Annotated in this window: 54 protein-coding genes, 1 pseudogene and 1 riboswitch (1 of these 56 cut by a window edge); of the genes and pseudogenes, 32 read left to right on the top strand and 23 right to left on the bottom strand. The window is 70.1% G+C overall.

The genetic code is table 11. From position 1 onward, the window contains the following. Window positions 1-329, bottom strand: a 329-nt coding sequence (locus ACFQS9_RS03680) for a biotin/lipoyl-containing protein (RefSeq protein WP_378401701.1), incomplete at its 3' end; no start/stop codon positions are given. A gap of 255 nt (window positions 330-584) precedes the next feature. On the opposite strand from ACFQS9_RS03680, the gene ACFQS9_RS03685 reads away from it, so the two are divergent. Beyond that, the gene (locus tag ACFQS9_RS03685; RefSeq protein WP_378401703.1) at window positions 585-923 is read left to right on the top strand and encodes an oxidoreductase; all 339 of its coding nucleotides are present in this window, start codon (window positions 585-587) and stop codon (window positions 921-923) included. 61 nt (window positions 924-984) lie between these two features. Here ACFQS9_RS03685 and ACFQS9_RS03690 read toward each other — a convergent pair whose 3' ends face one another. Next, window positions 985-2,499, bottom strand: a complete 1,515-nt coding sequence (locus ACFQS9_RS03690; protein ID WP_378401705.1) for a leucyl aminopeptidase — start codon at window positions 2,497-2,499, stop codon at window positions 985-987. Between the two features lie 83 nt (window positions 2,500-2,582). On the opposite strand from ACFQS9_RS03690, the gene gcvT reads away from it, so the two are divergent. Continuing rightward, complete coding sequence (gcvT, locus tag ACFQS9_RS03695) at window positions 2,583-3,683, top strand: glycine cleavage system aminomethyltransferase GcvT (protein ID WP_378401707.1); 1,101 nt, start codon at window positions 2,583-2,585, stop codon at window positions 3,681-3,683. A 32-nt stretch (window positions 3,684-3,715) separates the two neighbouring features. Further along, window positions 3,716-4,819 carry a branched-chain amino acid aminotransferase gene (locus ACFQS9_RS03700; protein WP_378401709.1) on the top strand — a complete coding sequence of 368 codons (1,104 nt, stop codon included), beginning with the start codon at window positions 3,716-3,718 and terminating at the stop codon, window positions 4,817-4,819. A gap of 42 nt (window positions 4,820-4,861) precedes the next feature. Here the strand turns inward: ACFQS9_RS03700 and ACFQS9_RS03705 are convergent, their stop codons facing one another. Genes ACFQS9_RS03705 through ACFQS9_RS03720 form a run of 4 tightly spaced genes read right to left on the bottom strand, consistent with a single transcriptional unit; the run spans window position 4,862 to window position 8,386 of the window. After that, window positions 4,862-5,620 (bottom strand): adenosylcobinamide-GDP ribazoletransferase, encoded by a 759-nt coding sequence (locus ACFQS9_RS03705; RefSeq protein WP_378401881.1) that lies wholly within the window; start codon window positions 5,618-5,620, stop codon window positions 4,862-4,864. A gap of 14 nt (window positions 5,621-5,634) precedes the next feature. After that, entirely contained in the window at window positions 5,635-6,780 is a 1,146-nt protein-coding gene (gene cobT, locus ACFQS9_RS03710) for a nicotinate-nucleotide--dimethylbenzimidazole phosphoribosyltransferase (RefSeq protein ID WP_378401711.1), read from the bottom strand. Between the two features lie 55 nt (window positions 6,781-6,835). After that, entirely contained in the window at window positions 6,836-7,408 is a 573-nt protein-coding gene (locus ACFQS9_RS03715) for a bifunctional adenosylcobinamide kinase/adenosylcobinamide-phosphate guanylyltransferase (protein ID WP_378401713.1), read from the bottom strand. A 3-nt stretch (window positions 7,409-7,411) separates the two neighbouring features. Continuing rightward, window positions 7,412-8,386 carry a GlxA family transcriptional regulator gene (locus ACFQS9_RS03720; protein ID WP_378401715.1) on the bottom strand — a complete coding sequence of 325 codons (975 nt, stop codon included), beginning with the start codon at window positions 8,384-8,386 and terminating at the stop codon, window positions 7,412-7,414. An 84-nt stretch (window positions 8,387-8,470) separates the two neighbouring features. Here ACFQS9_RS03720 and ACFQS9_RS03725 point away from each other — a divergent pair, with 84 nt between their 5' ends. Continuing rightward, on the top strand, window positions 8,471-8,647 hold the full coding sequence (locus ACFQS9_RS03725) for a hypothetical protein (protein WP_378401717.1): 177 nt from the start codon (window positions 8,471-8,473) through the stop codon (window positions 8,645-8,647). 10 nt (window positions 8,648-8,657) lie between these two features. Here ACFQS9_RS03725 and ACFQS9_RS03730 read toward each other — a convergent pair whose 3' ends face one another. Continuing rightward, window positions 8,658-9,314 carry a DUF3043 domain-containing protein gene (locus tag ACFQS9_RS03730; protein WP_378401719.1) on the bottom strand — a complete coding sequence of 219 codons (657 nt, stop codon included), beginning with the start codon at window positions 9,312-9,314 and terminating at the stop codon, window positions 8,658-8,660. Between the two features lie 112 nt (window positions 9,315-9,426). On the opposite strand from ACFQS9_RS03730, the gene ACFQS9_RS03735 reads away from it, so the two are divergent. The 3 genes from ACFQS9_RS03735 (at window position 9,427) to ACFQS9_RS03745 (ending at window position 12,193) form a co-directional block, all read left to right on the top strand. After that, window positions 9,427-10,500, top strand: coding sequence for a glycerate kinase family protein (locus ACFQS9_RS03735; RefSeq protein ID WP_378401721.1), 1,074 nt, complete (start codon window positions 9,427-9,429; stop codon window positions 10,498-10,500). Window positions 10,501-10,661: 161 nt separating this feature from the next. Next, window positions 10,662-11,030 carry a HesB/IscA family protein gene (locus tag ACFQS9_RS03740; protein WP_378401723.1) on the top strand — a complete coding sequence of 123 codons (369 nt, stop codon included), beginning with the start codon at window positions 10,662-10,664 and terminating at the stop codon, window positions 11,028-11,030. Between the two features lie 197 nt (window positions 11,031-11,227). After that, window positions 11,228-12,193 (top strand): carbohydrate kinase family protein, encoded by a 966-nt coding sequence (locus tag ACFQS9_RS03745; RefSeq protein ID WP_378401725.1) that lies wholly within the window; start codon window positions 11,228-11,230, stop codon window positions 12,191-12,193. Window positions 12,194-12,266: 73 nt separating this feature from the next. On the opposite strand, the gene asnB is transcribed toward ACFQS9_RS03745, so the two are convergent. Continuing rightward, window positions 12,267-14,192: an asparagine synthase (glutamine-hydrolyzing) gene (asnB, locus tag ACFQS9_RS03750; RefSeq protein WP_378401883.1), complete on the bottom strand. Its 1,926-nt coding sequence runs from the start codon at window positions 14,190-14,192 to the stop codon at window positions 12,267-12,269. Window positions 14,193-14,396: 204 nt separating this feature from the next. Here asnB and ctaC point away from each other — a divergent pair, with 204 nt between their 5' ends. The 4 genes from ctaC to ACFQS9_RS03770 all read left to right on the top strand — a co-directional run bounded on the left by ctaC (window position 14,397) and on the right by ACFQS9_RS03770 (window position 19,618). Next, window positions 14,397-15,467, top strand: coding sequence for an aa3-type cytochrome oxidase subunit II (gene ctaC, locus ACFQS9_RS03755; RefSeq protein ID WP_378401727.1), 1,071 nt, complete (start codon window positions 14,397-14,399; stop codon window positions 15,465-15,467). A 48-nt stretch (window positions 15,468-15,515) separates the two neighbouring features. After that, complete coding sequence (locus ACFQS9_RS03760) at window positions 15,516-15,932, top strand: cytochrome c oxidase subunit 4 (protein ID WP_378401729.1); 417 nt, start codon at window positions 15,516-15,518, stop codon at window positions 15,930-15,932. Between the two features lie 202 nt (window positions 15,933-16,134). After that, window positions 16,135-18,501, top strand: a complete 2,367-nt coding sequence (locus ACFQS9_RS03765) for a sulfatase-like hydrolase/transferase (protein ID WP_378401731.1) — start codon at window positions 16,135-16,137, stop codon at window positions 18,499-18,501. Between the two features lie 205 nt (window positions 18,502-18,706). Continuing rightward, entirely contained in the window at window positions 18,707-19,618 is a 912-nt protein-coding gene (locus ACFQS9_RS03770) for a LysR family transcriptional regulator (RefSeq protein ID WP_378401733.1), read from the top strand. Between the two features lie 125 nt (window positions 19,619-19,743). Here ACFQS9_RS03770 and qcrB read toward each other — a convergent pair whose 3' ends face one another. The 4 genes from qcrB to ctaE form a co-directional block, all read right to left on the bottom strand. Then, window positions 19,744-21,429 carry a cytochrome bc1 complex cytochrome b subunit gene (gene qcrB / locus ACFQS9_RS03775; protein WP_378401735.1) on the bottom strand — a complete coding sequence of 562 codons (1,686 nt, stop codon included), beginning with the start codon at window positions 21,427-21,429 and terminating at the stop codon, window positions 19,744-19,746. Continuing rightward, complete coding sequence (gene qcrA / locus ACFQS9_RS03780; RefSeq protein WP_378401736.1) at window positions 21,426-22,562, bottom strand: cytochrome bc1 complex Rieske iron-sulfur subunit; 1,137 nt, start codon at window positions 22,560-22,562, stop codon at window positions 21,426-21,428. Before qcrA ends, qcrB begins: the two co-directional genes overlap by 4 nt. Next, window positions 22,559-23,410, bottom strand: coding sequence for a cytochrome bc1 complex diheme cytochrome c subunit (qcrC, locus tag ACFQS9_RS03785; protein ID WP_378401738.1), 852 nt, complete (start codon window positions 23,408-23,410; stop codon window positions 22,559-22,561). Before qcrC ends, qcrA begins: the two co-directional genes overlap by 4 nt. A gap of 64 nt (window positions 23,411-23,474) precedes the next feature. Then, a complete protein-coding gene (gene ctaE, locus ACFQS9_RS03790) occupies window positions 23,475-24,086 on the bottom strand; it encodes an aa3-type cytochrome oxidase subunit III (RefSeq protein ID WP_378401740.1) in 612 nt (203 codons plus the stop codon). Window positions 24,087-24,212: 126 nt separating this feature from the next. Between ctaE and ACFQS9_RS03795 the strand changes: the two genes are divergently transcribed. Together ACFQS9_RS03795 and trpD are read left to right on the top strand one after the other, a co-directional pair. Next, window positions 24,213-24,689, top strand: coding sequence for a hypothetical protein (locus ACFQS9_RS03795; protein WP_378401742.1), 477 nt, complete (start codon window positions 24,213-24,215; stop codon window positions 24,687-24,689). 46 nt (window positions 24,690-24,735) lie between these two features. Continuing rightward, window positions 24,736-25,770, top strand: a complete 1,035-nt coding sequence (gene trpD / locus ACFQS9_RS03800) for an anthranilate phosphoribosyltransferase (RefSeq protein WP_378401744.1) — start codon at window positions 24,736-24,738, stop codon at window positions 25,768-25,770. A 61-nt stretch (window positions 25,771-25,831) separates the two neighbouring features. Here trpD and ACFQS9_RS03805 read toward each other — a convergent pair whose 3' ends face one another. Together ACFQS9_RS03805 and ACFQS9_RS03810 are read right to left on the bottom strand one after the other, a co-directional pair. Continuing rightward, window positions 25,832-26,107, bottom strand: coding sequence for an Lrp/AsnC family transcriptional regulator (locus ACFQS9_RS03805; RefSeq protein WP_378401746.1), 276 nt, complete (start codon window positions 26,105-26,107; stop codon window positions 25,832-25,834). A 100-nt stretch (window positions 26,108-26,207) separates the two neighbouring features. Beyond that, a complete protein-coding gene (locus tag ACFQS9_RS03810; RefSeq protein ID WP_378401748.1) occupies window positions 26,208-27,920 on the bottom strand; it encodes a DEDD exonuclease domain-containing protein in 1,713 nt (570 codons plus the stop codon). A gap of 137 nt (window positions 27,921-28,057) precedes the next feature. On the opposite strand from ACFQS9_RS03810, the gene ACFQS9_RS03815 reads away from it, so the two are divergent. The 5 genes from ACFQS9_RS03815 to ACFQS9_RS03835 all read left to right on the top strand — a co-directional run bounded on the left by ACFQS9_RS03815 (window position 28,058) and on the right by ACFQS9_RS03835 (window position 33,185). Then, window positions 28,058-28,327: a hypothetical protein gene (locus ACFQS9_RS03815; RefSeq protein ID WP_378401750.1), complete on the top strand. Its 270-nt coding sequence runs from the start codon at window positions 28,058-28,060 to the stop codon at window positions 28,325-28,327. A gap of 126 nt (window positions 28,328-28,453) precedes the next feature. Further along, a riboswitch (cyclic di-AMP (ydaO/yuaA leader) is annotated at window positions 28,454-28,618 on the top strand. Then, window positions 28,604-29,200, top strand: coding sequence for an NlpC/P60 family protein (locus ACFQS9_RS03820; protein WP_378401752.1), 597 nt, complete (start codon window positions 28,604-28,606; stop codon window positions 29,198-29,200). Its footprint overlaps the riboswitch before it by 15 nt. Window positions 29,201-29,584: 384 nt before the next feature. Further along, entirely contained in the window at window positions 29,585-30,637 is a 1,053-nt protein-coding gene (locus ACFQS9_RS03825; RefSeq protein ID WP_378401754.1) for a C40 family peptidase, read from the top strand. A 77-nt stretch (window positions 30,638-30,714) separates the two neighbouring features. Then, a complete protein-coding gene (locus tag ACFQS9_RS03830) occupies window positions 30,715-31,998 on the top strand; it encodes a hypothetical protein (RefSeq protein WP_378401885.1) in 1,284 nt (427 codons plus the stop codon). Window positions 31,999-32,057: 59 nt separating this feature from the next. After that, window positions 32,058-33,185 carry a glycosyltransferase family 4 protein gene (locus ACFQS9_RS03835; protein WP_378401756.1) on the top strand — a complete coding sequence of 376 codons (1,128 nt, stop codon included), beginning with the start codon at window positions 32,058-32,060 and terminating at the stop codon, window positions 33,183-33,185. 68 nt (window positions 33,186-33,253) lie between these two features. On the opposite strand, the gene ACFQS9_RS03840 is transcribed toward ACFQS9_RS03835, so the two are convergent. Continuing rightward, a complete protein-coding gene (locus ACFQS9_RS03840; RefSeq protein ID WP_378401758.1) occupies window positions 33,254-35,053 on the bottom strand; it encodes an AMP-dependent synthetase/ligase in 1,800 nt (599 codons plus the stop codon). Between the two features lie 115 nt (window positions 35,054-35,168). Between ACFQS9_RS03840 and ACFQS9_RS03845 the strand changes: the two genes are divergently transcribed. The 6 genes from ACFQS9_RS03845 (at window position 35,169) to ACFQS9_RS03870 (ending at window position 39,599) form a co-directional block, all read left to right on the top strand. After that, window positions 35,169-35,573, top strand: a complete 405-nt coding sequence (locus ACFQS9_RS03845; protein WP_378401760.1) for a polyketide cyclase / dehydrase and lipid transport — start codon at window positions 35,169-35,171, stop codon at window positions 35,571-35,573. A gap of 106 nt (window positions 35,574-35,679) precedes the next feature. Continuing rightward, entirely contained in the window at window positions 35,680-36,117 is a 438-nt protein-coding gene (locus ACFQS9_RS03850) for an SRPBCC family protein (protein WP_378401762.1), read from the top strand. A 41-nt stretch (window positions 36,118-36,158) separates the two neighbouring features. After that, complete coding sequence (locus ACFQS9_RS03855) at window positions 36,159-37,370, top strand: ArsA family ATPase (RefSeq protein ID WP_378401887.1); 1,212 nt, start codon at window positions 36,159-36,161, stop codon at window positions 37,368-37,370. Next, entirely contained in the window at window positions 37,367-37,765 is a 399-nt protein-coding gene (locus tag ACFQS9_RS03860) for a hypothetical protein (protein WP_378401764.1), read from the top strand. Before ACFQS9_RS03855 ends, ACFQS9_RS03860 begins: the two co-directional genes overlap by 4 nt. 2 nt (window positions 37,766-37,767) lie before the next feature. Beyond that, on the top strand, window positions 37,768-38,742 hold the full coding sequence (locus ACFQS9_RS03865) for an ROK family protein (protein WP_378401766.1): 975 nt from the start codon (window positions 37,768-37,770) through the stop codon (window positions 38,740-38,742). Window positions 38,743-38,861: 119 nt separating this feature from the next. Next, window positions 38,862-39,599 (top strand): lysophospholipid acyltransferase family protein, encoded by a 738-nt coding sequence (locus ACFQS9_RS03870; RefSeq protein WP_378401889.1) that lies wholly within the window; start codon window positions 38,862-38,864, stop codon window positions 39,597-39,599. Between the two features lie 9 nt (window positions 39,600-39,608). On the opposite strand, the gene ACFQS9_RS03875 is transcribed toward ACFQS9_RS03870, so the two are convergent. Next, on the bottom strand, window positions 39,609-40,931 hold the full coding sequence (locus tag ACFQS9_RS03875) for a glycosyltransferase 87 family protein (RefSeq protein ID WP_378401768.1): 1,323 nt from the start codon (window positions 40,929-40,931) through the stop codon (window positions 39,609-39,611). Between the two features lie 99 nt (window positions 40,932-41,030). Here ACFQS9_RS03875 and ACFQS9_RS03880 point away from each other — a divergent pair, with 99 nt between their 5' ends. The 3 genes from ACFQS9_RS03880 (at window position 41,031) to ACFQS9_RS03890 (ending at window position 43,854) form a co-directional block, all read left to right on the top strand. Beyond that, window positions 41,031-41,522, top strand: a complete 492-nt coding sequence (locus ACFQS9_RS03880) for a polyadenylate-specific 3'-exoribonuclease AS (protein ID WP_378401770.1) — start codon at window positions 41,031-41,033, stop codon at window positions 41,520-41,522. A gap of 51 nt (window positions 41,523-41,573) precedes the next feature. Next, window positions 41,574-42,959 (top strand): class II 3-deoxy-7-phosphoheptulonate synthase, encoded by a 1,386-nt coding sequence (locus ACFQS9_RS03885; protein WP_378401772.1) that lies wholly within the window; start codon window positions 41,574-41,576, stop codon window positions 42,957-42,959. A 136-nt stretch (window positions 42,960-43,095) separates the two neighbouring features. Continuing rightward, on the top strand, window positions 43,096-43,854 hold the full coding sequence (locus ACFQS9_RS03890) for a VOC family protein (protein WP_378401774.1): 759 nt from the start codon (window positions 43,096-43,098) through the stop codon (window positions 43,852-43,854). A gap of 99 nt (window positions 43,855-43,953) precedes the next feature. On the opposite strand, the gene pknB is transcribed toward ACFQS9_RS03890, so the two are convergent. Then, window positions 43,954-45,993, bottom strand: coding sequence for a Stk1 family PASTA domain-containing Ser/Thr kinase (gene pknB / locus ACFQS9_RS03895; RefSeq protein WP_378401775.1), 2,040 nt, complete (start codon window positions 45,991-45,993; stop codon window positions 43,954-43,956). Window positions 45,994-46,161: 168 nt separating this feature from the next. Between pknB and ACFQS9_RS03900 the strand changes: the two genes are divergently transcribed. The 4 genes from ACFQS9_RS03900 (at window position 46,162) to ACFQS9_RS03915 (ending at window position 49,047) form a co-directional block, all read left to right on the top strand. After that, window positions 46,162-46,530, top strand: coding sequence for an Rv2175c family DNA-binding protein (locus ACFQS9_RS03900; protein ID WP_378401777.1), 369 nt, complete (start codon window positions 46,162-46,164; stop codon window positions 46,528-46,530). A 112-nt stretch (window positions 46,531-46,642) separates the two neighbouring features. Further along, window positions 46,643-47,287 (top strand): DUF1326 domain-containing protein, encoded by a 645-nt coding sequence (locus ACFQS9_RS03905; protein WP_378401779.1) that lies wholly within the window; start codon window positions 46,643-46,645, stop codon window positions 47,285-47,287. Next, a complete protein-coding gene (locus ACFQS9_RS03910; RefSeq protein WP_378401781.1) occupies window positions 47,284-48,156 on the top strand; it encodes a DUF2182 domain-containing protein in 873 nt (290 codons plus the stop codon). Before ACFQS9_RS03905 ends, ACFQS9_RS03910 begins: the two co-directional genes overlap by 4 nt. A 9-nt stretch (window positions 48,157-48,165) precedes the next feature. Then, on the top strand, window positions 48,166-49,047 hold the full coding sequence (locus tag ACFQS9_RS03915; RefSeq protein WP_378401783.1) for an SDR family oxidoreductase: 882 nt from the start codon (window positions 48,166-48,168) through the stop codon (window positions 49,045-49,047). Here ACFQS9_RS03915 and ACFQS9_RS03920 read toward each other — a convergent pair. The 4 genes and pseudogenes from ACFQS9_RS03920 to ACFQS9_RS03935 all read right to left on the bottom strand — a co-directional run bounded on the left by ACFQS9_RS03920 (window position 49,044) and on the right by ACFQS9_RS03935 (window position 54,443). After that, complete coding sequence (locus ACFQS9_RS03920) at window positions 49,044-49,991, bottom strand: phytoene/squalene synthase family protein (protein ID WP_378401785.1); 948 nt, start codon at window positions 49,989-49,991, stop codon at window positions 49,044-49,046. The two genes, ACFQS9_RS03915 and ACFQS9_RS03920, sit on opposite strands and share 4 nt — an antisense overlap. Before the next feature lies 1 nt (window position 49,992). Then, window positions 49,993-51,615: pseudogene (locus tag ACFQS9_RS03925) on the bottom strand (alpha-(1->6)-mannopyranosyltransferase A); the annotation flags it as partial. Window positions 51,616-51,690: 75 nt separating this feature from the next. After that, window positions 51,691-53,295 carry a phytoene desaturase family protein gene (crtI, locus tag ACFQS9_RS03930; RefSeq protein WP_378401787.1) on the bottom strand — a complete coding sequence of 535 codons (1,605 nt, stop codon included), beginning with the start codon at window positions 53,293-53,295 and terminating at the stop codon, window positions 51,691-51,693. Beyond that, entirely contained in the window at window positions 53,292-54,443 is a 1,152-nt protein-coding gene (locus ACFQS9_RS03935) for a polyprenyl synthetase family protein (RefSeq protein ID WP_378401789.1), read from the bottom strand. Before ACFQS9_RS03935 ends, crtI begins: the two co-directional genes overlap by 4 nt. Window positions 54,444-54,541: 98 nt before the next feature. Between ACFQS9_RS03935 and metF the strand changes: the two genes are divergently transcribed. Beyond that, entirely contained in the window at window positions 54,542-55,465 is a 924-nt protein-coding gene (metF, locus tag ACFQS9_RS03940; protein WP_378401891.1) for a methylenetetrahydrofolate reductase [NAD(P)H], read from the top strand. Between the two features lie 58 nt (window positions 55,466-55,523). Here the strand turns inward: metF and ACFQS9_RS03945 are convergent, their stop codons facing one another. Together ACFQS9_RS03945 and ACFQS9_RS03950 are read right to left on the bottom strand one after the other, a co-directional pair. Then, window positions 55,524-56,198: an LppM family (lipo)protein gene (locus ACFQS9_RS03945; RefSeq protein WP_378401791.1), complete on the bottom strand. Its 675-nt coding sequence runs from the start codon at window positions 56,196-56,198 to the stop codon at window positions 55,524-55,526. A gap of 81 nt (window positions 56,199-56,279) precedes the next feature. Continuing rightward, window positions 56,280-56,455, bottom strand: partial view of a phytoene desaturase family protein gene (locus ACFQS9_RS03950; RefSeq protein WP_378401793.1) — the end only. It continues 1,402 nt past the right edge of the window; only the last 176 of its 1,578 coding nucleotides appear in the window; its start codon lies off the right edge, out of view; its stop codon occupies window positions 56,280-56,282.

Raw genomic sequence — 56,455 nt, forward strand, 5'->3', positions numbered from 1 at the left:
GGTGCCGGTGCTGCGGGCGCGGCCGGGGCGGCTGCGGGCGCGGGTGCGGCGGGCTCCGGGGCGGCTGCGGGCGCGGCCGGGGCTGCTTCTCCCGCCGCGCCGATCACCGCGAGCTCTCCGCCGATCTCGACGGTCTCGTCTTCGTGCGCGACGATCTTGGTCAGCACGCCTGCCACCGGGGAAGGGATCTCGGTGTCGACCTTGTCAGTGGAGACCTCGAGCAAGGGCTCGTCGACTTCGACCGTGTCTCCTTCCTGCTTGAGCCACCTCGTGACAGTCCCCTCGGTAACGCTCTCACCAAGAGCTGGCATCTGGACGGAGAAGGCCATGCTTTTGACTCCTCGACAGTTGTGTTCGGGTTGTTGAGTTTTGCCGACTTGTGGTCGAAATCCATTGTGCGTGTCGTTCCGGGTCCACGGGGCGTGTTGCAACCGGGAACCTCGCGGTCCCCATCCTGTCATTGATCGTTTTCGGCCGTCGTATGAGGGCCTGGTCACATGTTCCACATTCGCCTCTCAGCAAGTCCTGGCAAACTTGAAACTGGACAGAACGGGCGGTCGCGCCACGGTGGGAGGAGGTTGGACGTGGGTCTTTTCAGCAGGCTCTCGAGGGGACGGGCGGGTTCCGGTCGGCACGGCAAACACGGGGCCGACGCCCAGTACCTGGCGAACTGGGCGCACACCCACACCGGTGTCGAGGCCTATGTCGAGCCGCAGACCACCGTCACGCCGGTCACGGTCGTGCTCGTCGCGAACGACGGGGAATGGACGCGACGCCCGGTCGGCGGGGTGCACGGGGCGCGCCGCCTCGGCGAGGATCTGCACATCCCCGTCTACGACGTTCACAAGACCGGGTATCCGCAGCGGATGCGCGACTACGACGCCCGGCAGAAGATCCTGCGCAACCGCGCCCGCGAGGCGTAGGCGGCTGCGCCGCCCGTGAGTCTTTCCGGCCCGCGGAGGGGCCGGAAAGACTCACGGGGCGTCAGCCCTGCTCGTCGATGTCCTCGAGGACGCCGATCATCGTCCGCACCGGGACCCCGGTGCCGCCCTTGCCCGTGTAGCCGAACGGCCCGCCGGTGTTGTATGCCGGTCCGGCCACGTCGATGTGCGCCCACTGCACGCCCTCGGCGACGAACTCCTTGAGGTAGATCGCGGCCGCCAGCATGCCGCCCCATCGGTGGTTGGTGACGTTCGCGAGGTCCGCGACCTTCGAGTTCAGGTCCGCGCGCAGCTCGGCGGGCAGGGGCATCGCCCAGGCGTTCTCGCCGATCTCCTGCGAGATCCGCGCCACCCGGTCGCGGAACTCGTCGGTGCCCATGACGCCGGGGGTGCGGTTGCCCAGCGCCACCATCTGCGCGCCGGTCAGGGTGGCGGTGTCGATCAGGTAGTCGGGCTTCTCCTCGCAGGCCCGAACGATCGCGTCGGCCAGGATCAGCCGGCCCTCGGCGTCGGTGTTGATCACCTCGACCGTGGTGCCGCCGTACTGGGTGAGCACGTCGCCCGGGCGCTGCGCGGTGCTCGAGGGCATGTTCTCGGCCATCGGCACCCAGGCGTCGACGCCGACCTTCAGTCCGAGCTTGGCCGCCAGCACGACCGTCGCGACGACGGCCGCCGCGCCGCCCATGTCGGAGGTCATGTTCTCCATGCCCGCCGCCGGCTTGATCGAGATGCCGCCGGTGTCGAAGGTGATGCCCTTGCCGACCAGGGCCACCGACTTCCCGCCTGCGCCCTTGTAGGTGAGCCGGACCAGCCGCGGCTGTCGCGAGGAACCCTTGCCGACACCGAGGATGCCGCCGTAGCCGCCCTTCTCGAGCGCCTTCTCGTCGAGGATCTCCACCTTGAGTCCGGCTGCCGTGCCGAGCGCCTTTGCGCGGGCGGCGAACTCCGCCGGGTAGAGGTGGCTCGGCGGGGTGTTCACGAACTCGCGCGCGGTGGCGACGGCCTCCGCGATCGCCGCGGACCGGGCGAGGGTGCTCGCAGCCTCCTGGGCCGAGGGCTCCTCGACGAGCAACTCCACGCGGGCGAGCGGCTTTCCGTTGTCCTTCGGCGCCGACTTGGCCGACTTGAACCGGGTGAAGGTGTAGGCGCCGAGCGAGAAGCCCTCCGCCGCCGCGCCGAGGTCGAGGGCGGACAGCGTGGTGGCCGCGACGGTGGTCCCGGCCAGGGCGCGGGCCGCGACGCCCGCGCACTCGCGGATCCGCTGGGCGTCGACATCGTCGGGGTCGCCGAGTCCCACCGCCAGGATGCTGGCGACGCCCGAGCCCGCGGGCGCCGGGATCCTGGTCAGCTCCTCGGCCTTGCCGGTGGCCCCCACCGCGATCAAACCGGCGAGCACGGCCTCGGCGGTCGCGTCGTCGAGTGCGTCGCCGACCGAGGCCTCCGGGCCGTCGGTTCCCGTCGTCAGGCCGATGACGAGGACCTCCACCGATTCGGCGATGGATCCGGCCAGCGCGAGCTCGGGGCCGAGGGGTGAGGTGGTGGGCTTGGCGGCACTCACGTCGATCTCCTGATCTGTTGGTGAACAACTGCGCGCCAACTCTAGTGCGGCGGCGGTGCCCCGGTCGGCTAGCGTGGACGCCCATGAGCGACGCAGAACTCTTGCAGGGCCCCCTCCGCGCGGTGCACGCCGAACTGGGTGCCACCTTCGCCCCCTTCGGCGGCTGGGAGATGCCGGTCTCCTACGCGGGTGTGGTGGCCGAGCACACCGCGGTCCGCGAGAGCGTCGGCGTCTTCGACGTCAGCCACCTGGGCAAGGCACTGGTCGCGGGGCCCGGCGCGGCGGAGTTCGTGAACGCCTCTCTCACCAACGATCTCGGCAAGATCGGACCCGGCCGGGCCCAGTACACGTTGTGCGCCACCGAGACCGGCGGCGTCACCGACGATCTGATCGTCTACTACGTCAGCGACGAGGAGGTCTTTCTCGTCCCGAACGCCGCCAACACCGCCGCCGTCGTCGCGGAGCTGGCGGCCAAGGCGCCCGCCGGGATCACGGTGACCGACCAGCATCGCGAGTTCGGAGTGCTCGCCGTGCAGGGGCCGAAGTCCCCGGAAATTCTTGCCGCGCTGGGTCTTCCGTCGGACATGGACTACATGGCGTTTGCCGATGCGGAATTCGGGGGCGTCACCGTCCGGGTGTGCCGCACCGGGTACACCGGTGAGCACGGCTACGAACTGCTGCCCGCGTGGGGCGACTGCGAGAAGGTCTTCCGTGCGCTCGTCGCCGAGGTCCGTGCGGCGGGCGGCGAGGTCGCAGGCCTCGGCGCCCGCGACACCCTGCGCACCGAGGCCGGCTACCCGCTGCACGGTCACGAACTGTCGACGGAGATCTCGCCGCTGCAGGCGCGCTGCGGCTGGGCGATCGGGTGGCAGAAGCCGCAGTTCTGGGGTCGCGCCGCGCTCGTCGCCGAGAAGGAGGCCGGCCCCGCCCGCAAGATGTGGGGCATCAAGGCGCTCGACCGCGGCGTGCTGCGTCAGGGTCAGACCGTGATGCGCGACGGTTCGCCGATCGGGGAGACCACCTCGGGCACCTTCTCGCCCACCCTCAAGGTCGGTATCGCCCTTGCGCTGCTCGATTCGGATGCGGGGGTCGGAGCGGGCGATCAGATCGAGGTCGACGTGCGCGGCAGGGCGTTGCGCTGCGAGGTCGTCAACCCGCCGTTCGTCCCCGTCCACACGAAGTAACCGCCCTCACCCTGTTCGATAGGATCCTGGCCATGACTGGTGTTCTCGAGTTCACGCGCATCCCGCACCCCTCGCCCGCCACCGCCGCGGAGCGCGATCAGGTGCTGGCTGCGCCCGGCTTCGGGAAGTTCTTCACCGATCACATGGTCACGATCGACTACACCGAGGGCGTCGGGTGGCACAGCCCGACGGTCCGGCCGTACGGTCCGCTCGAGCTCGACCCCGCGGCGATGGTGCTGCACTACGGGCAGGCGATCTTCGAGGGGCTCAAGGCCTACCGTCAGCAGGACGGGTCCATCGCCTCGTTCCGGGTGACGGCGAACGCGGACCGGTTGCGCGCCTCGGCCCGCCGGATCGCGATGCCGGAGCTGCCGGACGACCTGTTCGTCGCATCCGTCACGGAACTGCTTGCGGTCGACCGGGACTGGGTGCCCGCGGCGGGCGGTGAGGACTCGCTGTACATGCGCCCGTTCATGATCTCGACCGAGGTGGGGCTCGGCGTGCGCCCGGCCACCGAGTACCGCTACCTCCTGATCGCCTCGCCCGCGAGCGCGTACTTCCCGCGCGGGGTCAAGCCGGTGAGCGTGTGGTTGTCCACCGAGTACGTGCGCGCGGCCCCCGGCGGTACCGGTGCGGCGAAGTTCGCGGGCAACTACGCGGCCTCGCTGGTCGCGCAGGCGCAGGCGGCCGACGAGGGCTGCGACCAGGTGGTGTGGCTGGACGCGAACGAGCGCCGCTACGTCGAGGAGATGGGCGGGATGAACCTGTTCTTCGTCTTCGGGTCCGGCTCGTCCGCCCGCCTGGTGACCCCGGAGCTGTCCGGTGCGCTGTTGCCCGGCATCACCCGGAACTCGCTCCTGACGCTGGCCGCCGACGCGGGGTTCGCGGTCGAGGAGCGCAAGATCAGCACCGACGAGTGGCGCGAGAAGGCGGCCTCCGGCGAGATCACCGAGGTGTTCGCCTGTGGCACCGCCGCGGTCATCACCCCGGTCGGCACGGTGAAGTCGGCGGCGGGTGAGTTCACCATCGGCGACGGCGAGCCGGGCGAGGTCACGATGGCCCTGCGCGACACCCTCACCGGGATCCAGCGCGGCACGTTCGCCGATACGCACGGGTGGATGTCCACCCTGGCCTGAGCGCCGCCACGGGGTAGGCGTTGTTCGCCACGGGGGTCGTGCTCAGCCGCCGAGCACGAACCCAGCGGCGACCACCGTCACCGCCACCTCGACCGCCGCGCCGAGCACGTCCCCGGTGATGCCGCCGAACCGGCGGACGCAGTGCCGGGTCAGCACAGCCGTGAGGGCGAGCGCCGCGAGCACCACCACCGGGCCCTGCCACCAGCGTCCGGGCACCGCGTACACGGCGGCGGCGGCGAGCGCCAGAGCCCACAGGGCGCACGACCATCGGCCCTGGCTGTCCGCCACCAGCGCGCCGAACCCGGTGGGGCCGGCCGCCGGTACCCCGCGCCGGCAGGAGAGCACGACCGCCACCCGGCCCGCCGCCACCGCGACGCCGATCGCGATCCACTGCCCGGACTGGGCCAGCGAGCCGAACGAGAGTGCCTGCGCGCCGATGCAGACGATGAGGGCGACCACGCCGAAGGGGCCGATGCCCCCGCTGCGCATCACCTCGAGCGCGCGCGGGGGCGGTCCGTAGCAGCCGAGCCCGTCGACGGTGTCGGCCAGCCCGTCGACGTGCATGCCGCGGGTGAGCAGGGCCAGTGCCGTCACCGCGACCAGCCCGGCCAGGGCGGGATCGAGCGAGGCCGCGAGCAGCAACCAGAGCAGGCCGGCGCAGGTGGCGCCGAGCAGCAGCCCGACCACCGGGGTCGCGGCGATGGCCCGACGGCCCGCGACCCGGTCGATCGCCCGGGCGTCGGGATCGTGGCGCGCGGGCAGCACCGTCAGCCAGGACAGGGCGAGCCGGATCCCGCCCAGCGCGGCGCCCACCGTCAGCGCGCCTCGGCGCCGGACTCGCGATCGTCGTCGCCCGCCGCGGAAACCGTTGCGTCTTCCCCGGATTCGGTCGAGTCGGATTCGGTGCTCACGCCGGCGTCGGCGAACGTCGCCATGTTCGCCAGCGTCGCGACCGCGGACTGGAGGACCGGGAGGGCGACGAGCGCGCCGGAACCCTCACCGAGTCGCATGCCCAGCTCGAGGATCGGCTCGAGCTGCAGGTGCTTGAGGGCGATGGAGTGGGCTGGTTCGGTGGACCGGTGGCCGGCGACCCACCATTCGCGGGCGCCGGGAGCGAGGTCCTGCGCGACCATGGCCGCAGCCGTCACCACGACGCCATCGAGGATGACGGGGGTCCGGCGCAGCGCGGCCTGGGCCAGGAACCCCGCCATCGCCGCCAGGTCGGCCCCCGCGCCCACCCGCAGCAGCGCCACCGGGTCGGCGGTGACGGGCCGCACCCGCCGCATCGCGTCGCGGATGGCCGCGGTCTTCCGGCTCCAACCGGCGTCGTCGACGCCGGTGCCGCGACCGACCGCGGCGACCGGTTCGGTGTTGGTCAGCGCGGCGATCAACACCGTCGCGGGGGTGGTGTTGCCGATCCCCATCTCGCCCGCGATGAGCAGGTCGGCGCCCGCGTCGACCTCTTCGTCGGCGATCGCGCGCCCGGCGGCGATGGCCCGCAGCGTCTCCGCCTCGCTGAGCGCGTCCTCGCGGTCGATGGAACCGCTGGAGCGCCGGACCTTGTGGGTGGAGACGGTGGCGTCGGTGTCGGTCGCGACGGCGATGTCCACCACCCGGACCCCGGCCCCCGTCGTGGCGGCGAGCGCATTCACCGCCGCGCCGCCGGCCTGGAAGTTCGCCACCATCTGCGCGGTCACCTCGGCGGGGTACGCGGACACCCCGTGCGCGGTGACGCCGTGGTCGCCCGCGAACACCACCACCCGAGGGCGACCGAACGGCCGGGGCGGGCACTGACCCTGGCAGGCCGCCGCCCAGCCGCCGAGGGCCTCGAGCCGTCCGAGCGAGCCCGCGGGCTTGGTCAGCTGTTGCTGGCGGGCGTCGGCCTGGGCCGCCACGGCGGGGTCGGGGGGCGTGACCGCGTCGAAGGTCGCCTCGGTCGGGGTGCCCGATTCGGTTGTCACAGTTGACCTCTCACTTCAGCGGGGTGTCGCTTGAACGTGTCGCTCGAGAATGGTGTCACTTGAGTCTGGTCGCCAGTCCGGCGACCACGAGCAGCACCTCGTCGCAGACCTGGGCCATCCTCGCGTTGAGTGCGCCGATCTCGTCGCGGAACAGTCGACCGGACCGGGTCTCCGGGATCACGCCGAGGCCGACCTCCGGGCTGACCAGGACGAGTCTGCCGCGATGGTGCGCGACCGCGTCGACCAGGTCGTCGATGCGCGGGGCGAGGGTGCCCCGCGGGCTGTCCCAGGCGTCCGCCGCGTCCATCTCGGCGGTCAGCCAGGTGCCCAGGTCGTCGACCATGGTCGGGGTGGGGTCGGCGCGCAGGAGCTCGGCGAGTCCGGCGCCTGCCGCGCTCTCGACGGTGTCCCATTCGCGCGGTCGGCGGGTCCGGTGTGCCTCGATCCGCTGCTCCCAGTCGGTGTCGGTGGGATCGAGGCGGGCGGTCGCGATGTAGCGGACCGGGGTCGGTGCGGGAGCGGTCGACGGCCCGCCCATCAGCGCCTCGGCATGGCCGGATTTCCCCGATCTGGCCCCGCCGAGCACGAGGGTGCGCAGCGGCGGAGGCGGCGGGGCGGGGGACGGCACGGGCTAGACGGTACCAACGGCCGGGGTCCGGGCGCCGAACCGTCGGCGGTAGGCGGCGGGTGCCAGCCCGACCTGCCGGTGGAAGTGGTGGCGCAGCAGCGCGCCGGAACCGAATCCGCAGCGGCCCGCGATCTCCTCGAGTCCGTAGCCGGTCTCCTCGAGGAGATGCTGTGCCATCAACACCCGTTGTGTGGTCAGCCATTTCACCGGGGTCGTCCCGGTCTCGGCCGCGAACTTCCTCGCGAACGTGCGGGTCGACATCGAGGACCGCGCGGCCAGGCTCTCGATGCTGTGGGCGGCGTCGAGGTGTTCGCTCATCCATCGCAGGGTGTCGGTGATGCTGTCGTTCGTGCAGTCGACCACCGCCCGCTCGATGAACTGACGCTGGCCGCCCTCCCGTTGCGGCGGTACCACCATTCGCCGCGCGATGGTGTTGGCGACGGCGCTGCCGAGTTCGCGCCGGACCAGGTGCAGGCAGGCGTCGATCCCGGCGGCAGTGCCCGCGCTGGTGATGAGGTTGCCCTCGTCGACGAACAGGACGTCCGGGTCGACGGTGGTGGCGGGAAAGGCGCGGGCCAGCTCGTGCGCGTGGACCCAGTGGGTGGTGCACCTGCGGCCGTCGAGCAACCCGGCCGCCCCCGCCAGGAACGCGCCGGAGCAGACCGTGAGCACGGTGGCGCCCGCGTCGGCGGCCTCCCGCAGCGCCGCGACCACCGTGGGCGGGAAGTCGGTGCGGGTCGCGGAGGCCGGGATCGCGACCAGGTCCGCCCCGCGCAGTCCGTCGAGTCCGCGTTCGGGGGTGATGGTGATGCCGGGGGTGACGGACGCCAGGGGCACGCCCGCCTCCGGGCCGCAGACCCGGAAGTCGAAGGCGGGCAGGCCCACCGCGGTGCGGTCGATGCCGAACACCTCGCAGACCACGCCGAACTCGAACATGGCGGCATGATCGACGAGGAGCACCGCGACCGAGGACAGCATGAGAACAGTCTATGGCGCGATATTGACGAAGTATGTCATTGCTGCCACTGTTGGCGGCAAATCTATGGTCGCAAAATAACAGCCATGACCACATTCATTGCGCTCGTCCTGCTGATGATCGCGCTACAGGGAGTCTTTGTGGCGGTCGGCCGTCGCGGCCGGTCCGGCAGCGCCTCGGGTTCGGCGAACGTCGTCGATCGGGATGCCGAACGGATGTTCGCCGACCTCCAGGCCGTGCGGCACCGGGCGCCGCACAGCTGAGGGGTGTCGACTAGACGGCGGCGCCGGGGGAGACCCGGGGCTGCGGCGCCCGCATCTTCCGGATCTGGGAGGCCCGGACGAACGCGTACCAGCCGAGCTTGAGGCCGCCGTCCGCGGTGTCGGGGAACTTCTCCCGCACCTGCCGATTGATGGTGCGCCCCATGATGTACCCCTCGGCCAGCATGAACAGCATCAGCACCAGCATGCCCAGCGTGACGATCGACTGGATGGCGGGGTTCAGGAACATCGCCATGATCAGCAGCAGGGCGAGCGGCATGAACAGCCCGACCAGGTGCCTGCGGGAGTCGACGAGGTCGCGGACGTAGGCGCGCACGGGCCCCTTGTCGCGCGGCAGCAGGTACTTGTCCTCGCCCGCGAGCATCCGGGCGCGTCGGTCGGCGGCGGTCGCGCGACGCTCCGCGGCCGCCTGCTTGCGCTCTTCCTTGCTGCCCTGGTTCTGCTTGCGGCGTGCTCGCGCCTCCTTGGCGGTGAGCGGTGCGGGCGCGACCGGACCGCGTCGCCTGGCCTCCGCCTCGCGCCGCTTCGGCGTCGGCCGCCCCTTGCCCTCGGTCTCGGACGAGGTGGTCGGTTCGACCGCGGTCGACTCGACGACCTCGTGGTCGCCGTTGTCGGGGGTGTCGGAGTTTCCTCGGCGCAGCAGCTTCACCCCTCCAGGTTACTTGCCGGGTGCCCGGCGATTCGCGCCCGTCCCGCGGGGGTTGTCGCGGGACGCTCGTCGGCGCGCTGCCGGACGGCGGCCCCGGTCCTACACTCGGCCGATGCGCGTGCTGATCGCCCCGGATTCGTTCGGCGACACCCTCACCGCGGTGCAGGCGGCCGCGGCGATGGCGGCCGGCTGGTCGGTGGACAGACCCGAGGACGAGCTCGTGGTGGCGCCGCAGTCCGACGGCGGGCCCGGATTCGTCGATGTGCTCGCGGCCCGGATCGGCGAGCCGGAGGCCGTGACGGTCGAGGGTCCGCTCGGCACGCCGGTGCGGGCGCGGTGGCTCGCGGCCGGGGACACCGCCTACATCGAGTCGGCACAGGCGTGCGGGCTGGCGTTGCTCGGCGGGCCGCCGACGCCCCGCACCGCGGTCGCCGCGCACAGCCGCGGCGTCGGGCAGCTGATCGCCGCGGCCGTGGACGCGGGTGCGACCACGGTGGTGATCGGCCTCGGCGGCAGCGGCTGCACCGACGGTGGCAGGGGACTGGTCGAGGTGCTCGGGAGCGGGGCCGACGGCGCCGCGGTCGCCTCCGCGCGAGCGCGGCTGGCGGGGATCCGTCTGGTCGCCGCCACCGACGTGCGGAACCCGCTGCTCGGCGAGCACGGCGCGGCCGCGGTGTTCGGGCCGCAGAAGGGGGCGGACGCGGCGGCCGTCGAGCTGCTGGAGCGCCGCAACACGGAGTGGTCGAGGGTGCTGGAGGCGGCCACCGGCACCCGCGTGGCCGACGCGGAGGGGGCGGGCGCGGCAGGCGGGATCGGCGCGGCACTGCTGGCGCTCGGCGCGACGAGGGAATCCGGGGCCGCGGTGGTCGCGGCGCACACCGGGCAGGAGGCGCTGCTGGCGTCCGCCGATCTGGTGCTCACGGGGGAGGGCCGGTTCGACCACCAATCGCTGCGCGGCAAAGTGGTGATCGCCCTCGCCGAGGCCGCGGGCCGGCACCGGGTGCCGACCGTGGTGATCGCGGGGCAGGTGTGGCTCGAGGCCGGCGCGGCCGAGGCCGCGGGCCTGCGCGCGGTGTACTCGGTGGCCGACCATGCGGGATCGGTGGGCCTGGCGATGTCGGACGCGGCCGGCCAGCTCCGTGCGCTCACCGCGCGGGTGGCCCGGCGATGGCCCGAGGGAGGGTGACCGCCGGTGGCGCGTTCGGGGCGGGGCGCGGCACACTGGACACAGACCCGGACCGGAACAACCCGACGGCGCCGTTCACGGCGTCGGAGCCGTCAGGAATACTGCACGGCAGAGTACCGTTGAAGCGTTCACGGGTTTGTACGAGCGAACAGGGAGAGCCCATGACTGTGCAGAACGAGACGACAGCCCCGGTCCAGACGGAAGCGCACAAGGTCACCATGACCGACGCCGCTGCGTCGAAGGCGAAGGCGCTGCTCGACCAGGAAGGTCGCGACGACCTCGCGCTGCGCATCGCCGTGCAGCCGGGCGGCTGCGCCGGACTGCGTTACCAGCTGTTCTTCGACGACCGGAACCTCGACGGCGACCTGATCGTCGAGTTCGGTGGCGTCAGCCTCGCGGTCGACCGGATGAGTGCGCCGTACGTCGAGGGCGCCTCCATCGACTTCGTCGACACCATCGAGAAGCAGGGCTTCACGATCGACAACCCGAACGCCACCGGCTCCTGCGCCTGTGGAGACTCGTTCAACTGATCGACCCCCGCGACCCACCGGTCGCGTGAGTTCGTCGACACACCTCTGACGCGGTGCCCCTCGGGGCCCGCGTCAGAGTCGTCTCCGGGGGCGACCCGGCCGGACGCTGTTGTCGCGGCGCCGGCGGCGTGCCGGGTACCGTGGGCCTTTTGCGGCACCGAATGCCGCGGCATCGACGAACTGAAAGGTCCCTGCGCGTGACAATTGCGGTCACCGGCTCCATCGCCACCGATCACCTGATGCGGTTCCCCGGGCGCTTCGCCGACCAGCTCCTCGCCGACCAGCTCAGCCACATCTCGCTGAGCTTCCTGGTCGACGACCTGGTGGTGCGGCGCGGCGGCGTCGGCGGCAACATCGCGTACGCCATGGGCGTGCTCGGTGGCACCCCGCTGCTCGTCGGCGCGGTCGGCGCCGACTTCGCCGAGTACCGCGCGTGGCTCGAGTCCGCGGGCGTGAACTGCGACTCCGTCCACGTCTCCGAGACCGCGCACACCGCGCGTTTCGTGTGCACCACCGACGAGGACATGGCGCAGATCGCGTCGTTCTACCCGGGTGCCATGAGCGAGGCCAGGGAGATCTCCCTAGCCGGACTGGTCGAGGGCCTCGAGCTGGTCCTGATCGGCGCCAACGACCCCGCCGCGATGATCCGGCACACCGAGCAGTGTCGCGAGTTGGGTCTGCCGTTCGCGGCCGATCCCTCGCAGCAGCTCGCGCGACTGTCCGGCGCGGAGGCGAAGGAACTGATCGGCGGGGCGAAGTACCTGTTCACGAACGAGTACGAGTGGGGCCTGCTGCTGCAGAAGACCGGGCTCACCGAGGCCGAGGTGGCCGAGCAGGTGGGGCTGCGGGTCACCACGCTCGGGTCCAAGGGCGTCGAGATCGTGGACCGCGAGGGCAACTGGGTCCGCGTCGGCGTCGTGCCGGAGAAGGCGAAGGTCGACCCCACCGGCGTCGGCGACGCCTTCCGCGCCGGATTCCTCGTCGGGCAGGGCTCGGGGTTGAGCCTCGAGCGCTCCGCCCAGCTCGGCTCGCTGGTCGCGGTGCTGGTGCTCGAGACCGTCGGCACCCAGGAATGGACCCTCGACCGCGACGACGCCGTCAAGCGACTGGCGGACGCCTACGGCACCGAGGCCGCGGACGAGATCGGCGCCTTGCTGAAGTAAGGCGCCTGCGGCGCCTGTGCGCGGTTGACGAGTCCTGAGACTCGTCAACCGCGCACAAGCGCGCAGCGCCTCTCTACACGTGGACCGGGTAGACCGGTTCCTGGATCTGCGGCACGATCCGCTGCTCCACGAAGATGCCGTGCCAGACCATGAAGCACAGCACCGTCCACAGCCGACGGCTGTGATCCGACCCGCCGTCCCGGTGCTCGTTCAGCATCGCCGCGACCGCCGCCTTGTCGAAGATGTGGTCGGTCTGCGAGTCCGCGATCTGCTGGTGCGCCCAGTCGAACAGCTCGGTGCCGCGCAGCCAGTGCCGCAGCGGAACGGGAAAGCCGAGCTTGGCCCGGTGCAGCACGTGCGGCGGGACGATGCCCTCCAGCGCCTGACGTAGGGCGTACTTGGTGGTGTCCTTCGTGATTTTCTGGTCCAGCGGCACCCGCGAGGCGACGTCGAAGACCTCGGTGTCGAGGAACGGCACCCGCAGCTCCAGCGAGTTGGCCATCGTCATCTTGTCGGCCTTGACGAGGATGTCGCCGCGCAGCCAGGTGAACAGGTCCAGGTGCTGCATCCGGGCGACCGGATCCCAGTCCCGGGACTGCGCGTAGATCGGCGCCGTCACGTCCTGATGCGTCCACTCCGGCCGGAAGTCGCGCAGCACGGCCCGCAGCTGGGTGTCGTTGAAGCTGCGGGCGTTGCCGTAGTAGCGCTCCTCGAGCGTCATCGAACCCCGGTTGAGCAGGCTCTTGCCCCGGGTGCCCTCGGGGATGCGCTCGGACAGCTTGCCCGCCGCGCGGCGCAGGCCGCGGGGCAGGTACTCGAACGGCTTCAGTGAGAGCGGCTCGCGGTAGATCGTGTAGCCGCCGAACAGCTCGTCCGCGCCCTCGCCGGAGAGCACGACCTTGACGTGCTTGCGGGCCTCCTTGGCCACGAAGTACAGCGGTACCAGCGCCGGGTCGGCGACCGGGTCGTCGAGATACCAGATGATCTCGGGGATCGCATTCGCGAACTCCGCGGGGCTGACGACCTTGACGATGTGCCGGGCACCGATCGCGGCCGCGGACTCGGCGGCCACGTCGACCTCCGAGTAACCCTCGCGCTCGAACCCGGTGGTGAAGGTGATCAGGTTGGGGTTGTGCCGCATCGCGAGCGCCGCGATGGCGGTGGAGTCGATGCCGCCGGACAGGAACGAGCCGACGGTCACGTCCGCGCGCATGTGCTTGGCGACCGAGTCCTCGAGCGCCTCGGCGATCTCCCGGTACCGCGCCTGCTCGGTGCCGGCCGCGAACGGCTTGACCGGGAACGTCGGCGCGAAGTAGCGGGTGATCTTCGGCGCCTCGCCCGCGCGGACCCAGGCGTGGCAGCCGGACTCGAGGCGACGGATGTCGGCGTGCAGCGTCTCGGGCTCCGGCACGTACTGCAGCACCGTGTAGTGCTCGGTTGCGCGGGGATCGAGCTCGGTGCCGATGCCGACCAGCTCGGCCAGTTCGAGCAGGCTCTTCTTCTCGCTGCCGAAGGCGGTGCCGCCGCTGCCCGTCGCCAGGAACAGCGGCTTGATCCCGAACGGGTCCCTGGCCAGGAACAGGTCCTTGGTCTCGGTGTCCCAGATCGCGAACGCGAACATGCCGCGCAGCCGGCGGACCGCGTCGGCGCCCCAGTAGTGGAACGCCGCGACGATCGCCTCGCTGTCGCCCTCGGTGTTGAACTGGGCGTCGTGGTCGCGGGCCAGCTCGGCCCGCAGCTCGAGGTAGTTGTAGATCTCGCCGTTGAAGGTCAGTGCGTACCGGGTCGGGTTCTCCGGCGGGCCCCAGCGCAGCGGCTGATGCGAGTGCTCGATGTCGATGATCGAGAGCCGATTGAATCCGAAGACCAGGTCGTCGTCGTTCCAGGTACCGTGCTCGTCCGGCCCGCGGTGGCGCAGGCAGTGCATCGCCGAGTCGACGCGGGCGACCGCGTCGTCGGTGGTGCCGGAGGAGGTCAGTAGCCCGAGCAGTCCGCACACGGCGTCCATTACCTCAATTCGCTCTTGGGGGAGGCTCCACACTGGTATGCAGCGGATTGCCGAATAACTCTGCCGAGTATGCCGCAGACTCGCCGAAGTGATGTTGTGACCCGACGGTGGAGAGGCGTCAGCTTTGGTCTACGCTGCGTAGTATTCGGGCGTCCGGCTGGGGCTGCCCTTATTCATTGCGGCGATCAGGAAGGCGTGAACGTGGCGCAGAGTCGGATCCTTCGGCGAGCAGGGCTAGCAGCATCTTTGGGCCTTGCTGCCATGCTGCTGTCGGGATGTTCGATCGACAATTCGGTGCTTCGGTTCGGATGGCCGTCGGGCATTACCCCGCAGGCTGAGCGGATGCGTGAACTGTGGACCTGGTCGGTCATCGCCGCCCTGTTCATGGGCGTGATTGTGTGGGGCCTGACCTTCTGGGTGGTCATCTTCCACCGGAAGAAGAAGGACTCCCCGGAGTTCCCCAGGCAGACGGCCTACAACGTGCCGCTGGAGCTCTTCTACACCGCGGTGCCGTTCGTCATCATCGCCGTGCTCTTCTACTTCACCGTGGTCGTGCAGAACTACGTCCACGAGAAGAAGGACGACCCGAACGTGGTGGTCGATGTGACCGCCTACCAGTGGAACTGGAAGTTCGGATACCGCAGCATCGATCTGCGTGAGGGCGGCGCCAAGTACGACGGTGTCGACGTGGCCGCGCAGGCGTACGCCGAGGCCCCGGCCGAGGAGCAGGTGCTCCGCGGCCATGAGATCCCGGCGCCGAACGCGGGCCTGGGCGCCAACGACATCTCCTACCTGCGCTTCGACAAGATCGAGACCGTCGGATCCAGCGAGGAGATCCCGATCCTCGTGCTGCCCACCGGCAAGCGCATCGAGTTCGTGCTCAACGCCGCGGACGTCATCCACGCCTTCTGGGTGCCGGAGTTCCTCTTCAAGCGCGACGTGATGCCGAACCCGGAGCAGAACCACTCCGACAACGTCTTCCAGATCAGCGAGATCGAGAAGGAAGGCGCGTTCGTCGGCCGTTGCGCCGAGATGTGCGGCACCTACCACTCGATGATGAACTTCGAGGTCCGCGCGGTCAGCCCCGCGAAGTTCGCCGAGTACATCGAGCTGCGCAAGCCGGCCGACGAGGGTGGCCAGGCGCTCACGACCGCCGAGGCCCTCGCGAAGATCGGCGAGTCGCCGGTCGCGACGTCCACGCAGCCGTTCAACACGGAGCGGACGTACCGGCAGGCCACCACCGTCCTCGAGGGCGAATACCAGTAGCAGTGCCGACGGCACCCAGACCCATCAACCGCTGAAGGACTTGCTGAAATGAAGATCGAAGCCAAGCTCTTTGAGATCTTGACGGTGTTTTTCATCCTCGTCGCGATCGTGTACGGCGTCTTCACCGCCGCCTCCCGCACCGGCGTCGAGTGGGCCGGGCTGACCGCGATCGTGCTGTCCGCCGGACTGACCCTGATCGTGGGCACCTACTTCCGGTTCGTGGCGCGTCGACTCGACACCCGCCCCGAGGACTACGACGACGCCGAGATCTCGGACGGCGCAGGCGACCTGGGCTTCTTCAGCCCCGGTAGCTTCTGGCCGGTCGTGCTGGCCTTCGCGGCGGCCTTCACCGCGGTCGCGCTGGCCTTCTTCCAGCCGTGGCTGATCGTGGTCGGCGTGGTGCTGGTCCTGGCCTCCGCCGTCGGCCTGGTCTTCGAGTACCACGTGGGACCCGAGAAGCACTGAGCCACAACATCTGAGCACGACGAGGGCACCGAATCCCCAGCGGGGGTTCGGTGCCCTCGCCGTTGCGGCAGGCGATTCGCTCTGCCAATCGGTCGGTCGTTCGGCATCGTCGGCGCTATCGTCGGTCTGGCAAGGCGCTGTCGGCGGTTCCGGCACGGGGCCGACGGGCGTTCCGATGGATGACAACGGAATGTGAGTAGCCATGGTGGATCGAGCGGGCGAGTTTCGAGGGGTTCTTCCGATTCCGGACCGGCAGCACATCGGTCTGACGACCTACGACGCGAAGGACCCGGACACCGCGTTTCCACCGATCGAGCCGCTGCTCCCGCCGGAGGGCGCCCCGAACGTCCTCGTGATCCTGCTCGACGACGTGGGCTACGGGGCCAGCAGCGCGTTCGGGGGACCAGTGCACACGCCGACCGCCGAGAGGCTGCAGCGCGACGGACTCACCTACACCCGGTTCCACACGACCGCGCTCTGTGCGCCGACCCGGGCCGCGCTGCTCAGCGGCCGCAACCACCATTCGGTCGGGATGGGCCTGATCACCGAGACCGCGACCTCGGCGCCCGGCTCGTGCGGGATCCGACCGAACACCAAGGCCGCGTTGCCGATGACGTTGAAACTCAACGGCTATTCCACCGCCCAGTTCGGCAAGTGCCACGAGGTGCCGCCGTGGCAGACCTCGCCGGTCGGCCCGTTCGACGCCTGGCCCTCCGGCGGTGGCGGGTTCGAGCACTTCTACGGGTTCATCGGCGGCGAGAACAACCAGTACTTCCCGGCGCTGTACGACGGATTCGCGCCGGTCGAGCCGGACCGGACGCCCGAGGAGGGTTACCACCTCACCGAGGACCTTGCCGACCGGGCCATCGAGTGGGTGCGCACCCAGAAGGCGCTCGCGCCCGACAAGCCGTTCTTCGTCTACTTCGCCCCCGGCGCCACCCACGCGCCGCACCACGTGCCCGCCGAGTGGGCGGACAAGTACGCGGGCCGGTTCGCGGGCGGTTGGGACGCCGAGCGTGAATCGATTCTCGATCGGCAGAAGCAGCGCCAGATCGTGCCCGAGGGCGCCGACCTGACCGATCGGCCCGACGCGATCCCGGTATGGGACGACATGGACGACGCGCTCAAGCCGGTACTGGAACGCCAGATGGAGGTGTATGCGGGCTTCCTCGAGCACACCGACTTCCACGTCGGCCGCGTCGTCGACGCGATCGACGCGATGGGGGCACTCGACAACACCCTCGTCTACTACATCATCGGCGACAACGGAGCCTCCGCCGAGGGAACGCTGAACGGGGCATTCAACGAGATGGCGAACTTCAACGGCCTCGCCGCGATCGAGACCCCGGAGTTCATGGCCGAGATGAAGGACAAGCTCGGCACCGCCGAGGCCTACAACCACTATTCGGTGGGCTGGGCCTGGGCGATGTGCTCGCCCTTCCAGTGGACCAAACAGGTCGCATCGCATTGGGGTGGAACCCGCAACGGGACGATCGTGCACTGGCCCGACGGCATCAGCAGCAAGGGCGAGATCCGTTCTCAGTTCACGCACGTCATCGACGTCGCGGCCACCGTGCTCGAGGCCGCCGGGCTGCCCCATCCCACGTTCGTCAACGGTGTGCAGCAGGCGCCGATCGAGGGCACCAGCATGCTCTACAGCTTCAACGACGCGGCCGCGCCGGAGCGGCACGACCTGCAGTACTTCGAGATGGCCGGCAATCGGGGTATCTACCACAAGGGCTGGAGCGCGGTCACCCGCCACAGCACCCCCTGGCTGCCGAACGAGGTACTGCCCGCGCTCGACGACGACGTGTGGGAGCTCTACGACGGCACCACCGACTGGACACAGGCCCACGATCTCGCAGCCGAGATGCCCGAGAAGCTCGCCGAATTGCAGCGACTGTGGCTGATCGAGGCCGTGAAGTACAACGTGCTGCCGATCGACGATCGCCGCTTCGAACGACTGAACCCGACCATCGCCGGTCGCCCCCAACTGGTCTCGGGCAACAAGCAGGTGCTGTTCCCCGGGATGAAGCGGCTCAGCGAACACAGCGTCATCGACATCAAGAACCGATCGTTCTCGGTGACCGCGGCGGTCGAGACGTCGACGAACGGCGCAACCAACGGCGTCGTCGTTGCGCAGGGCGGGCGTTTCGGCGGGTGGGCCCTGTACGTCAAGAAGGGGCGAACCGCGTTCGTCTACAACCTGCTCGGCATGAGGGAATTCACGATCGAGGCGACCGAGGACATCCCCTCGGGTAGTCATCAGATTCGCGCCGAGTTCGCATACGACGGGGGCGGCCTCGCGAAGGGTGGTGATGTCACCCTGTATCACGATGGCCGCTCCGTCGGTACCGGGCGGGTCGAGCAGACCCAGCCGATGATCTTCTCCGCGGACGAGACGACGGACATCGGCGACGACTACGGGATGTCGGTCAGCGTCGGGTATCCGGGAGAGACCAGGTTCAACGGTCGCATCGACGTCGTGCAGATCGAGGTCGGCGACGACGACCACTCCCATCTCATCGACCCGGAGGAGGTCATCCGGGTCGCTACCTCCCGTCAGTGACGGCAGGCAGGCTCCGTTTTCCGCCGGTGCCGGCCTGATCGGCCGGGTACGTCCACGTGGCAGGGGCCACGTGCGGTGCTGACATGGTGCTCTCCTTGCTGGCCGAAAGCTGTTGTCCCCCTTACGATCCTTCAGGGGAGGGTCGCCAACAACGGCAGTGTGCGCAAAGATCGTCAACCTGTGGCTATACGAAGGGGGTTGCCGCATGGAGCGGCGCGACATCGAGATCTTTCTGACCCTGTCCGAGGAGCTGCACTTCGGGCGGACGGCGGAGCGTCTGCACGTGTCCACCGCGCGGGTCAGCCAGACCATCAAGGCGCTCGAGCGCCGGGTGGGAGCACCGCTGTTCGAACGGACCAGCCGCCGGGTGACCCCGACCCCGATCGGTCGAAGGCTCGAGGAGGACCTCAGGCCCGCGGACGAGCAGATCCGTCAGGGCATCGCCAGGGCGATCGCCGCCGGTCGCGGGCTGGACGGCGTGCTGAGGGTGGGTTTCGTCGGGACCGCGCTCGGACAGTTCGTGCTCGAGGTCGCGAACACCTTCCACGAGCGGCACCCCAGTTGCCAGGTTCGGATTCGGGAGAGTCACTACAGCGACGGTGTCGGGCTGCTGTTGGCCGACGAGATCGACGGCCTGGTCGCGGCGGCCGATGTCGGGCAGGTGCGGGAGCTCGAACAGAGCCCGGTTCTGCTGCGCGAGCAGCCGTCGCTCGCGGTGTCGGCCCGACACCCGTTCGCGCGCCGCGCATCGGTGACGGTCGAGGACCTGGCGCGTGCGAAGGTGTTGCGCCCCCGCGGAATTCCGGACGATCTCGACGAGGCCACGGTGCCGCGCACCACACCGAGCGGCAAGGTCATCGAGCGCGGACCCGACTTCGGAACGGTCCAGGAGATGCTGGCGCTGGTCGGCGCCGGCCAGGGGGTGTTCCCGGTGCCCACACACGCCAGTCGGTACGACGCGCGCCCGGACGTGACGTACGTGCCGGTCGTCGACGGCACCGCCCTCGAATGGCGGCTGATCTGGCGGGCGGCGGGCCAGACGAGCCGGATCCGGGCCTTCTCGGAGGCGGCTCAGGACTTCGTGGCGGCGCGGGGGAACCCGTTGCTGGAGGGGTGAGCGGCTCCGGTCGCACGCCGGCGTGCGCCGTGGGGGAGGGGTTCGCAGTGCGGGCACCGGGCCGCCGGAACGACGAAGGCCCCGAACCCAGTGGGTTCGGGGCCTTCGTCAGGTTCTGACCGGGGTCAGTGCCCGCCGTCCGTGGACGGCTTCTGGTCGTCGGCGTACGCGCCGTGACCGTGGGCCTTGTCCTGGTAATCCTTGAGGATCGCCAGCTGGTCGTGCTCGTTCTTGTGCTCGGCCGCGAGCAGTGCCGCGGCCTCGTCGGCCGGATCCGCGACGAGCAGGGATCCGGAGCCGGGCTTGCCTGCCGAACCGAGCTTGTTCATCTTCTTCGGGATCGCGGCGCCCTGGTACTCCAGCGGGATCGGGTGGCCGTGGTCGTCCACGGGTCCGAGCGGCTGGTGGACCTCGACGTACTCACCGTGCGGCAGACGCTTGATCACGCCGGTCTCGATGCCGTGCTCGAGCACCTGGCGGTCGCTGCGCTGGAGGCCCAGGCAGAACCGGTAGGTGACGAAGTAGGCGAGCGGCGGCAGCAGGATCAGGCCGATGCGACCGATCCACGTCATCGCGTTCAGGGAGATGTCGAACTTGAAGGCGATGATGTCGTTGACACACATGATCGTCAGGATGGCGTAGAACATCAGGGCCATCGCGCCGAGCGAGGTGCGCACCGGAACGTCACGCGGACGCTGCAGCAGGTTGTGGTGAGCGTCGTCCTTGGTGAACTTCTTCTCGATCCACGGGTAGGCGATCAGCACCGTGAACACCAGGCCCATGATGATCGCGACCGCGAACACCGCCGGGACCGTGTAGGTGCCCCACAGGTAGATCTCCCACGCCGGCCACAGGCGCGCCATGCCGTCGGTCCACATCATGTAGATGTCGGGCTGCACGCCCGCGGACACCTGGGAGGCGTTGTACGGGCCGAGGTTCCAGATCGGGTTGATCTGCAGCAGGCCACCCATCAGGGCGAGGATGCCGAAGGTGAACGCGAAGAACGCGCCACCCTTCATCGCGAAGACGGGGAGGATGCGGACGCCCACGACGTTCTGCTCCGTGCGGCCGGGGCCGGGGAACTGGGTGTGCTTCTGGTACCAGACCAGCGCGAGGTGCGCGCCGATCAGGGCCAGGATGATGCCGGGCAGCAGCAGCACGTGCGCGACGTACAGGCGCGGGATGATCAGCTGGCCGGGGAAGTCGCCGTCGAAGACCAGCCACTGCATCCAGGTACCGATCACCGGGATGCTCAGCGTGATGCCGGACAGTGCGGCGCGAAGGCCGGTGCCGGACAGCAGGTCGTCGGGGAGCGAGTAGCCGAAGAAGCCCTCGAACATCGCCAGGATCAGAAGCAGGCAGCCGATGACCCAGTTCGCCTCACGCGGACGCCGGAACGCGCCGGTGAAGAAGATGCGCAGCAGGTGGATGATGATCGACGCGGCGAACATCAGCGCGGCCCAGTGGTGGATCTGTCGCACGAACAGGCCGCCACGGACCTCGAACGAGATGTTCAGCGCGGTGGCGTACGCCCGGGACATCTCGACGCCGCGCAGCGGCTGGTAGGCGCCGTTGTAGACGACCTCCGCCATCGACGGGTCGAAGAACAGCGTCAGGTACACGCCTGAGATGAGCAGGATGACGAAGCTGTAGAGCGCGATCTCGCCGAGCATGAAGGACCAGTGCGTCGGGAAGACCTTGTTGATCTGCCGCCGCATGCCGGCCGCGAGGTGATACCGCGAGTCGAGGTTCTCGCCCGCCTTCGCGGCGTGTGCCGCGACCTTGGACTGGCCAACTGTGGTGGTTGTCATGACGGACGCTCCCAAAATCCGGGGCCAAGAGCCTCGACGAAGTCACCGTTGGCGACCAGGAAACCCTCTTCGTTCACTGTGATCGGCAGCTGCGGCAGTGCGCGGGCGGCGGGACCGAAGATCGGCTTACCGAACTGCAGGGCATCGAACTGCGACTGGTGGCACGGGCACAGGATCCGGTTGGTCTGCTGCTCGAAGAGCGAGGTCGGGCAGCCGAGGTGCGTGCACAGCTTGGAGTACGCGAAGTAGTCGCCGAAGTTGAAGCTCTCCTGGCCCTTGCGCTTGACCGCCCGGTTCGCATCCTCGGTCCGCAGGCGGATGAGCATGACCGGGTTGTCGGCGCGCTTGAGGGCGTGGGCCAGGGCGCGCTCGTCGCCACGCTCGGACTCACGGAACGGGAAGACCGTCTCCATGGCGCCCGCGTCGAGATCCTCCGGGCGAACCAGGACGATGTCGTCGGTGCGACCGGTGTAGCGACGCAGGTAGATGGTCTCGCCGGGGAACGTCGGGGTCCAGCCCGAGGTCCACAGGTCGGACTTGTCGCCCTTGGCCCACGGGTTCTTGATCATTCCGCCGAGCGGCATGATCGCCATGATGCCGAGGGCGCCCGCACCGAAGCCGAGGCTGCGGGTGATGAGCTTGCGGCGACCGATGGTCGAGGTGTCGAGCGTGTCGCTCAGCTCCGCGACGATGGTCTTGCGGTCCTGCTCCGACGAGCCGCCGTCGTGGCGGTCCTGGATGGAGACCTCTTCGGGGATGAACTTCTTCGTGAACTGCACCGCGCCGATTCCGACACCGAGGATCGCCAGACCCATGGTGAGGCCGATCAGCGGCGTGTACAGGTTGTACGCGTCGTAGCCCTCCTCGCCGATGCCCTTGTACTCCCAGGGCCAGAAGAGGTAGATCCCGATGAACGCCAGGGCGGAGATGCCGGCGATCGTGAACCAGATGGCCACGCTCCGCTCGGCACGCTTCTCGGCCTTGGTGCCCTCGACGGGCCACCGCTCGCGGCGGAAGGCGACGTCGACGCCGTCGAGGTTCGTACCGAGTTCGACGAGGTCGTCGCGACTCATCGCGGCGAGCTCTTCCTCGGTGTGCTTCTTAGGCGTATCGCCGTGACCGGCGTCGCTCATGACTTTGCTCCGATCCAGAGTGCTGCGCCAACAACCGCAACGATTCCGATGACCCACATGGCCATGCCCTCGGGGCCGGTGCCGAACCCGCCGAGGCCGTAGCCGCCGGGGTTCTTGGACTCGGTCGCGGACTTGACGTAGGCGATGATGTCCCGCTTCTCGTCCGGGCTCAGCTGCCGGTCGGAGAACTTGGGCATGTTCTGCGGACCGGTGGCCATCGCCTGCCAGATCTGCTGCTCGCTAGCCGGCTCCAGCGCGGGCGCGAACTTGCCGGAGGACAGCGCGCCGCCCTTACCGGTGAAGTTGTGGCACGAGGCGCAGTTCAGGCGGAACAGCTCGCTGCCGCGGGCGACATCGTTGCCACGCAGCGAGGACTGGGCGATCTCGCCGTTCTCGTCGCGGACCACGGTCGGGCCGCCGCCGTTGGCCTGGATGTAGGCGCCGAGGGCGTCGGTCTGCTTGGTGTCGAACTTCGGTGGCTTACGAACGGCCTGGGCCTCGTTGCGCACCGCCGGCATGCGGCCGGAGGAGACCTGGAAGTAGACGGCCGCCTCGCCGACGCCGATGAGGCTCGGGCCACGGTCCTGGACACCCTGCAGGTTCGCGCCGTGGCAGGTGATGCAGGACGTGTCGTAGAGCTGCTTGCCCTCGCGGATCAGCGCTGCCGAATCGTCCGACGCGGTGGCCACCTGCGGAGTCGGTGTCAGCGCCGCGGCGAGGAAACCGGCACCGACAAGGCCCATCATCAGGACCATGGCGCCGGTGACGCGCCGCCGGAACTTTCGCTGCCGACGGGCTTTCGTGGCAGACGCGCTACCGGCGGCTGCTGAAGGGGGGGATGAACTCATCTGTATCCCTTTGGTCTCGCGGGACGGACTGAACGGGCTTGGGCTGTGAACTGCGTTCAGCTTCTTAACGGATGAAATAGATGGTGGCGAACAGGCCGATCCACACGATGTCGACGAAGTGCCAGTAGTACGAGACAACGATCGCAGCCGTTGCCTGTGCCGGGGTGAACTTGCTGACCTTGGTACGCGCGATCAGGAAGACGAAGGCGACCAGACCGCCGATCACGTGCAGGCCGTGGAAGCCGGTCGTCATGTAGAAGACCGAGCCGTATGCGCTGCTCGCGAGCGTGGTGCCCTCGTGAACCAGGTGGTAGTACTCGTACGCCTGGCCGAGCACGAAGAAGATGCCCATGACCAGGGTGATCGTGTACCAGCGGCGCAGCCCGAAGACGTCACCACGCTCAGCGGCGAAGACGCCCATCTGGCAGGTGAAGGAGGAAGCCACCAGCACCGCGGTGACGGGCACCGCGAGGCCGAGGTTCAGCTCGGTGGGCTCCGGCGGCCAGTGTCCGTCCGCCTGCGCGCGCGCGACAAAGTACATCGCGAACAGGCCGGCGAAGAACATCAGCTCGCTGGACAGCCAGACAATGGTGCCGACGCTGACCATGTTCGGCCGGTTCAGCGAGTGCACGCGCTGGGTGATTGCGGATCCTTGGGTCCCTACTGCGCTCGTCACAGACAGAAGTATGACGCTTCGTCGTAAGCGAGTACTACTCGGGTCCGTTCTTGGCGCGTCGCGGCCTGGGACCAGTATGCAGAGGTCTGTGATTGTGCAGGTCGGCGGGCATGTCAGGCTGGTGCCATGGAACGAGTGCGGTGGTGGCACAAGCTCTTCGGGCGGCGTCGGGCGGTGCCGCTCGACGCGGCGCGCGGAGATCTGGTGGTGGTGGCGTCGAGCTTCGACGACGCCGAGGCGTGCAGCCGGGCGCTGGAGCGGGCGGCGGGGTCGGAGCCGGGCTGGATCGCCGAGGCGGACGCGGTCCTGAGGCATCACCTACGACTGCCCGCGGACGAGGTGCAGCAGGCGGCGCGGCTCGCCGGCCAGGACGGGTACACGGTCGCGCCGACGGAGGGACCCGCGCCCGCGGGCGCGGCGGCGCCGGAACCGGGGTCCACGGACCTGGTGGCGCTGGTCCTGCAGCGGGTGCAGATCCTCGATGCGTTGCACTGCTCACAGGAGAGCTCGCGAATGGCTGGGCTGGCGCAGCGCGCGGGTGGCCGCGTGCTCGGATGGGATGCGCTGCAGCCGCCGCGGAATCCGGTTGCCGGTACTGACTAAGCTGCTTCTTCGACTGTGCTGACGGCGACGACAAGAGGCGGTTGCGATGGGGAGTTGGCCTGAGGTGCTCGGTGCGCTGACGGACGGACGTGATCTCGATCCCGGGACCGCATCGTGGGCGATGGACGAGATCATGTCGGACAACGCCACCTCCGCGCAGATCGCGGCGTTCGGCATCGCCCTGAAGATGAAGGGCCCGACCCCGGCCGAGGTGACCGGCATCGCGGACGCGATGCTCGCGCACGCGCGCACGATCGATGTCGATGGCGACGCGGTGGATGTCGTGGGCACCGGCGGTGACCGTCAGCAGACCGTCAACATCTCGACGATGGCCTCGGTCGTGGTGGCCGCCGCGGGCGTTCGGGTGGTCAAGCACGGGAACCGGGCCGCGTCCTCGAAGAGCGGCGGCGCCGACGTGCTCGAGGCGCTCGGGGTGCGGATCAATCTGAGTCCGGACGCGGTCGCACGGTGTGTGCGTGAGGTCGGCATCGGTTTCTGCTTCGCGCCGACCTTCCATCCCGCGTTCCGGTACACGGCCGGTCCTCGCAAGGAGATCGGTATCCCGACGGTGTTCAACGTGCTGGGGCCGCTGACCAACCCCGCGCGGCCGCGGGCAGGCCTGATCGGCTGTGCCTTCGCGGATCTGCAGCCCGTGGTGGCGGGCGTGCTGGCTCGCAGGGGGAGCAGTGCGCTGGTGGTGCGGGGCGACGACGGACTCGACGAGATCACCACCTCGACCACGAGCACGGCCTTTGTCGTGTCCGGTGGGCAGGTGCGCGAGGACAGCATCGACCCGACGGCGCTCGGGATCGAGAGGGTTCCCCTGTCCGCGTTGCGTGGCGGCGATGCCGCAGCGAACGCCGAGATCGCGCGGGCGGTGCTCGCCGGTGAGCGGGGCGCCGTGCACGACGCCGTGGTCCTGAACGCGGCCGGGGCCATCGCCGCCTACAACGGTCTGTCGGGCCCGCTGGACAGTGCCCTGAGCGAGGGCATCGACCGGGCCGTGCGCGCCATCGACAGTGGCGACGCGGCGGCGGTGCTCGAGCGCTGGGTCGCGGTGTCGACCGAACTGGCGGACTGACGGCCGGTCCACTCGGCGGGGACCGCCGTCCGGCCTGGCCGAACGGCGATCCCCGGTCTCGTCACTCGCCGATCGAGAAGGCCGCCTCGACGTCGGCGCTGGCGTAGGAGCGGAAGGCGATGTGGGTCGTCGTCTGCACGACGCCGTCGACCTTGTTGATCGCGCCGGTGACCACTTCGGCGATCTGGGCGTGGTCGCGGACCTTGACGATGGCGATGAGGTCGACGTCGCCAGCGCAGGAATAGACCTCGGACACCCCGGCGATGTCGGCCACCGCCTGCGCGGTCTCCGGGATCCGGTTCGCTTTGGCGTGAATGAGGACGATGGCGTTGATCATCTCGCTCCTAGGCTGCGGTGGCGTCCTTATCTATAGGGAAGGCCGCGCGGGTCCTCTCCCATAGATCGGGTCGTCCGACTCTGTACTTTCTCCTGTCACCCTAGGTGGTGCCCGCTGCGGCGGCCGCGCCCCGCGCCAGCGCGCACCACTGCAGCCATCCACCCCCGCCGCGCGCCGGTTCCGTGTAGCCGTGGCTGGCACGCACGATCCGGACCCCGGGCGTCTCGAGCCAGGCGGCGATCAGCCCGGCCTCGCCCGCCGTGGCGCCCCGCAGTGGCGAGGGCTCCTCGATCACGGTTTCGGCGGCCAGGGTCAGGGCCTCGACCACCGGCATCGGAGGCACCCCCCGCTCGGCCACCCCGGCGGAGGCGAGCCTGCCGGCCCGGATCACCGCGAGGTCCCATCCGCCGGACCCGGATGGGCGCGCGGCGACGAGTTCGTCGACGGCGGCCAGGCTCGCGAGGCGTTGGGCCCGTCGGAGAGCGAGGGCCAGGGTCGCGGTGCGGTCACGCAGCCGGACGGCACTCTCGAAGAGTTCGGCCGCCGCGAGTTCCTCGATCCGGGCCCGCATCCGGTGTAGCGGCGCGTCGTCGGTGCCGCGGATGAGCGCGTGCACGGCCTGGGACGCGCGGCGGTACTCGGTCGAGGTCTGCGGCGTGCCGCCGGCGGGACAGCCGCCGACTGTGCTGTCCGGGCAGTCCGGTCCGTGTGGTTGATCCTCGCGAATTCTCTTGGTGCAGGTCCTGATTCGGCAGATGTCCGCGATCGTCGCGGCCACCTCTGCCGCATCGGTACGAGAGCCGAAAGGGCCGAGGGCATCGGCGCTCGCCCTGCGGGAGACGGAGAGCCGGGGGAACGGCTCGACGGTCGGGGTGATCCACCATGCGCGGCGGGGGAACTTCGAGCGCCGGTTGTACGGGGGCGCGTGCGCGCCCAGGAGACGGAGTTCGCGGACCGAGGCCTCGAGGGCGTGTGCGCACTCGACGTGGTCGACCCGGGTGGCCAGCGCCACCATCTCCTTCATCCGGGCGCGTGTCTCGGATCCGGTGAAGTAGCCGCGCACCCGGCGCTGCAGGTTGACCGCGGTGCCCACGTAGAGCACCTCGTCGGAGGGGCCGCGGAACAGGTACACGCCCGGGGTGCGAGGCAGGTGTGCGGCGAATCCACGCTTGCCGCGTTGCGCGGCGGAGACGTTGGGGAGGTAGTCGACCAGTTCCGCGTAGCTGTGCACGCCCAGGTTGCCGACCCGCTCGATGAGGCCGTGCAGCACGTCCACCGTGGCGCGGGCGTCGTCGAGCGCGCGGTGTGTCGGTCTGGTGCTGACGTCGAAGAGGGTGGCGAGGGCCGAGAGTTTGACCGAGGGTGCCTCGTCCCTGCTGAGCACGCGGCGGGCCAGCTTGACGGTGCACAACACCTGGAACGGCGGCCAGGGCAGCTCGCAGCGGGCCGTGGCGGCCTTGAGGAACCCGATGTCGAATGGTGCGTTGTGGGCGACCAGGACCGCGCCCCTGGCGAACTCCAGGAAGCTCGGGAGCACTCGCTCGATCCGCGGCGCCCCGATCAGCATCGCGGAGGTGATCCCCGTCAGCTCCACGATGTACGGGGGCATCGACCGCCCCGGATCGACCAGGGTGGAGAGCTCGCCGACGACCTCGCCGCCGCGGATCTTGACCGCGCCGATCTCGGTGATCGCGTCCTCGCCCGGCGCGCTGCCCGTCGTCTCCAGGTCCACGACGACGAAGGTGGTGTCCCGCAACGGGGTGTCGAGCTCGTCGAAGCTCAGCTGGGCGTTGGGCGGACTCTGCGGGCTCACACGGCAGAGGCTAGGGGCGGCTACCGACAGAGATCGGGGTGCGGTCGCCGCGCCGCTCCGTGTCGGACCCGGGCGCTACTTTCCGTCGCAGAGGCCTCGGAACAGCCGCGAGGCCCCCGTCGGAGACGAGGATCACAGTGATTGTCGATTGCAACGACTGCGAGGTTCGCCCCTCCGCGTGTGGGGACTGTGTGGTGACCGTGTTGTTGGGGCCGCCCGGTGTCCGGCCGTGCGCACCGGTGGCGGTCCCGGCGGGGTCCGCCCGGATCAGTATTGAGCAGGACGAACGGGTTGCCCTGGAGGTGCTGGCCGAGGTCGGGCTGGTGCCGAGGCTTCGGTTGGTGCGGGCCGCGGATGCCACGCAGACCGGTCGGTCGTTATCTGCTCGTGATCCAGGAGTGGCCTAGCGTCCAATTCTGGGCGATATGTCCGAATCGGCCCACTGGTCGGGCGTGTTGGGTCGACATGGGCTGGACGCTTTCGTAACCTTCCTGAGACCTAGCGGAGTCTTGCCACACCATCCGGTGCGGCATCGCCAGGAACCGCCTAATCGATCACTCGCGAGAGCGATCGTGCCGGGAACCCAAGTTTCTCTGGGGTGAATCCCGTCGGAGCGCGACATGCGTGCCGCCGGGTAGGGCTGATCTTCCCAGCCCGAACCCGTCAGCTAACTCGGTCGGCGGATGAACGGAAGAAACGGAGTAACCCTTCTCGTGGCTTCATCTACTACCCAGCGTTCCGTGCGACGCATCGCCGTCGCCAGCGCGCTGACCTTCGGTGCCATCGCCGTGTCGGCCGGCCCCGCGCTCGCCGAGCCCGTCACCATCTCCGGCATCGGAACCTTCGACATCCCGGGTGTGCCTGCCCAGACCATCCAGGTGCCCGGCCTCCCGGCCCTGCCCGGCGCCCCGGCCGCCCCGGCCCCCGCGCCCCTGGTCTCCGCAGGTGACAAGGCTGTTCAGGCCGCCGCGAGCAAGATCGGTTCTCCCTACGTCTACGGCGCCTCGGGCCCGGATTCCTTCGACTGCTCGGGCCTCGTGCAGTGGGCGTTCAAGCAGGCGGGCATCAACCTGCCGCGCACCAGCTACGACCAGGCCGCGGCCGGCACGCCGGTCTCCACCTCCGCCCTCAAGCCGGGCGACGTGGTCTCCTTCTACGGCGGCTCGCACTCGGGCATCTACGCAGGCAACGGCGAGGTCATCCACGCCGCGACCTCCGGAACCCCGGTCAAGCGCGCGCCGATCGCGTCCATGCCGATGGATGGTGCCCGCCGCTACTAAAGCGCAGCGCACACGCTTTCTTTGGTGGGCCCGAACCGTCTCCGGACGGTTCGGGCCCACCGTGCTTTTGTGGCGCGCAGGCGCTCGCCCCACGGCGCCCGGAGCGCGGCGGAAATGTCCCGTCCGTTCGGGGTGGACATCGTCGTATGCCATTCCGTAACCTGTCTGAGACCTTCCGAGTTCTTGCCGCGTCACCCGGCGCGGCATCGGGGGTCGTCACCACGCGGGACCGAGCGCCGATGCGCCGGACCGGCACCGGGGACGGAGTCCGCCGGGGTGAATCTCCCGCTCGGGCCTCGGTTCGGGGGACAGGGCTGATCTTCCCAGCCCGACCCGTCAGCCAACTCGGTCGACGGGCAGTGGAAGAACGGAGTACCAGCTTTCGTGGCGTCACAGAGACTGAAGCGATCCACCGGCGCAGTGCTGGCAACGGGCCTGCTCTCCCTCGGGGCCGTCGCGGTTCCCGCGGGCACCGCGACCGCGGACCCCGCACTGGAGAGCCCGACGGCCGCGCTCGAGAAGCTCTCCGAACTCTCCCGCACCTCCGAGCAGACCAACGAGGCGCTGCACAATGCGCAGATCGACCTCGACTCCAAGGCGGCGGTCCAGCGCGATGCCGAGTCCAGGCACGCCGCGGACCAGCATCTGCTGACCGAGGCGAAGGCCAGGATCGCGCAGTTCCAGCCGGCGATCGACAAGTTGACGACGGCGAGCTACCAGGGCGCCCGCGTCAACCGACTGTTCGCGGTGATGGTCTCCGATTCGCCGCAGCAGCTCCTCGACCAGATGTCCACGCTCAGCGTGATCTCCGCGGACACCGCGGCCCAGGTCGGTCACTTCAAGCAGGCCACCGACGAGGCCGCTGCCGCCGCCGAGGCCTCGCGTCAGTCCGCCGAGGCCGCGCGCACCGCCACCGAGCAGGCCAGGTCGATCAGCGACGACCTGCAGAACAAGCAGAGCGACCTGCAGGCGCAGATCGCGCAGGTCACCCAGGCGTTCGGCGCGCTGAGCGGCTCGGAGCGGGCCACCCTCGCCGGCACCCCCTTCCCGCCCGGATTCGACCCCCAGACGATCCTCAAGGGGCTCGCTCCGGGCTCGAACTCCGGCGCGCTGCAGGCGGGCATGACCCAGGTCGGTAAGCCCTATGTCTGGGGTGCCACCGGTCCGGACGGATACGACTGCTCCGGCCTGATGGTGTGGGCCTACAAGCAGGTCGGCAAGACGCTGCCCCGTTCGAGTCAGGCCCAGGCCGCGGGCGGCGTGCCGGTCTCGCGCTCCGAGCTCCAGCCGGGTGACCTGGTGCTGTTCTACCCCGACATCTCGCACGTCGGAATGTACGCAGGAAACGGCAACATCCTGCACGCGTCCACCTTCGGTGTCCCGGTCAAGGTCGCGCCGATGGACGCGTACCCGTTCTACGGCGCCAGAAGGTACTGAACGCCGTACCGGACGTCCCGCCGCGGCAGCCACGGCGTCGGATCCGGACATGGGAGGCGGCTGCGCTCGGCGGGTTGCTGCTCGCCCTCGTCGCGGTCGGCGTGTTGACGGCCCGGTCGCAGCCGACGGAACTGGAGCCGCGTGGCTCAGCCACCGCCAGCGTCAACCCGTACGAACAGGCCCGCCGCGCGGGCGTCCAGGACCTCCTGAACCGCTGGGCGGGTGCGGTCAGGGACGGTGACACCGCCGCCCTCGCCAGGCTGTTCGACCGCGCCGCCGCGCCCGAGTTCCTCGCCGCCGAGATCCGCCGCAGTGAGCATCTCGCCGACGTGCCGTTGGCGGACTGGGGCTACGAGATCGGATCCGACCCCGAGACCCCGGTCCCGACGGACCTGGCCGAGCAGCTCGACGCCACCGACGTGTGGGCGGTGCCCGCGTACCTGCGCTACGCCATCGAGGGCGCGGACGCCGGTTCCACGCGCAAGCCCGTCGCGCTGATCGTGGCCAGGCGGGGGGAGAGCTGGACCCTGGTCTCCGACCGGTCGCTCCCGGAGCACGGGCGCCATACCTGGCGTGGCCCTTGGGATTTCGGCCCGGTCGTGATGCGCGAGGTGGAAACCGGTTCGCACTCGTCGGTGGTGCTCGGTCACTCCGATCAGGAGGAACTGATCGACGCGATCGCGGCAGATCTCGCGGATGCGGTTTCCTCGGTGACCGAACTGTGGGGCCCCGACTGGTCGCAGCGTGCCCTGGTCGTCGTCAGCTCCTCCCAGGAGGAGTTCGAGGAGCAGGTCGGGGCCGACCACAGCGGGTCCGACATCGCCGCCGTCGCGGTCTCCGATGTCGTCGAGCCGGGGTCCGGCACCGCGACGGGCCAGCGCGTCGTGTTCAGCCCGGCCGCGTCGCAGCGGCTCGGTGAGGACACCCGGCGCTCGGTGCTGCGGCACGAGCTCACCCACGTGGCCGCCCGCGCAGCGACCACCGACGGATCACCGATGTGGATGCTGGAGGGCTTCGCCGACTACGCCGGCCATCGCGATACCGGTGCCACGGTCGGTCGGGCGGCGCCGATTCTGGCGGCGGCGGTGGTCGCGCACGGACCGCCGTCCCGGCTCCCGATCGACGCGGACTTCGCGGCGGGCGGGGAGCGTGCACAGGCCGCATACGAGCTGGCCTGGTCCGTGTCGGCCTACGTCGCCGACCGGTTCGACGAGCCGACCCTGCGTGAGCTGTACGTGGACCTGGCGACCGGTCCGTTGGGGAGTCACGAGCTCGACACGAAGCTGCACGAGTCGGTCGGGCTCTCCGCGTCGGAGTTCGTGACCGACTGGGGGCACTGGGTGGCCGAGGCGCTCGACTGAGCGTCGGCCGACGAGACCCTGCGCAGCGGCCGCGGGGGCCCGGCAATTACGGTGAACACATGCGCCGAACCCTGTTGGTGACGAATGACTTTCCGCCCCGACCGGGAGGCATCCAGTCCTACCTCCAGTCCTTTGCGAACGCGCTGCCGGCCGATGAGTTGGTGGTGTATGCCCCGCGCTGGCGGGGCGACAGCCACAAGAAGTTCGACGCGCGTCAGCCGTTCGAGGTGGTGCGCCATCCCACGACACTGATGCTGCCCACCCCGCTGGTGGCCCGCCGCGCGGCCAAACTGGTGCGGTCGCGTGAATGCGACAGCGTGTGGTTCGGCGCGGCGGCCCCGCTGGCGCTGCTGGCCCCCGGGCTGCGACGGGCGGGTGCCGAGCGGGTGGTGGCCAGCACCCACGGACACGAGGTCGGATGGTCGATGCTGCCCGCCGCCCGGCAGGCCCTGCGCCGGATCGGGAACACCACGGACACGGTCACCTTCGTGAGCAAGTACACGCGGGGCCGATTCGCCTCCGCGTTCGGGGCCGCGGCGGCGCTCGAGCACCTGCCGCCCGGTGTGGACACCGAGGTGTTCCGACCCGACCCGGCGGCCCGGGCGGAGCTGCGGGCGCGGTACGGGCTGGGCGACCGCCCGACCGTCCTGTGCCTGTCCCGGCTGGTTCCGCGCAAGGGTCAGGACGTCCTGATCCGGGCGCTGCCCAGGATCCGTGAGTCCATCGACGGCGCGGTCCTCGTCGTCGTGGGTGGCGGTCCGTACCAGGGCAGGCTCCATGCGCTGGCGCGGGAAACCGGGATGGAGGACCACGTGGTGTTCACCGGGACGGTGCCCGCCGCCGAGCTGGCGGCGCACCACACCATCGCCGATGTGTTCGCGATGCCGTGCCGCACCAGGGGAGCGGGCCTCGATGTGGAGGGCCTGGGGATCGTGTTCCTCGAGGCCTCGGCCGCGGGCGTCCCCGTGATCGCCGGACAGTCGGGTGGCGCGCCGGAAACCGTGCGGGAGAACGAGACCGGACACGTCGTGGACGGGCGGTCGGTTCAGCAGGTGGCCGAATCGGTGATCTCGGTGCTCGCCGACCGCGATCGGGCGGCCGCCATGGGCGCGGCCGGCCGCGCGTGGGTGTCCGAGCAGTGGCGCTGGGATGTGCTGGCGGCCAAGCTCAGCGGCCTGCTGCACTAGGCGCTACGCGCCTGTGCGCGGTTGACGAGTCCCTGGACTCTTCAACCGCGCACAGGCGGCGCAGCCGCCTACTTCGCGTAGATGGCCTCGATGTCGTCGGCGAAGCTCTGGTGGATGACGTTCCGCTTGAGCTTGAGGGTCGGCGTCAGCTCGCCGGTCTCCTCCGTGAAGTCGACGGGCAGGATGCGGTACTTCTTGATCGACTCCGCATGCGAGACCAGCTTGTTGGCCTCCGTGATCGCGGCGTCGACCTCGGCGATCAGGTCGGCATCGGCGATCAGGTCGGCGACGCTGGCCTCGGCAGGCTTGCTGTTGCGCTGCTTCCATCCGGTCCACGCGTCGGGATCGACCGTGATCAGGGCGCCGATGAAGGGCTTCTGATCGCCGACCACCAGCGCCTGGCTGATCAGCGGGTGCGCGCGGAGCTGATCCTCGAGCTGCGCGGGGGCGACGTTCTTGCCGCCCGCCGTCACGATGATCTCCTTCTTGCGGCCGGTGATGGTGATGTAGCCCTCGGTGTCGACCGAGCCGAGATCACCGGTGTGGAACCAGCCGTCCTCGATCGCCTCGGCGCTGGCCGCCTCGTTGCGCCAGTACCCGCTGAAGACCACCGGTCCCGAGAGCAGGATCTCGCCGTCCTCGGCGATTCGAACAGCGTTGCCTGCCAACGGCTTTCCGACGCTGCCGACCTTCTGGTTGCCCGGCGTGTTCACCGCGATCGCCGCGCTCGTCTCGGTCAGGCCGTAGCCCTCGAAGATCGTCACGCCGATACCGCGGAAGAAGTGGCCGAGCCGGGCGCCGAGCGGGGCGCCGCCGGAGATCGCGAGCTGGCACTGGCCGCCGAGAGCGGCCCGCAGCTTGGAGTACACCAGCTTGTCGAACACCGCGTGCTTGACCTTGAGGCCGAACCCGGCGCCGCCGGTGTCCTGGGCCTCGCTCCACTCGATGGCGACCTCGGCGGCGTTGTCGAAGATCTTGCCCTTGCCCTCGCCGTGTGCCTTCTGGCGGGCGGTGTTGAAGACCTTCTCGAACACCCGGGGCACGGACAGGATGAAGTCCGGCTTGAAGACGCCGAAGGTGGGGACCAGGTTCGGGATGTCGGAGGTGTGACCGACCGTGGCGCCGGCATCGAACGCACCGAGGGAGACCGCGCGGGCGAGCACGTGCGCCATCGGCAGGAACATCAGGGTGCTGCGGCCCGGGCGCAGCAGCGCACCGAATCCGGAGGTGGTGATGCCGCGCGATTCCGCGATCAGGTTGGAGTGCGTGAGCTGGCAGCCCTTGGGGCGGCCGGTGGTGCCGGACGTGTAGATCAGGGTGGCGGGGTCGCTCGCCTTGAGCGCCTCGGTGCGGGCCCGGACCTCGTCGTCGCCGACGTCGGCGCCGAGTGCGGTCAGTTCGGCGATCGCGCCCGGGGTGCCCTCGATCTGCAGGACCTTGTGCAGCGCGGGCGACTCGGCCGCGACCTGCTCGAGTGCCTTCGCGTGGCCCTCGTTCTCGACGACCAGGCCGACGGCGCCCGAGTCCTCGAGGATCCAGCGCACCTGCTCGGGTGCGGACGTCTCGTAGACCGGCACGGTGACACCACCGGCGGCCCAGATCGCGAAGTCGATCAGCGGCCACTCGTACCGGGTCGACGACATCAGGGCGACCCGGTCGCCCGGCTGCACGCCCATCGCGACCAGACCCTTGGCGACGCTGGTGACCTGGGCGGCGAACTCGGCCGCGGACACATCGGTCCACGCTCCGCCGCTGTGCCGCTTGAAGACGACCAGGTTCGGCGTCTGCGCCGCGTGGCTGAACACCGAGTCGACGGCGGACGCGTCGTCAGGGATGGTGAAAGTTGACGGAACGCTGAATTCACGCACGAAGACCTCCGGCACTGCAGGGTACTGACGAGTAGGTTTTGCTGCGGCTCCACTTTAACCCGTGCCGATCGGCCCTGGCCCGCACCCGCCGCGCGGAGTGTGTGAAGCTAACCCTGTGAGCAGCATTCAGGTCTCGGACCAGACCTTCATCGCGGCGCCGCCCGAATTGGTGGCGGAGTCGCTCGGCGTGGCGTCGAAATGGCGGCGCTGGTGGCCCGATCTCCAGATCACCGTGCGTGAGGACCGAGCGGAGAAGGGGATTCGGTGGACGGTCGCCGGACCGCTGACCGGAACCATGGAGGTCTGGCTGGAGCCGGAGCTCGACGGCACCATCGTGCACTACTTCCTGCACGCCGAGCCGACCGGCGTGGGTCCCGCGGAGCTGGCCAAACTCGATCTCGGCGCCCTCATCCGGGCCCGCCGCGTCGCGGGCAAGGTGATGTCCTTCGAGACCAAGCGTGAGCTCGAGGCCGGCCGTGCCGCGGGAGAGGCACCGAGCCACGGGCGATCGCAGGCCTGAAGGCGCCGCTCGGCGTGGCCGGTCATTGTGTGCGCACATCTGTGTCGTGTGTGATGGGCTCGAGTGCATTCGTGGCTGTCCCGGAGTGAAAGGAAGCGTTGGTCGCATGGCCGACAAGACCAAGAGGTCGATCAGCATCGCCGCCCCGTCCAATCGGGTGATGGACGTGATCGCCGACTATGACGCGTACCCCGAGTGGGTCGCCGCGGCGAAGTCCGTCGAGGTGCTCGCCCGCGGGGCGAACGGGCGTGCGCGACGGGTCCGGTTCGTGCTGGACGCCGGGATGGTCAAGGACACCTACGAACTCGACTTCGACTGGGCGCCGGACGGCAAGTCGGTGCGCTGGCAGCTGGCCTCGGCGGAGATCCAGAAGTCACAGGACGGCTCGTACACCCTCGAGGACGAGCCGGACGGGACCACGACGGTCACCTACGAGCTGACCGTCGATCTGAACATCCCGATGATCGGGCTGTTCAAACGCAAGGCAGAGAAGGCGATCACCGATACCGCCCTCAAGGAATTGAAGAAGAGGGTCGAAGGCTGACCGGGGGCCGCCCCGATGCGAACACCCAGATCCGGTTCTTCATCGGTAAGGGTGGCGTCGGGAAGACGACACTCGCCGCGGCAACCGCGATTGCGCTGGCGCGCACCGGCGACCGCGTTCTGCTCATCTCGCTGGACCGGGCGCACTCGCTGACCGATGTCTTCGCGGTCGAGGGCGTCGCGCGGGAGGAAGCGGACATCGTCGAGGTGGCCGGGGGACTCGACGCGCTCGAACTCGACACCCTCGCGCTGCTCGAGAATCGATTGGGCGCACTGTCGGCGCTCATCCCCGGCGGCTCCGACCACGAGCACGGTTCGCCGCTGTCGCTGCCCGATCCGCAGGAACTGACGGGGCTGCCCGGTGCGGAGGAGTTGCTGGCTCTGGCGGAGGTCGCCCGCCTCGCGCACGGAGGCGACTGGGACGCCGTGCTGGTGGACTGCCCGCCGACGGGTGATCTGTTGCGCCTGCTGACGGTTCCGGACATGGTGCACGACTATCTCGAGCGGATCTGGCCTCGTCACCTCCGCGCCACGGTGCCGGGCACGCAGCGGTGGCAGGCGATCGCCGCGCTGCTCGTCGATCGCCTCAGCGACTTCACCCTCCCGGTTCGGGCGATGCTCACGGACCGCAGGAACACCTGTGCACGATTGGTGCTCACCGCAGAGGCGATGGTCGTGGCCGAGGCGCGCCGCACCGCGGCGGCGATGTCGGTGCTCGGTGTGCGCGTCGACGGCGTGATCGTGAACAAGCTACTGCCGCATGATGTTTCGTCGCACGACTTCGGATCGGACCATCCGGCGATGCGCTGGTGTGCGGAGCGTGCGGAACGAGAGCGCGTGCAGGTGGATTCGCTGGCCGACTCGCTCGGCGGGCTACCGGTGCTCACGGCCGACGAGAACGGCCGGGAGCCGGTAGGGTTTGATTCTCTCGCTGCGCTCGCCGACGCGCTGTACCCGGCCGGGGTCGATCCGCTGACCGCCGCGGGCGATGGTTCGACGGCGGCGCGGGTCGAACTGGAATCAGGCTCGGGGGTGGAATCGGTGTACGCGCTGCGACTGCGCATGCCGTTGGTCGACCCGTCCACGCTGACCCTGGGCAGGGTCGAGGACGACCTGGTCGTCGGGGCCGCGGGAGTTCGGCGCAGGGTCAGGCTGGCGTCCGTGCTCCGGCGGTGCACCACCGAGGGCGCCCGGTTCGAGGACGGCGACCTCGTGATCCGGTTCCGGCCCGACCCGCAGGTGTGGCCGCTGTGAACGGCGAGCACGCAGACCTGGTCGCCGAGCTGAGGGCGCTCACGCACGCAGCGTTCGATCGGCTGGAACCACTGCTGCAGAAGGCATCCGAGGCGGCCGCGACCGCCGCGAACCCCGACGGTGGCGAGCCGGGACCTTACGGATGCAGCTGGTGCCCGGTGTGTGCGCTCGCGGCGCTGGCCCGCGGGGAGCAGCATGACCTGATCACGCTGCTCGGATCGCAGGCCGCGGTGCTGCTCGCGCTGCTCCGGCAGATCCTGGACGAGCACGGGGCGCACCCCGGCCCCGACGGTGGCCCCGCTGGGCCGTCCGACGGTCCGGGTCCCGGCGCGGACGTGCCGGGGGCTCGCCCGAAGTTCGTCCCGATCTCGGTTCGCGTCGAGCACAATCGGTGACCATGGGCACGCGCATCGGCAGTCGGACCGCACTCACGATCGGTATCGACGTCGGTGGAACCAGCATCAGGGCAGCGGTCGTCGACGGTGACGGGCAGGTGCTCGACTCGACGCTGGCGCCGACCCCGCGGTCGGCGCAGGCGCTGGAGGACGGGCTCGACCGCGCGGTCCGGGAGCTGTGCGGGCGCCACGAGGTGGGTGGGGTCGGCCTCGCGGTGGCCGGATTCATCACGCCGGACCGGTCCACGGTGCGATTCGCGCCGCACCTGCCGTGGGTGGACGCCCCGGTCGCGCACGACCTCAGCGATCGCCTGGGCCTGCCGGTGATCCTCGAGCACGACGCCAACGCTGCGGCCTGGGCCGAGTACCGGTTCGGCGCCGCGGCCGGCGGGCAGAACGTGCTGATGATGTCGATCGGAACGGGGATCGGTGCCGGGTTGCTGCTCGGCGGCTCGCTCTATCGGGGCAGTCACGGGGTGGCACCGGAACTCGGCCACGTGCAGGTGACGTCCGGTGGACGACCCTGCGCCTGCGGGAAGCGGGGCTGCTGGGAGCGGTACTGCAGCGGTACCGCCCTGGTGGACACCGCGATCGAGTTGCTGGCCGCGAATCCGTCCGAGTCGACGATTCTGGCGCGCGAGGTGGCAGCCGACCCCGGGGGCCTGACGGGCCGCCGGGTCGCGGGTGCGGCACAGGACGGCGACAAGGTCGCGATGGCGACGATGGCGGAGTTCGCCCGCTGGCTGGGCGTCGGTCTCGCGATGGTGAGCGACGTCTACGACCCCGACCTGGTGGTGATCGCGGGCGGCGTGGCCAGTTCGGCGCCGCTGTTCCTCGACGACGCGCGCGAGCACTACGCCACGCTCGTCACCGGGTCCGGGCATCGACCGTTGGCCCGGATCAGGTCGACCCAGCTGGGTGAGGCGGCGGGCATGATCGGTGCGGCCGAACTCGCCCGAACGGAGCTCGGGTCCTGACCTCACCCGTCACGACTCGGGGGCCGGTGCGCCCCTCCGGTGGCCACATCCACCGGCCGTGAGTACAGTCATCACACGAGAAACATAGCGTGAGCACGGATGACTTCGGGAAGGGCGCCATGTGGTACTGGCTGTTCAAATACATCTTTCTCGGACCGATCCTGCTGGTGCTCGGGCGCCCGACCATCGAAGGCGCAGAACACATTCCGACCAATGGTCCGGCGATTCTCGCCAGTAACCACCAGGCCGTGATGGACTCGTTCTACCTGCCGCTGAAGTCGCCGCGCCGGATCACCTTCCTGGCCAAGAGCGAGTACTTCACCGGTACTGGACTCAAGGGCCGATTCCAGCGGTGGTTCTTCTCCGCGGTCGGCCAGGTGCCGATCGACCGGACCGGGGCCGACGCGGCGCAGGACGCGCTCAACGCGGGCATGAGGGTGCTCGGCGCCGGCAAGCTGCTCGGGATCTACCCCGAGGGCACCCGCTCCCCGGACGGCCGGCTGTACAAAGGCAAGACGGGCATGGCGCGGATGGCGCTGCAGTCCGGCGTTCCTGTCATCCCGGTCGCGATGATCGGCACCGACAAGCTGAACCCGATCGGCTCGCGCTTCCCGCGTCCCGCGAAGATCGTGATCAAGATCGGCGAGCCGATCGACTTCTCGCGGTTCAACGGCATGGGTGGGAATCGCTTCGTCGAGCGCGCCGTCACCGACGAGGTCATGTACAAGCTGATGGCGCTCTCCGGCCAGGAGTACGTCGACATCTACGCGGCCACGCTCAAGAACAAGCCCGCCGAGACGGCGACCGCCGCGCCCGCACCCGCCGCCGACCGGATCCCGGACACCCGGGCCAGCTAGACCATCCGGTCAGGCGACCGGGGCGGGCACCCGCGACCGCTCGTCCGCAGCGATCCGCGTCGCGCTGCCGGTGACGCCAACAGCGGCGACCAGCACCAGCGTCGCCAGGCCCCACCACACGTACGACGACGCGAGGAACTGATCCCACAGCGGCCAGCCGAGTCCACTCGTCCGGCCGGGCGTCAGCAGCCAGTGCGGGGCCACCACGAACAGCGCCGCCCCCGCCGCGACCCACAGCGCCCAGCCGAGGCTCCGGCGGGTGTAGGCGAGATGCCCGAGCACCAGCAGCGTCGGGACCACCCACACCCAATGGTGTGACCAGGACACCGGGGAGACCAGGAGCCCGAACAGTGCCGTGACGCTGAGCGCGAGCGCGGGCATCCCGGCAGACAGCGCCCGGCGTGCGGCCAGCGCGGTGACGATCAGGACCACGACGCTCGCCAGCATCCACAGCGGGGTGCGCAGCGACGGGTCGAGGCCGAGGCGCGCCAGCATCCCGGTGATCGACTGGTTCGCGGGGTAGGCGGGCCTGCCGATCCGGTTGGAGTCGATGAGCGTGTCGGTCCAGTACTGCCTGGAATCGGTGAACGAGACGGCGAAGCCGACGGCCGTTCCCGCGGCAAAGCCCACCGCGGTGACCAGGACCGCGCGGAAGTCCTTGCGCAGCAGGAAGTAGAGCACGAAGACCGCCGGCGTGAGCTTGACCGCCGCGACGAGACCGACCAGCGCTCCGCGCGGCCACGGTGTCTTCTTGAGCAGGCAGTCGGCGGCGACGAGCGCCATGAGGACGATGTTGATCTGGCCGTAGTCGAGGGTGGAGTACACCGGCTCGAGCACCAGCGCCCCGGCGAACGCCGCCCCGGCGGTCCACAGCAGGGTGCGTTCCGGCAGCGCGCCGATCGAGGTGAGGGTGACCACCGCGGTCGCGAAGAGCAGCACCAGCGAGAGGGCGGTCAGGGCTGTGCTCGCCTCGCCGAGGCTGATCGCCGACATGGGGCTGAACACGATCGCGGCGAGCGGGGGGTAGGTGAACGGCAGCGACTTGCCGAGGGCGGTCGGCGGCATCTGGCCGTAGAGCGCGACGCCGTTCGCCAGCGCCGTGCCGCCGATCCGGTACACGTCGAGATCGATCCGGTAGTAGCTGCCGAGTTGCCGCAGCCCGGGGAACCCGACCAGGTTGTAGATCACGCCGATCGCGGCGGCGATCAGGATGACTGCGCGGGTCAGGGGGCCGAGGACGACGCTCCGGATCCCTGCTCCGGTCCGGGCGGGGCCGGCGTCCGTCGACGCCGACACCGGTTGCCGTGCGGCTGCCGGTGTGTCGGTGCTCACGCGGTCACTCGGAGCGGTTTGATCCTGGCCAGGCACCAATTGTCCTTCGGGTCGGGGGCGGTGGTCGTGCGGAACCGTCGGGCGGCATAGTCTGCCCGGGTGCGCTACTTCTACGACTGCGAGTTCATCGAGGATGGTCGCACAATCGAGCTGGTCTCGATCGGTGTGGCCGCCGAGGACGGCAGGGAGTTCTATGCCGTCTCCAACGAGTTCGACCCCGCGAGGGCGGGCAAGTGGGTGCGCGCGAACGTATTGCCCAAGCTGCCCCAGCCGTCCTCGCCGCTGTGGCGCTCGCGCGCGCAGATCCGCGACGACCTGCTCAAATTCCTCGTTCCGCGCCCCGGCATCACGCCTGAGCTGTGGGCATGGATCGCGGCCTACGACCACGTCGCGCTCTGCCAGCTGTGGGGGGACATGACCGCGCTGCCGCGCTCGCTGCCGCGGTTCACCCGCGAGTTGCGCCAGTACTGGGAGGACTGCGGATCGCCCGCGTTGCCGCCGGCTCCGACCGACGCGCACGACGCGCTGGCCGACGCCAGGCACAACCTGGTCAAGTTCGAGGCGATCCGGGCATCGCTCGCGATTCGCTGACTAATCGGCCCCTTTGCGCATCGTGATCGACAGAGCGAATATCCTGTACTGGTGAACTGGACTGTCGACGTTCCGATCGACCGCTTGCCCGAGCTTCCGCCGCTGCCCGCCGCGATGCGTCAGAAGCTCGATGAGGCGCTGAGCAAGCCCGCCGCCCAGCAGCCGACCTGGCCCGAGGACATGGCCGCCGCGATGCGCACGGTGCTCGAGAGTGTCCCGCCGATCACCGTCGCGAGCGAGGTGGAGGCGCTGCAGAACAACCTCGCCGAGGTCGCCCGCGGCGAGGCGTTCCTGCTCCAGGGCGGTGACTGCGCGGAGACGTTCGCGGACAACACCGAGCCGCACATCAAGGGCAACATCCGCACCCTCCTGCAGATGGCCGTCGTGCTCACCTACGGGGCGAGCATGCCGGTGGTCAAGGTCGCGCGGATCGCCGGTCAGTACGCCAAGCCGCGTTCATCGAACATCGACTCGCTGGGGCTGCAGTCGTACCGGGGCGACATGGTGAACTCGCTCGTCGCCGAGGAATCGGTGCGCGTCCACGATCCGTCCCGGCTGGTGCGCGCGTACGCGAACGCGAGCGCCGCGATGAACCTCGTCCGCGCGCTCACCGGCGCGGGCATGGCCGATCTGCACAGGGTGCACGACTGGAACCGCGAGTTCGTAGCGTCCTCGCCCGCGGGCGCCCGGTACGAGGCGCTCGCCGCCGAGATCGACCGCGGCCTGCAGTTCATGAACGCCTGCCGCGTCACCGACCCGAGCCTGCACCACGCGCAGATCTTCGCCAGCCATGAGGCGCTCGTCCTCGACTACGAGCGGGCGATGCTGCGGCTCGACAACGACGACGACCACCCGAAGCTGTACGACCTCTCGGCGCACTTCCTGTGGATCGGTGATCGCACCCGGCAGCTCGACGGGGCGCACATCGCCTTCGCCGAGCTGCTCGCGAACCCGATCGGCCTCAAGATCGGCCCGAGCACGACCCCCGAGATGGCGGTCGAGTACGTCGAGCGGCTCGACCCGACGAACAAGCCCGGCCGGCTGACGCTGATCTCCCGGATGGGCAACGGCAAGGTGCGCGACCTGTTGCCCGCGATCATCGAGAAGGTGCAGGCGACCGGTCACCAGGTGATCTGGCAGTGCGACCCGATGCACGGCAACACCCACGAGGCGTCCACCGGCTACAAGACCCGCCACTTCGACCGGATCGTCGACGAGGTACAGGGCTTCTTCGAGGTGCACAACGGACTGGGCACCCACCCGGGCGGCATCCACGTCGAGCTGACCGGCGAGAACGTCACCGAGTGCCTCGGTGGCGCGCAGGACATCTCCGATCTGGACCTGTCCGGCCGGTACGAGACCGCGTGCGACCCGCGGCTCAACACCCAGCAGTCCCTGGAGCTGGCCTTCCTCGTGGCGGAGATGCTGCGCGGCTGAGCCGAGTCGATTCCGCCCAACGGCCCGTACCCGAGAAGGGTGCGGGCCGTTGCGCTCTGCCGTGATGGTGTCGGTGGCCGGCGATACGGTGGGCACGATCGATCGCGTACCCAACCATCGCAGTGAGGGGCACATCATGAAGATCACCGAACCGACGCTGGGCACCCCGTGTTGGGCTGAGCTCGGCACGACCGATGTCGAGGCGGCAGGACAGTTCTACGGCACGCTGCTCGGCTGGAAGCCGGAGGCGGATCCGAACCCGGAAGCGGGCGGCTACACGATGATGCTGCTCGAGCAGGACCCGGTGGCCGCCGCCAGCCCGCTCTATCAGGAGGGCCAGCCCGTCGCGTGGACGGCCTCGATCGCGGTGGCCGACGTGGACGCGACCGCGCGGGCGGCCGCGGAGGCAGGCGGTTCGGTGATCGCCGAGCCCATGGACGTGTTCGACCTGGGCCGGTTCGCGGTCCTGGCCGACCCGGCGGGGGCGGTCATCTCGATCTGGCAGGGCCGCAAGTTCCACGGCGCAGCTCGGTTGAACGAGTCCGGGGCGCTGTGCTGGATCGAGCTGCGTACCCGCGACACCGCGGGGGCGATCGAGTTCTACCGGACCGTGTTCGGCTGGACGGTCGCCGCGGGTGACGGTTACACCCAGTGGGGCCTCGGCGGCGAGGACTTCGGCGGCATGATGGCGATGGGCGAGGACTTCCCGGAGGGGATTCCGCCACACTGGGCGCTGTACTTCGGCGTGGACGACGTCGACGCCGCCGTCGAGAAGGCGACGAGCCTCGGCGGGGCCGTACACGTCCCGGGCACCGACATCCCCGAGACCGGGCGGTTCGCGGTCCTGACGGACCCCCAGGGTGGCGCGTTCGCGGTCTTCGATCCGCAGGACTGACACCGGCACACAGGCTTTCACGTCAGCACACCCTCGTTGGGCGTTCGGCGGGGGTGTGCTGGTCTCGGAAAGTGTGTGAACGCGGGCAGGCGGACGGCCTCAGGGCACCGCGACCAGCAACACGGTGCTGCCCGCTTCGACCCGTGTCCCGGGCCCGGGGCTCTGGGTGAGGACCAGCGACCGGTCGGAGTCGGTGACCTGTCTGATCTCCGGGACCAGGCCGAGCCCGGTGAGCTCCTGGCGGGCAGAGCCGACCGTCCGGCCGAGCATCGAGGGCAGCCGGACCGCGGACGAGACGATCAGCGTGACGCTGGAGCCGGCGCCGACCTCCGTGCCGGTTGCCGGGTCGGTACCGATCACATCGCCGCCGTCGACGCCGCTGTCGAACTCCTCCCGGGTCTCGCCGACCGTGATCCCGACGGCATCGAGCGCGGACCGGGCCTGATCGGCGGACTCGCCCCGCAGGTCCGGGATCCGGACCGGCGGCGAACCCTTGCTCCGGATCATCTCGACCTGCGACCCGACGTCGAGGACCGTGCCCGGTCCCGGCTTGAGCGCCGCGATGCCTCCCGCGGGCACCTTGGTGCTGAAGGCCTCACCGCTCTCGACGGGTACGAAGGTGCGTTCGCGCAGCACCCGGTCCACCTGATCCGGGTCGCCGCCCGCGGGGAGGTCGGGGACCGCGGGCCTGCCCAGCGACACCAGCAGGGCGACGGCCGAGTTCTTGGGTACCCGTGAACCGGCCGCGGGATCGGTGCCGAGCAGGGTGTCGACCGGAGCGCTGTTCGAGTACTCGCCGCGGATCTCGGTGCCGAGGCCCGCGGCCTCGATCGTGGAGGTGGCCGCCGCGCGGTCCAGGCCGTCGATCGAGGGCACCGCCGCGTACCGACCGGACCCCATCCACCAGCCGCCGAATCCGACCGCGATCCCGAGCAGCAGGATCACGAGCAGCCACACCATGATCGTGCGGCGCGAGCGCTGGCGCTCGGCGGCGAAATCGGGGAACTCGTACTGGGCGGGATCCCGACGGTGTTGCCGGGTCGCGCCGTCGTCCTGGGCCGGGTATGGAGGCTCCGGTGGGCGCGCGGTCAGGTCGGTGACCACCCTGGTGTGCTGGGGGGCCGCGTGCTGGACGCCGGGATGCATCGCGCTCGCAACCGGGGACGCCAGCGCGGTCGTCGCATCGTTCGGTCCGGCCGCGGTCGCGGTCGGCGGCGGGTGCGCGCCCGCGACCTGCATGGCCGCGCTGAGGTGCTGGGCGGAGCGGCGGGGTGCGGGCACCCGGTAGGCCGGCAGGTTCAGTTGGTGGCTCACCGAACGCAACGCCGCGGACATCTCGCCCGCGTTCGTGAACCGTTCCTCGGGGTCACGGGCGGTCGCCTCGAGTACCAGTCGGTCGAACTCCTGGGGCACCCCCGGGATCTGCGAACCCGGGCTGGGCACGTCGGCGTTGATCCGTTGGTAGGCGATCGAGAGCGAGGTGTCACCGGTGAACGGCGTTCGGCCGGTGAGCATTTCGTAGAGCAACACACCGGTCGCGTAGACGTCGCTGCGGGCGTCGGCATTGCCGGTGGTGACCTGTTCGGGGGACAGATAGGCGGCGGTTCCGAGGATCACGCTGCTCGAGGTGGCATTGGACCCGGCCACCGCGCGGACCAGACCGAAGTCGGCGATCTTCACCTCGCCGGAGTCGGAGATCAGCACGTTCTCGGGCTTGATGTCGCGGTGCACGAGGCCCGCGCGGTGCGCGACCGCGAGCGCGTCGAGCACCGGTCCGGTGACGGCGGCCGCGGCGTGCGGGGGCATCGGACCGCGCTCACGCAGCAGCTCTCGCAGGGTCCCACCCGCAACGAGCTCCATGACCAGGAACGCGTGTTCGCCGTCGACTCCCTGGTCGTACACGGCGACGAGTCCGGGGTGGGTCAACCTGGCCACCGCACGGGCCTCGAACTCGAACCGGGCTACGAACTGGGGATCCTGAGCGAACTTCGGGTCCATCACCTTGATCGCGACCGGCCGGTCGAGGCGCATGTCGAGACCCCGGTAGACCATCGACATCCCGCCGCGCGCGATCGGGGAGTCCACCCGATAGCGACGGTCGAGCAGCGTGCCGATCAGCGCCTGATCTCCTGGCCCCACCCGTGCGTACCCCTTTTCCGTTCGACGCTGTTGGTCAACACAGCAGTGTCGACAATGTCCGCATCGATGGTAGCCAGCGGGCCGCCGACCCGGTGCCGACGACGCGGCACATCCGATCACACCGACCGCCCATGACGCACCGGGTGCCAACCCGATACCGTTACCTATGTGAGTGCAATCCCTTATAGCGACGACGTCCTCGATCCCTCGGTGGAGCTGCTGCAGCTCGCGGATGTGGCCAAGCAGCTCGGCATTGTCGTCACGCGGGTGCACCAGATGCTCCGTGACGGTGAGCTGATCGCGGTCCGACGCGACGGGGTCATCGGGGTGCCCGCCGCCTTCTTCACCGCGGACGGCGAGGTGGTGCGGCTGCTGTCCGGGCTGCTGGTGGTCATGCGCGACGGCGGATACTCCGAGGAGGAGATCCTGCGCTGGCTGTTCACCGAGGACGAGACCCTGCCGGGCACACCGGTCGCGGCGCTGCACACCCATCTCGCGCGCGAGGTGGTCCGCCGCGCCCAGGCGATGGCCTTCTGAGGAACGTTTCCTCGTCGCCTGCAGGGATTGCGCATACCGAACCCTCCGGCGTGTACTGAGTACGGGGCCGATACAGGCACATCTCCCAGGTCGCGAAATGGGGTGAGCCGCCATGACCGAGGTTCCTCAGTGGGCGGTTCGGGGGGACTGGTTCGACGTCTGCAGCTGCGACATCCCCTGTCCCTGCGAGTTCGCTAGACCGCCCACCTCCAATCACTGCCAGGGCGTGCTCGCCTACCACGTGCGCGAGGGCCACTACGGAGACGTGCCCCTGGACGGGTTGAACCTCGTCGCGCTGGGCGAGTTCGAGGGCAACGTGTGGGCGGGCGCGCAGGTCTCGATGGCGTTGTACCTCGATGATCGCGCCGACGAGGCGCAGCAGGCGGCGCTCGGGGCCGTCTTCGGCGGTCAGGCAGGGGGCTGGCCGGCGAAGTTCGCCGCGATGGTCGGCGATTCTCGTGGCGTCGAGATCGCCCCGGTACACGTCGAGGTCGCCGACGACCTGTCCGGTTGGCACGCGGAGGTTCCCGGTCGCGTCAGCGCGGCGGGCGAGGCGTTGACCGGTCCGACCACACCGCCGGGCGCGCGGGTCCAGTTGCTCAACCCGCCGGGGTCCGAGGTCGGTCCGGGCCAGACCGCGACCTGGGGTGTCGCCACCGCGAACCGGGTGAGCGCGGAGAACTTCACCTTCGCGTGGGAGTGGGGCGGCCGCTCCAGCAAGCACATCCCGTTCGACTGGAGTGGACCGGACACATGAGCCCCGGCGGCGGCCCGGGCCACGGTGGGCGCGCGTCGTTGCCTCAGAGCGACCCGATCGCGTCGCTGTCGCACCGGGTACTCGCCGTCGTGGCGGTCTGGCTGCTGGCATGTGCGGCGGTCGGCTGGGTCCTGGTGGCCCGGGACGCGGCCGACATGCGGGGCATGGTCAGCGGCCTGGCCGAGGTGGGGACCGGAATGCCGATGCCGATAGGCATTCCCGCGTTCCTGGCGATGTGGGTCGCCATGATGATCGCGATGATGTTCCCGACTGCGGTTCCGCTGGTGGCGGCCCATCATGTGGTGGTCCGGAGGCGGGGCGAGGGGATCACCCCGACCGTGGCGCTGGTGGGTGGCTATCTGCTGGCCTGGGCGGTGGCCGGCCTGGTGCCCTTGACCGCGTTGACGGGGTTTCGGCAGCTCGCCGACTCGGCCGGCGATTCACGATGGCTGCCGGTGGTGGCCGGTCTCGCCTTGGTCCTCGCCGGGGCGTACCAGTTCACCCGCTGGAAGTCGGTGTGCCTGCGCACCTGCCGAAGTCCCTTCGCCTTTCTCGTGGAGCACGACTTCGGTGGGGGATCACGCGCCGCCGCTCGGGCGGGCATCGTCCAGGGTGGCTATTGCCTGGGCTGCTGCTGGGCGCTGATGTCCGTGCTCCTGGTCGTCGGCCTGATGAATCTCGTGTGGATGATCGCCCTGACCCTGGTGTTCCTCGCGGAGAAGTGCTTGCGCCGCGGCTGGCTGGTTCCCCGCGTGATCGGGACCTCGCTCGTCGTGATCGGCCTCGCGATCATGGCCTATCCGTCTCTGCTGCAGCTGATCTCGGGCGTCGCCGCGGGGGAGATGGCCGACATGTCGCCGGGGGCCTAGGCTTCGATCATGACGTCCGTGACCGGCAAGGTTGTTCTCATAACCGGCGGCGCGCGCGGTGTCGGCGCGGAGGTCGCCCGCCGGCTGCACGCCAAGGGTGCGAAGCTCGTGCTGACCGACCTCGATGCCGAGCCGCTCCACCTCCTGGCCACGGAGCTCGGTGGCCGGGACGGTGTCCTCACCGTCGTTGCCGACGTGTGTGACCTCGCGTCGATGGAATCGGCTGCGGCGCAGGCGATCGAGCGATTCGGTGGCATCGACGTCGTGATGGCCAATGCCGGCATCGCGAGCTACGGATCCGTGCTGGCCGTCGATCCGGCCACGTTCAAGCGCGTCATCGACGTGAACCTGGTCGGCGTCTTCAACACGGTGCGCGCGGCCCTGCCCTCGATCATCGAGCGCAGGGGATACGTGCTGGTCGTCTCCTCCCTTGCGGCGTACACCGCCGCTCCCGGGCTGGCCGCGTACCACGCGTCCAAGGCCGGGGCAGAGTACTTCGCCAACGCGCTGCGGCTCGAGGTCGCCCACCTGGGTGTCGACGTCGGCTCCGCCCACATGGCCTGGATCGACACCCCGCTGGTTCAGGACGCGAAGGCCGACCTGCCCGCATTCAACAAGATGCTGGCGGCGCTGCCCGGCCCGCTGGGTAAGACGACGTCGGTGCAGGCGTGCGGCGGCCGTTTCGTGAAGGGGATCGAACGGCGGTCGAACCGGATCAACGTGCCGGGCTGGGTCGGCGCGCTGCGCTGGCTGCGGCCGCTGGTGCAGACCCCGATCGCCGAACGTGAGATCCGCAAGATCGCGCCGGTGCTGGTGCCGCAGATGGATGCCGAGGTGGCAAGCCTGGGCCGTTCGGTGAGCGCCCGCACGCAGGCGCTCGAGAAGCCTTAGCCGCGATAGGCCGCGGCCGCCGACTCCAGCAGTCGCGGGGCCACCAACGCCAGCCGGCGACGACGGGGCACCACGGCCCTCCGGTCCAGGACTCGGTAGCCGTTTCCCTCGATCTCGTCGAGGATCACCGAGTACAGATCGAATGCGGCGGTGATGCCGGGCCGCACCCGAGGCGCGAGCATCGCCAGGCCCGGCCGGGCCTCGCGGTAGCCGGACCGGTTCAGGGCGACGAAATGGGCAAGGGCCCGCGTGACTCGGGGATCCGTGGCTCCGGTCGACCGGCAGTGGCGCAGCAGGTCCCCGTCCACCCCGAATGCGGACAGTTCGTCCGCAGGCAGGTAGATGCGCCCGCGCCGGAGATCCTCGCCGACATCGCGGATGAAATTGGTGAGCTGGAACGCCTCGCCGAGCGCAGCGGCCGCCGGTTCCGCCTCGGCGATGGTGGTCACCGTGCCCAGGATCGGCAGCATCTGCTTGCCGATCGCCGAGGCGGATCCGTGCATGTAGTCGTGGAGTTCGTCCATCGAGGTGTAGACCGCACGGAAACCGGGCGCGCCGGGCAGGTCCATCCGCATGGACCCGAGGAACGCGGTGAAGTGCTCGAGCGGGATGGCGTACCGGCGGATCGTGTCGGCCACCGCCAGCACGACCGGGCGGACGGCCGCGGAGGAGGCACCCTCGACTGCGGTCCTCAGCTCGGACTCGATCCGGTCGAGCTCGGCCAGGCAGTCGCCTGCCGGCCTGCCGGCCGGCGCATCGATGTCGACGATGTCGTCCACCGTGCGGGCGAACCCGTACAGCGCGTGCACGGCGGGTCTGCGCTGTTCGGGCAGCAGCCGCGTCGCGAGGGCGTAGCTGCGGCCGTGTTCCGCGGTCAGCCGTCCGCAGTAGCGGTAGGCGGCTCCGAGATCCCCCGGCGCCACCCGCTCGTGCAGCGTCGTCACGTCAGTCCCGGCCGGGGGCTGACCCGGCCGCGGCGGGAGTCGGGTCCAGGTCCATGTCCGCGGGCGCCGAGCGCAGCCGCAGCGGATCGACCGTCACGAGCGACTTGGCCGCGACGACCGCGGCGAAGGTGGCGAGGAGCACGTGCGCGAGGGTGTACAGCCCGATCGAGCCGTCCGGCTGGAAGACCAGCATCAGCCAGGTGGACAGCCCCACGAGGATCATCAGCGTCGTCGTCGAGAGGGCGAAGGCCGCGGCGACGGCGAGCGGCCACGAGTAGTACCAGGGCAGCGCGGCGGGGGAGAGCACCACGATCGCGACCAACGCGATCAGGATGCCCATGACGGCGTCGCGCGGGGTCTTGCGGAAGCGCCACCAGACCGCCACCAGGATCACCGCCAGTGCGACCGCCGAGATGGCGCGGGTCACCTCCAGCACCGGGCCGAGCCGCAGATCGGTGAACCAGGAGGTGCCGACGGTGACGATGTGCGCCATGATCGTCGGCAGCGAGAGCCAGTTGATGATCTTCGCCGATCCGGACAGCGCGGTGAGCCACCCGATGCCGACGCCCGCGATGGCCGAGGCCGCGGCGAACACGCCGGCGAACACGGCGAGCCCGGTGCCCGCCGTCTTGGCGAACAGGGCCAGCGGTGAGGGCGGGGTGCGGCCTTCGGCCAGCGCGCGGTCGCGTTCGTGGATCATCCAGATCCACACCAGGAACGGCAGCGCGACACCGGCGGTCGCCTTGATGGCGACACCGACCGCGACCACCGCGACACCCGCGACGTGGCGCCGCTCGAGCACGAGCGCGATGCCCGCCGTCATCAGGCCGACCATCAGCATCTCGTTGTGGACGCCGCCGATCAGGTGGATCAGGACCAGCGGATTGAGGACCGCCAGCCACAGCGCCGTCGCCTGGTTGCCGCCGAGCTGACGGGCCAGGTGCGGCACCGCCCACATGGTCAGGGCGAGCCCGGGCAGCATGGTCAGTCGCAGCAGCATCGTCCCGGCGATCACGTTGTCACCGGTGATGGAGGTGATGCCCTGGCCGAGGAGCAGAAAGATCGGTCCGTACGGGGCGGTCGTGGTGGTCCAGACGTTGCTCACGTTGTCGAGCAGGACACCCGGATTGGCGACCGGGCCGACCGCGTACGGATCGAAGCCGTCCCGCAGCAGCGCGCCCTGCGCCAGGTACGAGTACGCATCCCGGCTGAACATGGGTACCGCCAGCAGCAGCGGCGCCGTCCACACGGGGACGATCCACCTCAGCTCGTGCAGCGTGGTCGTGCCGCGCAGCGTGCAGCGGCCGAGCCTGACCCATGCCGTGATCATCAGCAGCACGCCGATCCAGACCAGGATCGTCGACAGGATCTGGCCGTGACCGAACCGCAGCCACGACAGGTGCAGCGACTCCAGCAGCGGATCTTCCCGGCGCACGCTGCCGGACCCGAAACCGCCGAAGGTGATCATCGACGCGCCCACCAGCCCGAGGATCGCCGCGTGTCCCGCCTCGCTGCGGGCGAACCCGGTGACCGTACGGAAACGTCCGGAGCCCGAGGTCCGGTCGTGGCTGTCGCCGCTCTGACTGTCAGCAGCGGGAAGTGGGGACGTCATCGGTGCGGATCTTCCCCCATGGCTGTGCGTTGAGCGCGGTCCGGCCGGGCGGGACCCGTCGGCGGTTTGCGTGGACAGCTGGTCAGTTTAGTGGCTCGGGGTTCCACTGCGGGAAACGCCTTGATCGGGCCGGTCCCTCCGTGACCCGAGCGCGGCCTCTCCCGCGATCCGCTGGGCGGCGAGCTTCCCGGAGACCAGCACGGTCGGCACCCCGACCCCCGGTGTGGTCCCGGAACCGGCGAGCACCACGTTCTCGGCACCGCTGTCGAGATTCCCGCGCCGGAACGGTCCGGTCTGCGCGAAGGTGTGCGCGGCGGCGAACGGGGTGCCCGCGGACATCCCGCGGTCGGCCCAGGTCTGCGGGGTGTCGATGAGGTCGACCCGGAAGTGCTCGGCGATCCCCGTGTATCCGCGCCGCTCCAGCTCGGTGAGCAGCTCGCGGACGTAGGGCCCGCCGAGGGCGGCCCAGTCCAACGGAGCGCTGTCCAGGTTGGGGCACGGCGCGAGCACCGAGAGCGGTTCGTGCGGCTCGCCGTCACGATCGATCATCAGCCCCGGGTCGGTGACCGCGGGCCGGGTGAGCAGCAGGGACGGATCGCTCATGAGGCGCCCGCGGCCGCGGCGCGCGGTGATCTCCGCGAACGTCTGCTCCCAGGCGGCGCCGAAGTCGATGGTGTGGTGGCCCGAGTCCGCCCACCGCGCGGCGACGGAGGCCGGGATGGTGCCGTGCGCGACGACGGCCGAGGGGGAGTGCCGGACCGGCCGACGCGGCCAGGTTCGACGGGGGAGCAGGGCGCTCCCGCCGCCGAGGTCCGCGGTCAGGACCACCGCGTCCACGTCGAACCCCGATCCGTCGGCGGTGATCACCCGCCTCGCGCGACCGTTCCTGTAGTCGATCCGGCTCACCTCGGTCCCGAGCGCGAGGGTGCCGCCCGCGGTGGTGAAGGCGTCGGCCATGGCCTCGGCGATCGCCCGCATGCCGCCGTCGGGGAAGAACACGCCCATCGAGGTGTCCATGTGCGCGATCGCACCGTAGATGCCGAGCGCCCGCGCCGGGCTCAGCCCCGCGTAGAGCGATTGGAAGGTGAAGATGCGCTGCAGTCGGGGGTCACGGAGGTACTTCTCGACCCGTGGCCCCAGCCTGCCGAAGCCGCCGATCCTGACCAGGGTCGACAGGTCCGCGAGGGCCGCGCGCGAGCGGACCAGGTCGAGCGGCGAGTCGAAGTTCGCGTCGATGAACCGGTCGAACTCGGCCGTGAAGATCCGCTCCAGCCAGGAGCGCAGCCGGCGGTATCGGCGTGCCTCGTCGGGACCGCACACCCGGGCGACCTCCGCCGCCATCGCGTCGGGGTCCGAGTGCACGGCGATCGCCCCGCCGTCGGCGAACCGAGCCCGATAGGCCGGGTCGAGCCGGCGCAGGCGCAGCGGCGGTGACACGGAGCCGAAGTCGGCGCCCACCGCGGCCAGTGCTTCGCCGACCAACTCGGGCATGGTGAGAACGGTTGCGCCGCTGTCGATCCGGTAGCCCGGTCCGTCGTATGCGCCGACCCGGCCACCGACGGAGTGATCGCGTTCGAGGAGGGTGACCTCGCGGCCGGTGCCGAGCAGGTGGAGCGCCGCGGCCAAGCCCGACAGGCCCGCCCCGATGACCACCACGCGGTCGGTGCGGCCGGGGACCGTGCGCAGACTCACGCCGTGCGCCGCGTCGCGGCCAGTGCCATCGCGCGCAGGCTCTCCTTGGCCGCCGCGGTGGCGGTGCTGGTGTCCAGGGCCCGCAGGCCCCTGGCGGTCAGCTCGTCGATGCGGCGCTCGACCTCGTCCACCGCGCCGAGATCGGTGATGATCGCGCGCAGCCGCTGCACCTGCTCCTCGGTGAGATCGGTGCCGATGCTGCGACGCAGCACGTCCGCGGTGCCCCGGTCGGTGGCGTCGGCACGGAGCAGGGCCTCGGCGAACAGCACGGTGCGCTTGCCCTCGCGCAGGTCGTCGCCGGACGGCTTGCCGGTGACCGCCGGGTCGCCGAACACGCCGAGCAGGTCGTCGCGGAGCTGGAAGGCGATGCCGATGTCGGTGCCGAACTCGCGGTAGGCGCCGACCAGATCCGGATCGGCCGCGGCGAGGGCGGCGCCCAGGTGCAGAGGTCGCTCGATCGTGTAGGCCGCCGTCTTGTACCGATTGATCCGCAGCGCCGCGGCCACCGACTCGTCCGCGGTCACCTCGGTGCTCACGTCCAGGTACTGGCCGCCGAGGACCTCGGTGCGCATCGCCGACCACACCGGGCCGAGACGGGTCTGGGCGGCGGGGTCGACACCGGACTCGCGGACCATGTCGTCGGCCCAGGCCAGCGCGAGATCGCCGAGCAGGATCGCCACGGACTCACCGAACTTGTCGGGTTCGCCGGACCATCCGCCGACGCGGTGCTGCTCCGCGAACTCGACGTGCAGGGTGGGGAATCCTCGGCGGGTTCGCGACGAGTCGATGATGTCGTCGTGCACGAGGGCGCAGGCCTGGACCAGTTCGAGGGCGGCGCACGCGCGCAGCACGGCGGCGGCGTCGGGGCCGGAGGGATCGCCGCCCGCGCCCAGCCAACCCGTCCAGGCGAACGCCGGGCGGACCCGCTTGCCGCCGCGGAGGACGAAGGCCTCCAAGGCGGTGGCGGCCGCGGTGAACGTGCCGCCGACGGCATCGGTGATCGGCCTGCGACTGTCGAAGAACTCCCGCAGCGCGCCCTCGACGGCGGCGGGCAGCGACTCGGTGGCCTCGGGGGAGGCGGCGTCGGCGGACAGGGTGTCCTCCTCGGTGATTGCCCCGGGAATTCGCCCTGGGAACGTGATCGTCACCCCCACCCTAGTGGTCCGTCGCAGTCGCCCCCATCGGCCGCCACTATGATTGTCGGGTGACATTCGATGCCGTCAGGGGACGGTCAAGCGAGGGCTGGGTGACCCGGACCCCGTCGATCGTGGACCGGATCGGTTCGAGCGGCGGGCGGATCCCCTTCTCGGTGGAGTTCTCGCCGCCGCGTGATGCAGATGCGGAGGCGCGGCTGTGGCGTGCGGTCCGCGAGTTCGAGCAGATGCAGCCGGCCTTCGTCTCGATGACCTACGGGGCCGGCGGATCGACCAGGGACCGCACCGTGCGGGTCACCGGTGCACTCGCCGAGGAGACCACGCTGCTGCCGGTGGCGCACCTGACCGCCGTCGGCCACAGCGTCGACGAGCTGCGTGCGATGGTCGGTGCCTACGCGGACCGCGGCATCAGCAACATCCTGGTACTGCGCGGCGACCCGCCGGGCGATCCGCTCGGGGAGTGGGTCAGGCATCCCGATGGCCTCGAGTACGCCGAGGAGTTGGTGCGTCTGGTGCGCGACCTCGGCGACTTCCATGTCGGCGTCGCCTCGTTCCCCGAGGGACACTTCCGGGCGCCCGATCTCGATCACGACACCCGGTACCTGGTCTCGAAGCTGCGCGCCGGAGCCGAGTACTCCATCACCCAGATGTTCTTCGACGTCGAGGACTACCTGCGGCTGCGCGACCGGGTGTCCCGGTACGACGCCGAGCAGGGCGCCAAGCCGATCATCCCGGAGATCATGCCGATCACATCGCTGCGGTCGGTCAAGAAGATGGTGGAGTTGTCCGGGTCCCAGCTGCCGCGCGAGCTCGCGGACCGGCTGGACCGCGCCGCGGGTCACGGGCCCGAGGAGGACCGGGCGGCCGTCCGGGAGCTCGGCATCGAGCTGGCCACCGCGATGGGCGAGCGGCTGATCGCGGAGGGCGCGCCCTGCCTGCACTTCATCACGCTGAACTTCGCCCGTGCGACCCGCGAGGTGCTCGACCGCCTCGGACTGGCCAGCTCGGTCGGATAGCGCGTCGCGCCTGTGCGCGATCTGCACCCCATCGGGGGTGCAGATCGCGCACAGTGCGTCAGCGCTTCGGGTTGCGGGCGAAGTACGCCATCGCGCCGACGACGAGGGCGACGCCGAGGGTGACGCCGCCGACGATGCCCGCCCAGCCCGCGAATCCGCGGGTGCTGGGGTCGGCGTATCGGGTCTCCGCGCGGAGCGTGCTCACCTCGCCGGGCGGCAGCTTCCAGGTGACGATGGAGTCCGCGTCGCGGGTTCCGTTGGTGGTGTTCACCCGCGCCGGGAAGGCGACGCTGAACTGGACGTCGCTGCCGTCCGGTACCGATTTGAGGTCGGCCTTGCCCTCGAGGACCACGACGTCGCCGTTGCGCCGGAAATCCAGCTGAACGGTGCCACCGGTCTGGCTGGACATCGATCCGAGCTGCTGCACCTCGCCGAAGGTCAGGTCGCTGAAGAAAGCCTGACTGCCGACGAAGCCGTCCTGCTTGTACTCCTGCACCCGGACCTTCGACGTCAACGAGTCCGGCGGGATCAGCTCCGGGCCCGTGTCCTTGTCGTCCACGGGAACCGTCGCGGCGACGATCTGTCCCGAGACCCGATCGTCGGGTGATACGCCGAGTGAGGCCTGGACCCGAAGGCACCCGCTCAGCACCGGGATGCAGATCAGGAGGAGTAGGGACAGGGCGAACAGTCGGACTCGGGATCGACTGCGGACATCGGAGTGGGGCTGCTGCACAGCGTTATCGTGCCAGGCAGGCGTACAGGTGTCAGGCGTCAGGGGTGCGCGGCGTGGCGGATCCGGCGGCCGGGGACCCGCTCATCGGTGCAGCACCCGCCGCAGCCCTCCGAACCGTGCGTCGGACAACGCGATCCGCGCGGCGCTGCGCCCGCTCGAGCCGGACACGCCGCCACCCGGATGGGTCGAGGCACCGGTCAGGTACAGCCCCTTGGCGCCGGGCACCCGGTGTCCCGACAGTTCCGGCAGGGGTCGCC

The sequence above is a fragment of the Rhodococcus daqingensis genome, from assembly GCF_042665615.1.
GTDB classification, from domain to species: domain Bacteria; phylum Actinomycetota; class Actinomycetes; order Mycobacteriales; family Mycobacteriaceae; genus Rhodococcus_G; species Rhodococcus_G daqingensis.

Excerpts from the sequence above, each read along its gene's own strand:
- ACFQS9_RS03820 (WP_378401752.1), top strand. The coding sequence starts at position 28,604 with ATGAACGGAAGAAACGGAGTAACCCTTCTCGTGGCTTCATCTACTACC.
- qcrB (WP_378401735.1), bottom strand. The coding sequence starts at position 21,429 with ATGACAACCACCACAGTTGGCCAGTCCAAGGTCGCGGCACACGCCGCG.
- ACFQS9_RS03835 (WP_378401756.1), top strand. The coding sequence starts at position 32,058 with ATGCGCCGAACCCTGTTGGTGACGAATGACTTTCCGCCCCGACCGGGA.
- ACFQS9_RS03765 (WP_378401731.1), top strand. The coding sequence starts at position 16,135 with ATGGTGGATCGAGCGGGCGAGTTTCGAGGGGTTCTTCCGATTCCGGAC.
- ACFQS9_RS03770 (WP_378401733.1), top strand. The coding sequence starts at position 18,707 with ATGGAGCGGCGCGACATCGAGATCTTTCTGACCCTGTCCGAGGAGCTG.
- ACFQS9_RS03795 (WP_378401742.1), top strand. The coding sequence starts at position 24,213 with ATGGAACGAGTGCGGTGGTGGCACAAGCTCTTCGGGCGGCGTCGGGCG.
- ACFQS9_RS03735 (WP_378401721.1), top strand. The coding sequence starts at position 9,427 with ATGCGCGTGCTGATCGCCCCGGATTCGTTCGGCGACACCCTCACCGCG.
- ACFQS9_RS03760 (WP_378401729.1), top strand. The coding sequence starts at position 15,516 with ATGAAGATCGAAGCCAAGCTCTTTGAGATCTTGACGGTGTTTTTCATC.
- ACFQS9_RS03915 (WP_378401783.1), top strand. The coding sequence starts at position 48,166 with ATGACGTCCGTGACCGGCAAGGTTGTTCTCATAACCGGCGGCGCGCGC.
- ACFQS9_RS03740 (WP_378401723.1), top strand. The coding sequence starts at position 10,662 with ATGACTGTGCAGAACGAGACGACAGCCCCGGTCCAGACGGAAGCGCAC.
- ACFQS9_RS03725 (WP_378401717.1), top strand. The coding sequence starts at position 8,471 with ATGACCACATTCATTGCGCTCGTCCTGCTGATGATCGCGCTACAGGGA.
- ACFQS9_RS03805 (WP_378401746.1), bottom strand. The coding sequence starts at position 26,107 with ATGATCAACGCCATCGTCCTCATTCACGCCAAAGCGAACCGGATCCCG.
- qcrC (WP_378401738.1), bottom strand. The coding sequence starts at position 23,410 with ATGAGTTCATCCCCCCCTTCAGCAGCCGCCGGTAGCGCGTCTGCCACG.
- ACFQS9_RS03890 (WP_378401774.1), top strand. The coding sequence starts at position 43,096 with ATGAAGATCACCGAACCGACGCTGGGCACCCCGTGTTGGGCTGAGCTC.
- ACFQS9_RS03865 (WP_378401766.1), top strand. The coding sequence starts at position 37,768 with ATGGGCACGCGCATCGGCAGTCGGACCGCACTCACGATCGGTATCGAC.
- trpD (WP_378401744.1), top strand. The coding sequence starts at position 24,736 with ATGGGGAGTTGGCCTGAGGTGCTCGGTGCGCTGACGGACGGACGTGAT.
- ACFQS9_RS03905 (WP_378401779.1), top strand. The coding sequence starts at position 46,643 with ATGACCGAGGTTCCTCAGTGGGCGGTTCGGGGGGACTGGTTCGACGTC.
- gcvT (WP_378401707.1), top strand. The coding sequence starts at position 2,583 with ATGAGCGACGCAGAACTCTTGCAGGGCCCCCTCCGCGCGGTGCACGCC.
- ACFQS9_RS03720 (WP_378401715.1), bottom strand. The coding sequence starts at position 8,386 with ATGCTGTCCTCGGTCGCGGTGCTCCTCGTCGATCATGCCGCCATGTTC.
- ACFQS9_RS03910 (WP_378401781.1), top strand. The coding sequence starts at position 47,284 with ATGAGCCCCGGCGGCGGCCCGGGCCACGGTGGGCGCGCGTCGTTGCCT.
- ACFQS9_RS03700 (WP_378401709.1), top strand. The coding sequence starts at position 3,716 with ATGACTGGTGTTCTCGAGTTCACGCGCATCCCGCACCCCTCGCCCGCC.
- qcrA (WP_378401736.1), bottom strand. The coding sequence starts at position 22,562 with ATGAGCGACGCCGGTCACGGCGATACGCCTAAGAAGCACACCGAGGAA.
- ACFQS9_RS03850 (WP_378401762.1), top strand. The coding sequence starts at position 35,680 with ATGGCCGACAAGACCAAGAGGTCGATCAGCATCGCCGCCCCGTCCAAT.
- ACFQS9_RS03870 (WP_378401889.1), top strand. The coding sequence starts at position 38,862 with ATGTGGTACTGGCTGTTCAAATACATCTTTCTCGGACCGATCCTGCTG.